Source organism: Haloarcula sp. CGMCC 1.2071 (assembly GCF_037078445.1).
GTDB lineage: Archaea > Halobacteriota > Halobacteria > Halobacteriales > Haloarculaceae > Haloarcula > Haloarcula amylolytica.
Window position 1 is genome coordinate 500,751 of sequence record NZ_JAYMGY010000001.1, and the last position, 55,219, is coordinate 555,969.

Sequence of the window (55,219 nt, forward strand, 5' to 3'; positions counted from 1 at the left end):
ACCGGGTACGGCTCCTCGGACGTGTTGTCGGCGACGAGCGAACGCAGCCACGCGTAGACCGAGACGATAGCCTCCTGTGCATGGCTCCCATTGGTCTTGTGCTGTGCGAGCAGTTTCAGTTGTTCGAGGCGGGAATCCGCCTCGAGGAACGACCGGACGATTCTGATGTCACGCCCGAACGTGTCGACGGAGGCACCGTACCACTTGAGACGGTCGTCGAGGTCGTCGAACCAGGCGTCGAGTCGATCGGAGAGCACGTCCTCGGGGAGTTCATGCTCCGAACGAAGGTGCTCGACGCGCTCACCGTGTCGTATCCCGTATCGAGCGAGGTACTGTGCCTGGAGTGACTTCCCCAGGTCACCACGGAAGTCCTCGGTTGCGACGTGGAGATAATCTAACGTCGGGTCGTAGAACATCGGCCGAAAGCTGTTGCGGATCTCGGTGCTCGGTTTCCCGTCCCAGTGCTGGCGGTTCGAGCAATTCGTGTAGTGATAGAGTTCTCCCCACCCGAACTTCGCCAGGCAGAGTATCGGGAGGATCTGGTGGATCAGAGTCGGCGGGAAGTCAAGTGGCTCACGCTCGAAGAAGTCCACCTCGGTCGCCTTCGCAGCATCGAAAAGGATGTACTGATCCCCGAAGCTCCCTGGCGGGTAGTGCTTCAGGAATGAGTGCGTTTTCGCCGGAAACGCGACGGCGGCGTCCCGGTCGGCAGTCTCCTCAACGAGCGACTGGAGCGACGATTCTGAGAGGGGCCAGGCGTCCGTGTGTAGATGAAACACGTACTCGACGCCGTCGGCGCTGATCGCTGCTCGCGCCGCGCGCCGAATCGTGTCGTATATCCGGTAATAGAGGTTCTGCTCGCCCCGTGGATCTTCCATCGACGGGTCATACTCTATTTGCGCACCCTGTTCGAAATGATCAATCTCGTCCTCGAACGGTTCGATTTTCGTCGGCGCATCGGGATGGTTCGAACAGACCGACACGTAGTACTCGTCTTCCCAGTTGTGTCTGATGATGTCGAGGAGAACGCCGAGATCGTCGAACTTGTCGTAGAGGGAGATAGAGATACCGATCATGGTGGATCCAATTCGAGTACAGTCGAAGTAAGTTACGGTGTGGCACCGAACGACAACAAGGCCGCGTTACAGATCGAGGTTGTGTCGCTTTGCGAACGCCGGTTCGAACGCCACCACATCCTCCGGTGTGCCCAGAACGTGAACCGAATCGTCGTCGATTTCGGTGGCAGTCACCCGGTCGCCGTTGTCGATGAGCCACGAGTACAACGGACAGATATAGGTCTCGCCGTATTCTTCCTTGACCGCCTCGCGCATCGCAGCGTACGCGTCCTTGAACGACCGCCATGTGGCGAAATGATAGAACCCGACCGTCGCTAGGTCGGAGATTCGCTCTTTCTCCGCGACTGCTGTGACGGTGCCGTCCTGATCTCGCTCGACGAAGCTCCACTTGTCTCCAGGCACTGAAAAGACCGGAATCCAGGCATCGCCCTCGATATCGGCCGGACGGAGCGTCCCTTCCTCGATGTAGGTGTCGATATTGTAGATCGCGATGGCATCCTCATCGTCGACGTACTGATCAGCCGCCAGGGCCGTCGTCGCCTGCCCGTCGGTGACTGACTCCAGTTCGACGATATCGAACTCGTCGATCCCGAGGTCGGCACACTGCTCTCTGATGAACGGTCCGTCGTCGTTAGCAGCACGCGTGGCGAAGACGAACTCCTCGTCGAAAAACGCCGACAGCGACGAGAGTGAGTAGTTGAATATCGTCCGGTCACGGACGTACAGTCGGTGTTTGAGTGTCTCGATACCCTCGTTCTTGAACCGGCTTCCGCGACCGGCCATCGTGATGATGATCTTCATATGGTCTCACCGAAAACGCGGTTGTACTTCTCGATACCCTGTGCCAACATGGTAAACTGTCGCTCCGGTTCGTCGGCATGGAGCGGAACCATACTCAGCCACAGCAGACTTTCGATCCCCCAGAGACGGTCGATCTCCTCCGGGTAGTGGGACTCGAGCATGGAGAGAAAGAGGTCCCGGCGCTGGTCGTGCGTCTGGTCGGTGTACTTCGTGTACTCGATACGACCCGCCTGTGGCTCCGCTGTGACATCGAACCTGTCGTTGATGATGAACTCGTAGTTGCCGTCAACACTGTGAAGGAGTTTCGCGAGGTCGTATCGAGAGTCGCCGTAGACATCGTAGGTACCGAACGAACCCCGTGGGTCGATGAGTTTCAGGAGCGACGTGCGAACGTCGTACAAGATGTTGGCGAAGCAGAGATCCCCATGGATAACAGTCGGTGTGACGGGATCCAAGAGGCCGAGCGCATTGAGGTCCGATCGAAGCGACGAGAGCATCACATCGAGACCCTCGTACTCGGTCCCGTTGATCGTGACGGTCGAACGATCGAAGAACGGTTCGAACTGTTCGTCGTCGGCCAACCGTTCGAGACGATTGACGGTCTTGTCGTAGTAGATCGCACTCTGGGCGTCAGCCATCGCCGAGTGATCGCCCGTGCTGTGCTCTGCAAACGCATCAAGCGTCTCGAACAGGGAGCGGAAGATGCCCTTCCAGATATGGATGCCGTGATCACCGTAGAGATAGATGTCACTAAGTGTCGGGTAGCCGATATATTCGAGATCGACCGTGGTAGGCTGTCCGAGCGAATAGTCGAACACCTGTGGCGTGAACGGCTTCAACTCCTTCGGGAGTCGGTCGTACCACCTGATCTCAGGTCCGAGAATATCCGGGTCGTCGCTTTCCTTGCGGATGATATTCCGTTGCTCGTCGATCCGCATCTCGTTGAACTCCCTCGTGTTCAAAAACTGTGTCTTCGCCCGGTAATACGTGTCCAAGTGACCGACGTCGATCCAGTTGTCCGGCTGACGAAGCGTGTACGATCCAGCGTCGAGATAGGATAACAGGGCCGCGTAGAACGGGTCGAGACCGCCGCTCGCTGCAGTGTCGCCGCCAAGGGCGCGAGTCAGTTCCTCGTGATATCCGATCGGGTCCTGCAACTGAAACTGGCCAACGAACGTGTTCGTTCGCTTCCGACCCTCCACGGTGAACTTCTCCGAAATCGACGAGATCCGTCCATCGGGACCCGTCTCGAACGTCGTCCATCGCAACGGATGGTCGGCCGTCTCGTAACAGATCGAATCCTCCCCGGCAGGAGCGCACGCCGGGTACACCAGCGTATCGGCGAACTGGACAAACAGGGACCCCCGGAGTCGGTCCTCGCCGAGTGTACCGAGCGCCTGCCCGACAGTCGCTCCCAGGGACCGCGTCGACCCGATATCGACGACCTCCCAGTCGTACTCGGAGCGCTCGGTCCACTCCACGATCTGTTGGCTCTGTTCGCCACACGCGATCACTTTGTGCGTCGGCGGACAGTCATCGGCCGCTTCGTACGAGTCGGCGATATGTTCGATGGCCGGCTTCCCGTGCAACGGGATCATCCCGGTCGGGATCGGCCCGAGTTCGAGTTTCAGTTCGTCTGGGACCAGCACGGCCGACGGAATCAGAAGCGTGGCGGGCCCCGTCCCGGTCATTGTTCCGTCTCGCGGCGTGTCGCCGTACTCAATAGCTCGCGGATCTCTGCCGGGCTCTTTTCGACGAACTCCGAGGGGCGGATCGCGTTGTCGTCGATGTAGAAGCCGTCGTGGCCACACCACGGTTTCCCATAGTGGATCTCGTCATACGGAATATCGTGTTCGTCGAGCCACTCGACGAGTGTCGGCGCTGTCTCGGCGTTGATCTTGCCCATCCGACCCTCATACGTTCGCATATTCCGAGCGGTGTTGAGGATTATATAGAAGCCGTCCTCGTCATATCGCCTGAGCGTCTCGACGACATCCGCGTCCGGGGTGAGCTCCGAGTACTCCTTTTCCGGGTGTTTCTGCGCGAGTACACCATCGACATCCACGACGATGCGGTCGTGTTCTTCGACATCCATCAGTTAGTCACTCTTGCTTTGGCCGAGTAATAGAACTATCGTCTCCAACATTATGGCTACAACTAAAAACGACAATCATACGTAAATATGTCAATATATAGGGATTCTAGATTATATATTTGGGCGCATATATCGGCCGTATAAGTAATTCGGCTAAAATATCGCTCAAAATCTGATGAAGATCGTCTAAGTTTGTCGATGGGAAATCACTTAGACGGCAAAATAGGAGTTGTTCAAACGAAAATTTTTACACGGCACCCTGGACACCCCTACAATGGTTCAGATTAAATCACCGACTGAAAAACTTCGTGCTGGGGAATTCAAAAACTCATAATAAAAGTCCGTTAGAATTTGGTAAAAGTGGGGAGATACATCGGTATGGACATTCAAAAGAATCGAATCGATGCATTACAACAACGATTCTCGGATACTAATCATCAATTTAGTTATTTGGATGTTTATAATGGAAGAGATAACCCAACTGGAAATCTAAATTCCGAAACGTTTGACCTCTATTCCCGGACGATTATCTTGATTTGGTGATTCTTCGTAGTGTTTTCATACATATATTACCCGCAGATATTGAAAGTCATCTGGCGGAAATTGACTGCGTACTCAAAGAAGGTGGAAAAGCTTGGACAACATTCTCGTGTTCAAATAATCCGTTCGTCAAATCCGTTCAGCAAGGTAGTTTTATAACATCCAGTCGATAAGAACAATCGACACCTCGACTGAAAGTCACACACGATACATATTTCTGCGGGGGGATGATGGAACTCCGTAATGACACTGCCAGACAGCGCAGTCAGCAAGGGGATCCGGCGGCCAGATCGGGCAGCCGCTTGGGTCAAACGGCAGGTCACTCGATACGTTGAGCGTGAGATCGTCACTCCGGTCTGCGGACGCTACCTCTACGATCACGACTGGGACCTAGCAGTCGTGCTCGACGCGTGTCGGTACGACCTCGGTGCCCGGGGTGCAAGTGAACATTCGATCGGGTTGGGAGAGCCCGAACGGGTCTACAGTGTCGGTTCGCAGTCACCACACTGGATCCAGCGCACGTTCGAAGCGGCGACGGATGCGGAGATCGAGCGAACCGCCTACATCACTGCGAACGCCCACACGGACAGGGCACCGAAGCATCGGCTCGCGTTGCTCGACGACGTGTGGCGATACGCCTGGGACGAGGAGTACCAGACCGTCCTCCCGCGACCGGTCACCGATCGAGCGATAGAGGCGATGCGAAACGATGTTGCGGACAGGTATATCGTCCACTACATGCAGCCACACCTCCCGTCGGTCGTCGAACGGTCCGAACACGTCGGTGGGTGGGTACCGTACGAAGGGAAGCCGGGCAAAGGAGATGCGGGCGGCGAGTGGGAAGCGGCACAGAATGGCTACGCAGAGGAGGTGACAGAGGCGTACGAAAACAATCTCGGACCTGTTTTAGACGATCTCGATCTACTGCTGGAGAACGTCGACGCACCGTCAGTGGTCGTCACGGCCGACCACGGGAACTACCTCGGAGAAGGCGGACGCTGGGGACACCCACCCTGGCATATGCGGTCCCCTGTCCGTCATGTGCCGTGGTGGGAAACGACGGCCAGCGACGAACAAACTCACTCTCCCGGCGAGTACGACAGGTCGGCCGACGACGGGACACGGAATGAACGTCTCGAAGCACTCGGTTACAAGTGAGGGACCGTCTGCTCGTCGACACCGGTTTCGGAAATCGTTAAATCGGCGGCCGGGTAATCAGTGGTCGATGGCTCCGCGTGTCGCCGCAACGCTCCCCTGTCGATCAGAGTCGACGCGATTGTACGGTAAACCGCTCCAGCAGGTCGGTGAGCGGCCGATTCTCGAGCATCTGGTCGCCCAACTCGAACGCGTGGACGCGATCGACGAGATCGTCCTCGCGATCGGCGACGCCCCGTCCAAGCGGAGTTACGTCGATTTCGCGACCACGCACGGGCTCGAATACGTCGTCGGTTCCACGGAACGGGTCCTCGATCGGCTCATCGAGGCGGCCGAGGCGGTCGCGGCCGACACCGTAGTCAGGACGACGACTGAGAACCCAGTCGTGTACTGGGAGAACCTGACCGAACTCGCCGAGAGTCATACACGAGCGGGCGCAGATTTCGCCGTTACGCGTGATCTCCCCCACGGTGCGCCGGTTGAGGTCGTCTCGATCGATGCACTGCGAACGGCGCGCGACGAGGGTGAAAGACGTCACAGAAGGGAAGCGAGTACGTCGTATATCACCGAAAATCCGGGTTCGTTCACGATTCAGACGGTCGATCCGCCGGCTGTCCTCCGGCGGCCGGAGATCCGTGTGACCGTCGACAATCCCTGTGACTTGCAGTTCTCCAGGGCAGTCTACGAGCGGCTCCCAGACGAGAGCGAGCCACTGTCGCTGTTCGATGTCGTCGACGTAATCGACCAGCATCCGGAACTCCTCGATATCAACGGTCACAAGCCCGACGGGACGGACGAGGCGGTTCGGTCGGGGGCCCCCATCAGGTACGGGACAGACCGATCGCGAGACTCACGCACATAGCGCCGCGACTTCGGACATCGTGACGACTTCCAGCCCGTCGCTTTCCAGCCGCTGGATCTCCTCGATCAGGTGTTCGATTCGGCGTGCGGGCATGTCGAGCCGAAAGGCTTCGGGATGACCGTGGACGTGGAATACGCCACCCTCGTCGACGGTTCGTTCCAGCCCATGCGTCAGGTACCGTTTGAAGCCCCTGTGAAACGGAGAACGAGTGAAAATCTCCTCTTTGGGCCGATTGTACGCTTCGAGCGAGAGCGAGGGCCGGATTTCGACCACACCATCCGCTGTGACCCGTGGCTGGGTCGGCGACGGATTGTCGAATCCGGTGACGATCCGCGCGGCGCGTTCAGCCTGTTCGAAACGGGAACTGGGGACGTGCCTGCGGACCACGTCGAAGCCGTGGTCGGCGAGAAGTTCCGTGTGCCCAACCCGGTTTTGTGGATAGACGAACGACCGCATTTCGACACCGAGCGTCGATGCGATCTCGTTCGACCGGCGAAACTCGAAGCTCGCCCGGTCGCGCGAGATGGTATCGAACTGTGGGTGCGAGAAACTGTGCGAGCCGATCTCGAAGTCGGCGTCCGCGTCGAGCAGTCGTGTGACGAGATCAGGCGCGTACCACAGCTCAGCGTCCGATCTGTCGGTCTCGGGATCGCGTTCGATGTCGAACTCGTGGCCGTCACAGGCTTCAAGCGCCAGATGCCCGACCGTGTTCCACGTGACGGGGACACCAGCCGTTTCGAACCGGTCGATCAGGTCGTGAATCCGTCCACGAACGTCGGACATCTCCCGTTCTTTGGCCTCGTATGCCGAATCCACCAGTCCTCGCCACCCGGTGATCAGCTCGAAATCGAAGTTGATCGAGACGTAACTTTCGTCGATCCGCGATCCCATCGCTCGCCCGTTCCGCGTAAAGTGTTCAGTATCTTTCGGTTGCCACTCGAGAATGGCACGGGTGTATCGTGGGCAAACAGGAAAGTGCGAGCGGTCTTTCAGCCAGACTCCTGCTGCAGTTTCCGTTCGGTCAGTTCGACGATGCGGTCGTGCATCTCGAAGAACTGAGTTCCGTTCTCGGCGGTCTGCTCCGTTCTGTCCGCATCCCCCTCCAGGAGGTCGACGACGGCGTCGATCATTGCCTGGAATTTACAGCGGTAGTAGACGGCCTCGGTGACTTCGGCCATCGTCTCGAACGACTCGACACTGAGTTCGCGTGTCGCGATGACATCGCCGGTGTCGACGCCCGCGTCGACGATGTGTGCGGCGGCCCCGGCACCGTCGCCGAACAGGACTGACCAGTGACCAGAGTGGTAGCCGCGGTACGCCGGTAACTGAGCTTCGTGTGCGTTGATCGTCGCGATCTCCGGGACCTCGAACACCGCCGGATCGAGGATGGTCCAGGGCGTGTCGATCGTCATCAGATCGGGTTCGATCTGTTCGAGCAGTTCGACCGTCTCCGTCGCGTTCGGGTCATCGACGAAGGAGAGTTTGAATCCGTTGATCTCCGCGTAGTCCCGGAGGATCTGGTCCTCGTCGCCGCCCTCTCCGACGACGATGATGTGGTCGAATTTCACGCCTCGTGTCTGTGCATGATACTGGAGATGGATCGAGGAAGACTTCCGTTCCGAGAGGTGGCAGAGCCGACTCACGACAGGCCGACCTCCGCTTCAAGGCGATCGAGTTCCGCTTGGGCACGTGCATCGAGTTCCAGCGACGAGAGTAGCGACGGTTCATGCTCGCGGAGCCAGTCGTTGAGTTTGAGGGCGGCGTTGAGAAATCTGTAATCGCCACTTGACCGTGTCTCGTCGAGGAACATCGACGAGAGATCGGCGATCTGTTCCGGTGTGAGTTCGGGATCGAGCGTTTCCCAGACGCGCTGGATCTCGACGTAACGGAGCCAATCCTCGACCGTCTCGTCGGCCAGTTCCATGGCGGTGGTACCGATGCAGAGAGTAAAAATCACGCGGTGTCGTCAGGGCGCATCGACATCGGGGCTTCACAACGGCGTAATGGGTCGTCAGGACGTGTCGATCGTCTCGAGAAGGGCCGTCGCAATGGTCTCCGGTGAGTCCGGCGTGTTGCGGTCGATCACACGGTACGCGTTCTCTCGACCGGTCTGGACGACCTGCTGGGCGACCGACTGTGTCGTTCCGATCTCCTCGACGAGGTCGAACAGCATCGTCGGACTCGTTACGACACGGAAGTCGTCGGCCATCGGTGCGTCGGCGATCCACTCGCAGTCGGCCTCGGGGAAGCGAGCGAGAATCACCGGCCGTCCAAGCAGTGCTGCCTCGTACGCGACCGTGGAGTTGATCGTCACGACCACATCACTGTCCATGATCGACTGATACAGGTCCGTGCTCGTCTCGCTGATCGTCACCAGATCACTGTCCGGGACGAGTCGGTGCCATTCGCCACGGCTCCGGGGATGGGGGCGAACCTCGAACCTGATACCGCGCTCGACAGCCTCGCGTGAGAGCCGCTCGATCTGTTCCTGTTGGACCTCCGCCATCGTCGGGAGACCATGTGACGCGTATCCGCTACAGATGTACAATACGTCGAACGGCTGTTCGCCTCCGACAGACAGATCTTCATCGGCGCGTTCGAACAGCCGTCGAAAGCGGGGGACACCGGTGACTGTCACTCGTTTGGGGTCGACGCCACTGACGACGAGCGTATCCTTCGTGTGTTCTCCAGCGACGTAGATTTCCCCGTCGTGGCCGCGGCCCGTCGTTTGATCCCGCCTGAGGAATCCGAGTCGCGGCAGCCGAGCGAGCAACTGTGATCGAGCCACGCCTTTCGTGACGTGTGCGACCCGGTTGGTCAAGCCCGGTTCGAGCGTCGGACGCTGGTGTAAGAACCCCTGAACGATCTGGACAGTCGGAACCGATGCCCGGTCCGCGGCTGCAGCCATCGCACGCATTGGGATGCCGTCGTAGCCGAAGACGATCAGATCGTACTCCGCCGCGAGCGGTTGCAGTGCGCTCGCGGTGTGGTACATCGCACGGACCTTGTCCAGTGCCGAGACGAACGCGTACGGTTCCTCAAGCGCGTACGGGTAAATGTCTGTGTCTATGGTTGAGACGTCGTGTTCCGAGAGCGCCTCGGTCGCGTCCTGTCGGTAGATCGGATCCTGAGAGAGGAAGTCGATGCTGACGGAGCGATTACGGTCTTCGATCGCTTCGGCGACCGGTACGAAATTCTCCACCTCCTGGGAGTTGTGGCAAGAAAAAAGGAGCCGTACCGTCTCGTCAGCAGTCGCGGCCGAGTCCATATGACGCACTCTGGCGGCGGGGGTTTTTTAATTCTTGTAAATTCGGTCCTCATCCGACAGCGCCGGCGGTCGAGCCCGGATCAGCCCCCGATCCTCGAATTCGAGGAGGTAGTCGCGAACCCACTCGAACTGCATCCCGAACGTCGACGCGATTTCGAAGGCAGTGTGGTCCCCGTCAAGGTACCGAAAGAGCCCGTCCCGGAACTGGAGCAACGACCCGTCGTCGACCACCGCGTCCTCGTCCGTGACCTGACCCGGACCGACGTAGAGGTCGTAGTCGGGATGTGAGAGGCTCGGGATGCCGTCGAACGTTCGTAGGGGCACGAAGTCCGTTTCGAGCACGTCGATAACTGACATGATATATTCACAGTACTCGGTGAGTCGATCTTCGGTGACGATGCTCGGATCGTCCAGATGTGTGTGATACTCCGGATACGGAAACCGGCTCACCGAGACCATTGGGATCTCGTACCCCGGAGCCTCGAAGATCAGTTCATCGTTCCCGATCTTCTCACGGTAGGCAGCGACTTCGCCGTCGTCGGCCAGTGTTTCGAGTCGCTCTGCAGCGATGCGGTCAAGCCGTGTATCGCCCGTGAACGACCGCTGCACCAGCAGCCGATTGTCGTTGCCGGGCATCTCGAGGAACAGCCCACAGGCGAGGTCAGAAACGTCCCGGGTTGAGAGGTAGGCGACAGAGCCGAGCAACTCCTGTACGATGAGAAAGGTATACGAGTAGCGAAGCGAGTCACGCTGTCGTAACCGGTGCATCAGTTCACAGCCCGCGGCGACGCCAGCCAGGTCGTCGTTTGCCATCCCAGTGTGATCGAGATGCGCAGCGAGGACGACCGTCTCGTCACGCTCCCCTTCGATGGTGTGCTCTGCAACACGCATCTCGCTGTCGGAGAACGTCGTGTCGATGTGTACGTCGTACTCGTCGGCGTCAAGCGAGTCGACGAGGCGCTGTGTCGCACAGAACCCCCATTCGCTGTCCCACGGCCGGTAATTCTGCCGGAAGTGCCACGGGATCGCGTCGTCGCGGTCGCCGTGCGTGTGGACGTGATCCAGCAGCGTCGATCGTGAGACGGTCCCGTGAAACGAGTCCGAATACGAGATGAGATGCAGCGGGTGATCGTCGTAATCAATGACCGTCTCACCGTCCGCCGTCACGGTGGCTTCGTCGACGGTCCACCGCTGTGGGACCTCCCAGGAGTTCAAGAACTGTCGACCGCTCTCGAAGGAGTGATACTGAAGCGGGAGTTCGTTGTCGTCGATGTAATCGAGGCACGCGTCGTACTCGTCGGTGACGAACCCACGATTCGTGAGATACAGCGCTTCGACGAGGTCTTTCATCTGTCTGACTGGGACGGGAGTGCCGCTCGACAAGCGTCGTAAAGCTGCTCATCGATGAAGTGGCTCCGAACGACGCTATCGGCGACCGAATCGCGCACGTCGTCGGAGCATGCCAGCAGTCGGTGACGGGTCGTCTCGACCGACATCTGGGTGACGACATCGGTATCGGTACGGTCCGCATAGTACGGCTTGATCCAGGCCGCCAAGTCTTCGAACGGTTCTGTCGGTGGGGAGAGGACCATCTCGTCGGGGTAGCCGAGGCCGTCCGCATGGACCGGCTCGTACCCCAGCAGCGACATCTCACCGAAACACAATCGCTCAACGTACTCCACGACAGTCTCGTCCAGCGTCTGTCGCCACTTATCCACCGAATCGGTGTTGAACTCGGCCTTCTGTTCCTCGCCGTCGTGAGACGTGTTCTGGAGCCATTGCTTACCCCGCCCATCGGTAAAGTTTGCAGGGTTGAGGACGGCTTCGTCGACGGGAACGTTCAGGAAATCACAGATCTCCTCGACGGTCCTTTCGGGGTGCTGGACGAGATCCTCGTACCGGACGAGGTGGGCGTCGTTGTGGTCCGCGAGTGCGGTGTATCTGTGAGTCAGCATCGCTATCTTCCGCCACTGACGGGCCAGAAAGAGCCACGGATACATCGTCTCCCAGGCGTACTTCGAGGCACAGACTGCACGGGGATCACGAACCATCAACAGGAACTTCGCGTCGGGGTACTGACGACGCAACGCCGGGACGAACTCCGTCGCCCATGTGTCTTTGGTGCCGATCCACCGTTCCTCGCCGGTCCCGTACTGTTCGGGCACTTCGGCGAGCAGGTCGGCGTGGATATCGGCGAATGTTTCCCCCGAAACGTGCGCCTCGGTGAGGCTGTCGGCGATAAACTGCGCGTGGCCTTGCGCGCGGTCAACGAGCTGGGAGAGCAGTTCCGTCCGGTCACGCTCGAACGGGCGATCCAGCGTCGCGTCCTGGACCGCATCGAACAACGCAACCTGTGCTTCCTCGGCAAAGTAGTCTCCGAGCGGGTCGTACGGATCAGTCTCGACTCCGATGTCCTCGGCAACGGCATCGCGGAGCGCGTTGTAAAACGGGCGATACGGATCGGCAGCACAGACGATATCCTCGTGGGTGTCGAGCAGGCGTGCCAGTAACGTTGTTCCGGAGCGGAACATCCCGAACGTAAACAGCTGCTTGGCCATCGGTGTGTGTTCGCTCAACGCCACACCGATATTTATATGCTGGTATCAACTGCTGGCGACCGTCAGACAACGCAGAAGTTATATATGAACATCACGCGGTATGCACAGTTGATGAAAGGAATCGCTATCTCGCTCTATGATAAGTTCGATGAGTTGGCTGTTTTTGTCGATATGATTCGAAGCGATTGGGAAGATGAGTACTTCATATCTGTCTGCTGTGCCCATCCAGATGGTGAAGAGGCGATTGCCGAGCGAGGAATTACTGTCGACTGCTACGTCCAAGGCGGTCGGGTCCACTTCACACCAGATATGCCATCGGAGAACGGTGCTGTCTCTCGAAAGGGAGTGAACCGAACTGCCCGGATCTTGGACTCGATGTTTCTTGCTTGTCAGGCAGCCCTGTCAGAACGAGACGATGTAGAGACCGTCATGCACTGCCATGCTGACGCGTGGCCGCTCTCGGAACAGAAATTAGAGGAACTGATCGAAGAGATGTACGCTCGCGACAGACGATTAGCGATTCGCGGACTGGGACTGGAGTGGCGAGAACCGAACAATCCACTCGGAGTCGTGATGGATCAGTTCTTTATATTCGATTCCGAATTCGCCGAAGAGAGATCGCTGTTCGATGCCGACCCGCTGACTCTCCTCCCTCACAAGTCGATCCACAATGCACTGAGTATCCTGTTGCTCGGGCGCGCAGGACTGGACAACATCTGGTACTACTCGTTGATGAAAGACGACCTGCAATGGGACGGGACACCGGTCGAACTACCGTATATCGGTGTTCGGCCGGGAATATACAATCCCGAATGGGAACTGTTGCACATCGCCACTGACGAATTTCCTGACGACTTGGGAAAGAGCGTACAGGCCCACTACCTCGAGACGCATGGCAACTGGACCGGTGAGACGGTCACATCATACATCGAAGAGTATCACAGAGAGGACACATTCGAGCGAGTGTTACAACACGAGGAACGTCTCAACGATATCCTGAAACGTCGTGGATTTGACATCAAAAAACAAGGTCGGAAGTTCAGTCAGATGCAGGCGCTAATCGAGGAGTCGTCGGATAGTCCACTCGCCGCTGCCAAGCGGTTTCTGAAGCAGCGCGTGGCCAAAGAGTTGTTGTTCCGGTTCCTGAGTGCGATCCCAGCAGAACGGTTCTCACATCTCGGAGATCCACGGACTCGGAAGTTCTATCATGACGCTGAGTGGCCCGGTTCACTTGTGGAAGCCTATCGTACGACACTGGATCGAGATGATTTCCCCGACGATATGACGTTCTGGTTCGAGGGCTGTTACGGAACCGGAGATCAGGGAGAATAAAACGGGGCGTGACTCTAAATAACCTCAGCACATAATTCAATGCACGTCTGCTTTCTTTTCCATCGGAAGTTTCCTCAGAACAACTCTACTGCGATGAACGAATACTCGAGGAAGCTGGCGGCAAACGGTATCGATGTGTCCGTCGTCTGTGCCCGCGAGGAAGCCGACCGGCCGCTACGGGAGACGGTCGACGGTGTTGACGTGTATCGGATCCCGTCGGACACGTCTTCGAGCGTCGGCCTCGAACCGACGCGGTTCGCGTACAAGGGACTGAAAGAAGTGCAGCGCCTCTGTGAGGATGGCACCGTCGACGTGCTCCACATGATCGCGTTCCCGAATCTCGGCCTGGTGCTCGACAGCGTCCCGTGGCTGGACGCACCGCCGACCACTGTCGCCGATATACGGGGAACGGCGATCAGTAACGCCGCTTTCGAGTACGTTTCGCGGTTGATCATCAACGTTCAGGATCGGCTCGTCGATCACACGATCGCGCTACATGAGGATGTGGCCGAGAAAGTCCTCTCGAACCCCGAAACGGCGACAATCGTACCACTCGGGGCCAGTTTCGATCGGTTCGAGCCGGGGACGAACCCGGAACTCCGGGCCTCGTGGGGTGTCGATGACGACGATGTCGTCTTCGGATACACCGGAAACGTACATCGGTCGCGGCGCTTGACACGACTGGTGGATGCATTCGAAGGACTGGAAGAACCGTACCGGTCGCGAGCAAAACTGGTCATCGTCGGGGACGGACCGGACTTCGGTGCCCTCGAAAGCTACGTCGAGGAGGCAGACACCGATGCCGTGACGCTCACCGGTGGCGTTCCGTTCGACGACATGCCGGCGTACCTGAAGGCGTTCGACATCGGACTGGCATACATCCCGGATCGACCACAGTACCGTGATCAACCTCCGCTCAAGACGGTGGAGTTTCTCGCAAGTGGGCTTCCCGTGATCGGCACGGACACGCCGGGGAACAAGACGTTCCTACAGGACGGAGAGAACGCCCGCCTCGTCCCGGATTCGGTCCCGGCGTATCGGAGTGCCGTCGAGTCCGTCCTCGACGAGCGAGCGGTCTTCGCACGGTTCGGGCGGAACGCCCGGGACTCCGTGAGGGAGTATTCTTATGAGACGATCGTCTCCGACGTACTCGTCCCGCTCTATCGACAGCTCATCGACGGGCCACACAGTAACCATTGAAAATCAATGCACACCTGATCGCACTGCCGTCGTGCGATCGGTGTGTACATCGTTTAAATTGGTGCGATAGTTTCGGATCGCCATCACTGGATCTTGTATAGGTCGGCGTACGTGCCGCCGGTCTCGACGAGTTGGTCGTGAGTCCCTTGCTCGACGATCTGTCCGTCCTCCATCGCGTAAATCCGGTCCGCGTTGACAACCGTCGACAGACGGTGCGCGATCACGAACATCATGTAATCACGGTCAAGGTTTTCGATCGCCTCGTGGACCTTCTCCTCGAGTGCCGTATCCAGGTCGCTGGTCGCCTCGTCGAGGACCAACACGTCGGAATCCTTGAGCAGCGCACGCGCAATCGCGACGCGTTGTCGCTGGCCGCCCGAGAGTTTGACACCCTCGTCACCGAGTTCCGTCTCGTAGCCCTTCGGGAGTTCGTCGACGAATTCGGTCACTTGCGCGATCTCGGCGACCTCGCGAATCTCCGAATCGGTCGCGTCGCGACGGGCGATACTGAGGTTCTCTCGGAGCGTGTCGTTGAAGATGTATGGGTCCTGCTGGACGAACGAAACGTGCGATCGCCACTCATCGATATCGAACTCGGCGATCGGCGTACCGTTCGCCGTGATCTCGCCTTCGACGGGTTCGTACATCCGTGCGAGCAGTGAAACGACCGTCGACTTCCCGGCCCCGGACGGGCCGACGAATCCGACGAACTCGCCGCGTTCGACAGTCAGTGATACGTCGTGCAGGACAGTCTCGTCGTCGGAGTCGTACCAGAACGTCACGTCGTCGAACGACAGCGTCGTGACGGTCTCGGGCGTCGGCGCACCGTCCGTCTCCTGTTCCTGGTTCCGGCGGAGTCGGTCGATGAACTCGTGCGTCCGAATCAGGTGTGGAAGCTCACCCTCGATGCCGTAGAAAAGGTTGTTCAACCCACTTACCCGCGGCCCGAGTCGGAACATCGCAAACAGGAAGATCCCGAGTTCACCGACAGTCATCTGCGTGAACGTGACTGCCGCGAAAAGTAGGACGAAGATCGATAGTGCAGTGGCAAGCTGATAGAAGTTCTTGATCGCGGCGTCGTTTCGAAACAGTTTGATCATCGACTGTTCGTACTGGTCGACCGCGTCGACGAAGTCGTCGAGTAGTTCGGACCGCATACCGAACAGCTTCACGTCACGAATACCCTGTGTGCCGGCCTGTGCGGCGGCCTGCACGCGCTCGTTTGCGTCCGCGACCCGATCACCGATCGAGTATCCGTCTTCGAGCACAGTACGAGAGACGAGCGTCATGACACCGAGGAATACACCAACACCCAGCGTGAGCATCGGTGCGACGTAGAGCGCAATCAGGCCGTACATTATCGACAACAGCGTCTGTTCGAGAAGTCTGACCGACCGATTGATGACGCGTCCGGCGTGTTCGGACTGCGTGACGATGGCGTTCAGGATGTCGTCTGAACCCTCTGTGTCGAAGTACGAGACTCGTGCTGACAGCGCGTTACGGAAGCCGAGGGTCTGAAGATGACGAACGTACTGGGCTCTGATCGCTGTCCGGAGCCAGTCGACGAAAAAGCTCATCGTGAATCGAACGACCATGACTGCGGAGACACCGACGACGAGATACTCCATCTGGAACGGGATGCCGAGCATCTCGTAGGCGAAAACAAACACACCGAGAATCCCGTCTGCCTGTTCCGGCGATGGTCCGTTCGCCTGTGCGAACTCGATGATCGGGAGGATGAAGGTCAGGCCGATGCCTTCGAGCATCGCAGCGAAGACACTGAGAACTACGATTGCGGCGAACCGCACCGGTTTGAACCGAACGATCCGACGAAGAGCGTCGGCTTTCGATCGCAGATCGATCTCGTCGTCAGACACACTCATAGATGCTCGATCACCGCTCTCGTCCGCAGACTAGACATACGTGGGTTTGATCAGTCGGACTCAATAAGGGATGCGTTTCGGCTCAGCACTGCGGGTCGACGACGAGTGGGACGTGGAGTATCTGGTCACTGTCGACGGAGACGGACAACCCGACCCGGCAGACAGCTCCCATGTCACACAGGCACACAACCAGTCTGACGCGGACATCGTAATCGGCAGCCGTTTCGATAGCAGACAGTCGGACAATATCCCGCTGATCAGGGAGTTCAGGATCAGAACGATCAACACGCTGTTGAACACGACGTTCTGACCGTTGAATCGCGGTGCAGGAATCACCGACACACAAAGTGGATTCCGGAGTTACAACTGAGACGCCATCAAAATGCTGACCGAAAAGAACGTCAGCGGCGACATGGGTGCGAGTGTCTACATCCTCTATTTCGCGGCCAAACACGGTCTCTCGTTCGACGAAGTTGAAATCAACGTCGACTACGATGTCGAGGATCCGAACACGATACCGGCCGTCATTCACGGCCAGATACTGATTCGGACGCTGTTTCGGGTCTCGAAAACGATCAACCGATTCTCGTGCTCGCAGTCCCGGGGCTGCTGCTGGCACTCATCGGTATGGGATTTGGCTACTGGACGATACTGAACTATCTACAGATGGCGACGTTCCCGCCCGGACTCTCGATTACAGCAGTGTTTATCGCGCTCGTCGAACTCTTGTCCGTGTTTACCGGCATCTTACTGCACGCCCTCAACAGACAGCGACGGTCGACGTGACAGCGATGCGTGAGGAATCCCCAGACAGCCCACCAACCGGTGCAAGGGCTGACCCGCTGAGAGACCGGAGGATCGAATCAAGAGCGGGGAAACGATGAGTGACTCGTCGTCGGCCTACGAACGTGTCATGCAAGGGGTGACGGTCGTACTGATCGGCAACGTGGTGGCATGCTCTTTTCGTTTCTCACGCGGTTGATTCCGGCAACGCTCCTCCAACCGGGAGACTACGGCCTTCTCGTACTGGCGAGTACCGTGATACTGGTCGGCGGGATGATCTTCCGTCTCGGGTTCGAGGTCGGGTTGGCACGAGAGCTCCCCCGATCAAGTTCGCCGTCAACGACGTTCCTGTCCGGATTTGTCCTCATATTCGGTACGTCGATCGCGTTGGGGCTGCTCGTTGAATGGCTGGTCGGACCGATCGCGCTGCTGTTCGACGAACCGGCGTTAGAACCATTCTTTGTCGTATGTGCGTTCGGAATTCCGTCGATGGCAGTCATCAAGATCATCGGGAGCCGGTTCCGCGGGACCGAGGACATGGTTGGCGCATGCTGATGGACACCCTCGTTCATCGGGTGAGTGTATTCGTGGTCGTAGTAGCCGCGACCACCTTGGGGTACGGCGTCTTCGGTGCCACGGTCGGTCGGGTTGGCGCGCTTTGTCTGACCGCACTGTTCGGGATCGAACTTATCGGACGTCGAACATCACTGTTCACCGCGACTGTCAAGCGGGCGCTGTCGCTACGAGAACTGCGGAAACTGCTCGCCTTCTCGCTCCCGCTCGTCGGAGCCAACGCCGTCTGGTTCCTCACTCGGCAGTTAGACAACCTCCTTGTTGGGTACTATATCGACAGTGCCGCACTCGGCACGTACGACACGACGTTTACACTTACACAGCTCGTGTTCGTCTTCTTCTAGTCCGTCCGGGCCCTCATGTTACCATTCGTCTCGGACATCGCAGCAGCCGCCCTATGGACGATCCGAGAGGTTTACAGACTCACGAGGAAGTTGGTCGTCCTGTTTACCCTTCCGCTCGTCGTACTGTTGTTGAGATTTCCGGGCGAGATTCTCAGTGTCTTGTTCGGACCTGCCTACAGCACTGGACAGTTAGCACCCAGTATCCTCACGGTCGGCCTCCTGACGCACGTCGTCGCCGGGCCCAACCGCGAGACCCTTATCGCACTCGGGCGTTCACGGCTCGTGTTCAGTGCCACCACGCTGGTACTCGTCGCCAACGTCGTCTGTAACCCTGTCCTAATCCCGCCAGTCGGAACAGCTGGGACTGCCCTCGCGAGTATGATCTCATACACGAGACTGAACATCGTCCTGACCAGAATACTGATGCGTCGGTATCAGATCACACCGGTCTCGCCAGCATTACTGTGGTCGTGCACCGTCGGTGTGCTGGGGCTGGGGCTCGCACTCACTGGAATTCGATACGTGATCCCGGCAGTAGAATTCGCTCTCGTTGGGAGCACGATAGCGGTGACACTCAGCTATCCGGTGTTATTCGTGCTAGGGTTCGAACCGGCCGACGCAAGGCTAGTACGGCAGTTCGAGAGCTCAATACCGGTCAACACGGAGCGATTGCTCACCCGGCTGTCGCGTCACGATTGACATTATAGGGGCACCTGAGAACTCCGAAAGCTTTTCTTTCCGGTACCGGCCACAGTCTGTACAGTTCGCAATGATCCCCCCGCACGGAAATACGCTTGTTGACCGATATCTCGACACTGAACGCAGTCAGCAACTCCGTTCCGAGTTCGATACTGCTCCACAGATCACGCTCGACCAGAACCTCTTCTACGACTTCGTCAATCTCGCATCTGGTGCCTACAGTCCTCTGAAGGGGTTCATGACACAACACGACTTTCTCAAGGTGGTCAACGACCTCTCGCTGGAAAGTGGTGAGCCCTGGCCGCTGCCGATCGTGCTGGACGTGTCGACGGAAACCGCGAACAACGTCAGTCCGGGCGAGCGTGCGGGACTTCGGGGCCCCGACGGCGAGCCAATCGGATTCATCGACATCGAAGAAGTGTACCGCTACAGTGTCGACGACACCTGTCAACAGGTGTTTGGAACGACCGACAGTGAGCACCCAGGTGTGCAAGCATTCCGTGAGAAAAAACCGTTCTTTATCGGCGGGGAGATCACGGCATTCGAAGATGTAACACCGTCTGCAAAGCATTTCCTGAAACCAGCAGAAGCGAGGGTTCTATTCAACCACAATGGGTGGGAGACTGTTGTCGGCTTTCAGACACGGAACGTCCCGCATCGTGCACACGAGTACCTCCAGAAGTCAGCGTTGGAGCTGACTGACGGTATTCTCATCCAACCCAAAATAGGCGAGAAAAAGGCAGGAGACTACACGAACGAGGCGATTCTCTCGGCTTACGAGACGCTAGTTGAGGATTACTATCCCGAAAATACTGCCGTCTTGACGATCTTCTCGTCACGGATGTGGTACGCTGGACCCAGGGAAGCAATCTTCGACAGTATCGTACGGAAGAACTACGGATGTACACACTTCATCGTAGGTCGAGACCATGCGGGGGTTGGTGACTATTATGGCGACTTTGAATCGCAGGCAATCTTCGATCAGTTCAGTGATCTTGGCATCGAACCACTACAGTATCCTTACGCCTTCTTCTGTTACCAGTGCGACGGCGTCGTTTCCGAAAAGGTCTGTCCCCACGATTCGACCGACCGCGTCGAGCCGAGTGGGACAGAGTTGCGCCGAACGCTGAGGGCGGGCGAACAGCCGGATCCCAAGCTCATGCGCCCTGAAGTTGCCGAAGATATATTATCGATGGACGATGTCTTTGTAACTGATTGACCGATGTTTACACTCTGGTTCATGGGCCGTCCGGCCTCCGGTAAATCGACGCTGGCAAGCGCGGTTGAAGACCGATTGCGGGAACGGGGGTTACCCATGGAGAATCTCGATGGCGACGATCTCCGGAAGAACCTCCACCCGGATCTGGGTTTTAGCCGCGAGGATCGCAGACTCAACAACAAACGGACAGCCTACATTTGTAAGCTGTTGAATCGGAGCGGAATCCCGGTCATTGTCGGGATGATCACACCGTTCCGAGAGTCACAGCAACAGGCGCGTGAGATCATCGAACCAGAGGGAGACTTCGTACTCGTCCACACGAAGTGCTCGCTCGAAGAGTGTGAGCGACGGGATCCGAAGAACCTCTATCAGCGGGCACGTAAAGGTAAGATCGAGAAGTTCACCGGTGTGAACCATCCATTCCAGGAACCTCACGATCCAGATATTGTCGTCAATACTGAGGATAGATCGCTGACGGAGTGCGTCGAACATGTCCTGTCACGGCTTGACGAACTCGCGGTGGTCGACGAGCAGCTGAGCGACCAGTACAATTTCCACATTTCGAAATCAGAAGAAAAGACTATCAAAGATAAATTGTCGAAGAAAGGGTTCCTTGATACATGAGAATCTCTACGATGTATAAGTTCGAGATCTAATCAGCGAAGCGAACGAAACCAGAGGAGTGTCGATGAAAATCCAGAACATCTCACTGAAACAGTAGTGGCTGGGTGTCCACTATTTCAAGTCCGGTTATCGAGCCACACGGACGATGGAGTCAGTCTCGTACCGCAGTCCAGCTCAATTCGTCCTACGCTTGACTCGTATTGACGGCGAACAAAACGACGAGGGTCTCGTCGTCACCGTGTGCGGTTCTCAACGAGCACCACGCTTGGATCGAGGTCAACCAACTCCACGGAGACGTCCCGAACAAACTCGGCGAGCGAGTGAACAGTGGTAATGACCCGTGATCCGTCGATAATCCCGCTGGTTTTCTCCCCGACCGGTTTAATAGGGTTTAGGGACCCGGATTCCTCGGACATCCGATTATATATTGGTTTGAGTGGCACTGTCTAGATAAGCTCCGCTGGCGTTCACCCATTTAGCGCCTGATGCGGCCGGTGTCGGTTGTAGTAGCGGCGAAATTGCCGACACCATTCTCTGACAGCCTGCCGACTGCCCACCCAGCTCGTATGGAAGCGGTCAGTCCGGACTTTGAAGGTCTGAAACCACCGTTCAATGTGGCTTCGGTCGGTATAGTCACGCCGACCGCTCAACCCTAATCGAGCGAGGGCAGTCGAGTATCCATAGCCATCGACGAGAAACGTTGTTTCCTCGAGATCGTGTTTCTCGGTAAGTCGATGCAGAAATGCAGCAGCCGGATCGGTGCCATGGCGGCTAAAAACCTCGATATCTAGCACCAGCATCGTGTCGAGGTCGATCGCCGCGTACACCCAGAACCACTCACCGTCGACTTGGACAGCGGTTTCGTCGACCGCGACCCGCGACGGCTGCGCCGTCGACGGGTCCGAACCGCTGTCGGCCAGCCGATACGTCCACTCCCAGATCGCCTGGTGCGAACGATCTACGCCCGGCAGGTCTAAGATCGCCGCTGTTTCGCGGAGCGACAGACCTGCTGAATGCAGGCGGACGGCGAACGCCTTGATGGGCGTCGCCGTCCGCTCGCGTTCCCAAACATCATTAGATTCAGCGTCTAAGCTTTCGCTGAGGAGTTCTTGCAGCGACATAGGCACTCCTCGCTTTCTTAAACTTACTAACTAGACAGCGCCGTTTGAGTGAGCGACGATACGGTTTATGATGTCGTTCAGAGCCCAACACTCACGACTGTCGCTTCGATAGTGATTGTTCCCAGATTGATCACAACTGTCGAGCCCTGCTGGAGAGTCTCGCCTTTGAACTGGACACCGCTTGTCGACTCGCGGATCCGGAGTTCAGTCGTGATGGTGATATCACGCAAGTACGGATGATCAGCGACGTTTACCGTGCCGTTATCGCCCGTCGTGATGATGACAGATGGCTCGGTGTTGACGCGGCTGACGCGAGCGATTGTTTCGCCACCACTGGTCTCGGTCATGCCGGGTTCGATCGCATCCGCCATGTCCGCACGCATGTCGGTCATCCGCAGGGTTACCGTCCGATTGGTGAGCGTTCCACGCGGTTCGAGTGCGCCAACACGTTCGATGGTGCCGGAGAGTTCGTAGCTTTCGGTCGAAATAGTGATGTTGTTCCCACGCTGGACGGCGGCGCTACCGAACTGCTTACGACCGGCGTTTTCCAGAGTGGCCAACGAGAGCCCCACGAGCGCGCGTTTGCGGTCGGGGTTCTGGGTCGCGTACGTGGTAACCGTTCGTACTTCGGCTGCCTCGTACCCGGCGACGGTAGTGACGTCGCCGGCAGCGATACGGCCAGCCGTTTCTGCATCGACGGTTGTTTCCAGGAGCACATCAGTAGTCGTTGGCTGGAGGCCGCTATCCACCTTTTCAATGCGACCGTCGAAGGTGTAGTCTTTGGCCGGGAGCGTGACCGTCTGCCCGCGCCGCATCTGTGTGCCGCCGAACCGACGGTCAGACTGCTGTCTGTGTGTGTCGAGTTCTGCTTCGACGAAGACGGTCTGTTCGGTTGAATTCTCGGTTGTGTATGCAGCTACGTCTTCGATAGTCGCGACAGTGCGTCCGCTGAGTCGGATCTCATCACCGGGAGTGACGTCTCGCGCTTCGGCGGTGGCCATGGTGTCTCTGAGAACCACCGTCGTGTCTTCCTGAGTGAAACTGTTGTCACCACCCACTGCACGGATCTGACCGTCTACTTCGTATCGACTCGTCGCGATGGTCAGCGGTCGCCCGAGGCGCGGGGGCGCATTCGCATATGTGAGACTGTCCCCGTCAGGCAGTCCCTGAAGCGTAGCGCGTAAGATGACACGTGTCTGGTTACCCTGCGGTGTCAGATGGACGTCTGTGATCGTGAGCTCCGAATTACCGTTTGGACTGTACGTGTCTCCCTCGGTGATTTCTGTGACGATGTATTCAGGTTGTGTCCCGAGATCGAGAGTGACGTTGGTTGTGTTCGGAGCAGGTGGCTCTGGCTCCGGTTGGAGGACAAGTGCGGCGCCTGCCACAACGACCGCAATGACGAGCAGGGCGGCCAGTGCATCGACGACGTTGACGAGGCCGAAGAGGTTTCCATCCTCGTCGAGGAGGGCCGACGAACGACTATCTGCCATACTGTAGGCATTTTTTCGGAGTGGTTTGGCTGTTTCGTTGTACTACTATGACTGTGCCCCTCTCAATTTGCACTTCTCTAAGTAAGTACAGTCCCTCAGTCAAGATTCCGCTCTGACTGATCCCCCATCTCCCGGACCGAGTGTGGTTAGTCGTCACAATCATTCAGGTCTCGCTCCAACTGAACTACGGGCTCCCCACGACGAGTGACATCTCAATCGGTTCTACGACCCGACGACTCTAAGCTCGTGCCACAGTCCGGACACTCACCGTCAGTAATCGTTACCTGCGCGTCACATGCAGGACAGTAGTCGCGGTAACACGCTGGGTCGCCCATAATCGTCTATACATTCCAATGGATTGAGAACGTTGCCCCGGCTGCGGCCAGTCAACGCAGCGAAGTTGCAAGTATAGCAACTGGTACCCAACTGCTTGATTGCACCGACCCCTCCGTTTCGTATGACTTGCAAGGTTGGAATAGACCAGCTGAGACCGACAAACCGACCGAACACCGTCCTTTGTCAATCTGCGGGTGTCCACCCCACGTCAACACCACCAGAACAAGATGAATGACCGCTGTCGTACCTGACTAGGTTGGTGGATGACCCAGCTGGTGTATGCCGTATCTGACCGGCCAATACGGCTGATTTCGTGGGACAGTACCCTACTCAAAGCCAGTCCGGAACCACCGTGAAGTAGGACTTATTTCATTCAGTTTGAGTTGTCCCGGCGAAACCTGTTATTGGAAGATACTGTTCTGTCTTGAAAAGTGATCAAACACCGGACCCACAGAGTGGCTATTAGTATAGCCCCTCGATTTTCAGACACTATCTGTATAGTGATAATGTCCTTGTGCCCGATTCGTCTGGTGTCCACATGCGCAACACCGGCGACCAGGGGTCGGCAACCGAGGCAGACCAGCCAGTCGATGGTGCTGGATACGGGCCGGCAAGCCCATCGGAGACGGATGGGTCACCACGGGAGAAAAGCCTCGGTGTCGATCTGTGTCTGAGTCATCCGGAGCTGGTTCTGACGGAGGCAGTCGAGAGCAGTCCGGACATAACAGTCCGTCCGGAACAGATGGTCGACGACGGGACGTCGAGTTTTCTGGTGATAGAGGCCGTTGGTGAGAGTCTTGACCAGTTCGAGACAGAACTGGAGGGAGACAGCACGGTATGCGAGCCCGTCGTGTTAGACTGGACGGAGACGAACCGCGTCTATCGGGTTAAGGTGGCCGACAGCGCCGTCCGACTCACACCCTCGCTCGTCCGCGCCGGTGGACGGGTGCTCGACATCGAAGGAACGGGTGGACAGTGGCAGGTACAGGCGCAGTTTCGGTCGCGAGCAGCACTGTCGCAGTTCCGATCTGAGTGCTCTGAACGGAATATCACGTTTCGACTTGATCGACTGTACTGGACCTCTGGGGAGGCAAACGCCGGCGTATGCGGACTGACCGCAGACCAGCAAGTCGCGCTCGAGACGGCACACAGAGAGGGGTACTTCGACGTGCCCCGTGGCATCTCACAGGCTGAGCTGGCGGACAAACTCGACATTTCGCCATCGGCGATGTCACAGCGGATTCGGCGGGGGATGGATCAGGTCGTTGGGTCGGAGCTCGGATTATCCGATGAGTAAGTAGTTGGGACGCAGCGGAAACCATCATTGAAGTATCAGGTGTGGCTCGAAGTGACAAGGAGACTATATGCCAAAAAGGATATTGTCCCGCTGTGACACTCGTACTGTATGAGACACCGGATCGTGAGCGGGATCTGCGCTTTACTCCTCCTCTTGACAGTCGCGTCTGTCTCCGTTGGTGTCGCTACCGCAGCGGACGCCGGGCAGTATGCTGAATACACAGCGGCGGGCAACGAAACAGCGCCGGCGATACAGTCGGTCGAGCCCACACAGGCTGCTGCGGACAGGCCGAACGGAACCGCGTTCGTCTGGGAACGGATAGACGGCGAGCGGGTCAGCGGGTATCGGATCGCAGTGACCGTCAGTTCGCCGCATGAAAACCTCTCAGTCTGTGCGCGTGCGAACGGGTCGGCCTGTACGTCGGTCGGCCCGAACGGGATCGCAGCCCTCACAACCCCCGGAACGGCGGGGCTCGATGATCTCTCTATCTCGCTCTCCAACACGAGCTCTAACACCACGCTAGATCGGCAGTCGGTGTCTCTACAGCCGATTCAGCGTGCCGGTGATACTGACGACGACGGGCTCAACAACAGCAACGAGGTCTCTCAGGGGACAAATCTCACTGATGCTGACACTGACGGCGACGGGCTGACGGACGGTGCGGAAGTCCACCAGCACGGGACGGACCCAGCGGCCGCAGACACTGACGAAGACGGTGTCGCCGACAGGACTGAGCTTCAACAGGGTACTGACCCGCGACAGAGCGACACGGACGGCGACGGGATGTCGGACGAGCGCGAACTGTCACTTGGGACGAATCCGACCGTCGCCGATACTGACGGCGATGGGCTGTCCGACCAGCGAGAGGCGTCCGGCAAGACCGACCCGACCGACGCAGACACGGACGACGACGGTGTTCTCGACGGTCGGGAGCTGGAGATTGGCACGAACCCAGTACAGGCTGACACTGACGCCGATGAGGTCGCCGACGGGCGAGAGCTGGCCATAGGCACGGACCCGACAGTCGCGGACACTGACGGAGATGGGGTAACAGACGGGACAGAAATCGAAACAGGCACCGCACCTACCGAGAGCGATACGGACGACGACGGCCTCGACGACGGAAAGGAACTGGCGGCTGGCACGTCCCCGACCACCGCTGATACGGACGGCGATGGTCTCAGCGACGGGCGCGAGGTTTCGGACCTCGGAACGGACCCGCTCGCGGCCGATTCGGACGGTGACTTCCTGACTGATCGGCAGGAAGTCGCCTGGGGAACGAACCCGAACAGCATGCTGACGCCAGTCTGGGTGACGAGTTCGCTTCTTGGGTTCCTCATTGGGATCGGGGTGGCAATCGCGGCGATCAGGCGTGGCTGGGTCACGGAGCTTTCCGTGGCGGCCAGACTGTACATCTATCGCCGCCTCGAACTGGACCGAGAGATTATCGAGGTCAACCGTGAAATCGAGGCGACGGACAGAGTGGCCGGAGCTGACCGTACAGATATCGACGCGGACACCGCGGCTGAGGCCTTCGAGCAAGCCGACTGGGAACTCACCCCTGACGCGCGGCTCGTGAAACTGATGCTGCAAGTCGAGAACGGCCGTATGCATCAGACCGACATCGTCGAGGCGACGGACTGGTCGAAAGCGAAGGTCAGCCGCCTCCTTTCGCGGATGGTCGACGACGACGAGGTCGTCAAGATCCGTCTCGGCCGGGAGAACCTCATCTGTCTGGAGCGGGCGAAACCCGCAGCCGCGAACTCGCCACACGCGGGCGATATCAAGCCACCGACGCCCGGCGGATAAACTGGCTCACGGCTCGGATAGCCGGGTCGATAGTGGCATCACTGTTCGCTACCGGCGTTTTGCGGGTGTGTCTCCACCAAGTGAAACTATTCGCCACTGTCACGACAGTCGTAACTGAAGCCACACCGATAGCCGACAGGCACATAGAAACGGTAACTTTCGCCCTCTGATCCTTCTATGGCCGACAAACAGCAGAATTAGCCCGAGAAACAACGCCTACCGCAACTGCACATATGTGTATTTGTAGACATTATTTGCCGTCGTAGTGATGAAACAATTTAGTATGCTGTGTGAAACAGCCGTGGAACAGAGTTCTTGACCCGAAACCCCCAGCAAATAGGTGCAGGCACTTCAGAACGCTGTTTTATTGCACGTTGGCCCCGGGTAAGTCGGCCATTATCGACCCGTTAAATCGGTGAAACAGTCGCAATCGGCGGAACAGTCGACCCGGTATATGTCGGTTGCTGGAAAAGGAACGAGCGAACATGTCCATAGCTGAAACGACTTCCGACCCCACGACAACTGAGGCCGAGGAGTCCGCGACAGAGGAGTCGTCGTCTTCGGAGTCCACATCGGGCGACGAACTCACCCGCGACGACCTCTTCCACGTCCTCCAGTGTCGTCGCCGCCGCCTGGTCCTCAAGTACCTCCACGAACACCCCGGCGACGAGCCGGCCGATATGAGCGACATCGCAGAACACATCGCGGCGCTGGAACACGACACGACGGTCGATTCGCTCCGCTCGAAACAGCGTCAGCGCGTCTACATCGCGCTGTACCAGTCCCACCTCCCGAAGATGGACGACGCGGGCGTCATCAACTACAATCAGGACCGCGGACTCGTCGAAGCGACCGCACTCGCGGACTCCTTCGACGGGTATCTCGACGAGGAACCATCGCTCCTGTCGACGCCGGACGCGGAGTCGACGCCGTCGACTGAGTCCGTCATCGATCACGACCGGACAGGTGCTCACACCTCGGCCGATGAGCGGTGGTCAGGTCGGTATCTCGGGACCGCGTGTGCCACACTGATTACCGTCGGCGGACTCGCACTTAGCGGGGTCACAGTGCCGGGCATCGCCGTCGCGCTCGTCGTGAGCGTGGTGTTTGTAGCACTGGCGATGAGCCATCGGCTCTCACTGTCGGCACCACAGTCACTTGCTGACCGTCTGCGGGCCGCTCTCGATACGGAGAAATAAGCTACGTACTGGAGAGATGCGTGACACAGTGGCACATCCGGAGGGCGATAACGCTTGCTGCCGACAGTCGGATCTAGTGCAGTCCATCTTCTCGTACTCGCGTCCACAGCCACGTCTACAAATAGTCACTAAGCTGCCAGCGTGACGGTGAGTGGCAGTCACACCGACTAGCGACGGGAGAGTAGTCACCTGCTACTAAGCGAACGGTCCGCCAAGTGTCCGCTACGCGTTGGCCAGAACCCTAGACAAGAGTCTGTGTAGCTATCGCGTCACAGTTGCTGCGGTCGGTTCGACGAACGGATCGGCGCGAGCGACCGACAGAAGTACGCGTCTACCGGGTAGATAGCAGGCGTAAAGAAGCATATAATCAAACGGTGGGGCGACAGATGAAGTGTGTATGACCGACTACGCCAGTATGCGAAAGGCGATCGAAGAGACGAAAGAGTCGTTCGATTCAGTCGAACGGTTCCAACGTCGGTCAGCCCTCTGTCCCTGGTTAGACGTGCCGCTCCGAGATGAGCCGTAAGCGGCTCGAAGGTTACATCTTCACCGATGAATCAGCCCTCGTTCATCGCCGGGTTCGATAGCCCGGCCGCCCCGATGGGGTTGGCCCGCCGCCCGGATGAAAATACACTTCACCCATCGGTGGAAAGCTGATGCACATGTATCAGGCGGAGGCGCAGCCGTGTATATCGTAATCGTCGGCGCGGGCGAGGTCGGTTCGAACATCGCCGAGAGCCTCGCCGAAAGCCACGAAGTCGCCGTCGTAGATATCGACCCTGACCGCGTGGAGGCCCTGATGTACGAGGCCGACGTCCTCGGCGTCGAAGGGGATGGCGCGGAACTCGACACGCTCGCGGAGGCCGGTATCGAGAAAGCCGACGTTCTCATCGCCAGTACCGACGACGACGAGACGAACATCGTCACCTGTGGGACGGCAGTAACGGCGGCTGATCCGTTCACCATTTCCCGCGTCAAGAGCGCGAAGTTCCTCCGGACCTGGGAGAAGTCAGAGGGGGCCTTCGGTGTGGACCACATGGTTGCGACGAACCTGCTCACTGCGGAAAACATCGCCCGTGTCATCGGGCTCCCCGGCGCGCGCGATGTCGAAACGTTCGTTGACGGACAGGTCCAGATGGGGGAGTTCGAGGTTCGCGAATCCAGTCCTATCACGGACCTGACCGTCGCGGAGGCTGACCGCTACGAATCTCTGACCTTCGCTGCCGTACTGCGCGACGACGAAGTCATTATCCCGCGCGGGGAGACGGTGATCAAAGCCGGTGACGATCTCGTCGTCATCGGCAGCCGCGAGAGCGTGCGTCTGTTCGCGACTGAAATCGCGCCGGAGTCAAAGACAACCCAGAACGTCCTCATCGTCGGCGGGAGCGACGTCGGCTATCACACTGCGCGACTGCTTCAAGATCGAGGGATCAAGCCCCGGCTTATCGAAAAGAACCACGATAGGGCACGCGAACTCGCGGAGGACCTGCAGGGGACCACCGTGCTTGAGAGTGATGCAACGGATAGCGAGTTCCTCGAGCGCGAACACGTCTCAGACGCCGACGCCGTGGTTGCGACGCTCGACAGCGACGAAAAGAACCTTCTGGTGACGCTGCTGGCCAAGCGACTCGGTGCGGAGCGAACCGTCGCCGTCGTCAACTCCGGCGAGTACGTCGACCTGTTCGAGGCCGTCGGCGTCGACGTGGCCGTCAATCCCCGCGAGACGACCGCCGAGGAGATCACGCGGTTCACCCGGGAGTACGACGCGACGAAGGTCGCCATCATCGAATCCGACCGCGCCGAGGTGCTGGAAATCGAGATCTCCGCCGACAGCGTCCTCGCCGGGCGGCCGATCCAGGAATCGGTGCAGGAACTGCCGACCGGCGTGGTCATCGGGGCCATCAGCCGCGGCGGCGAACTGGTCATCCCCCGTGGTGACACCGTCATCGAACCCGGCGATCACGTCGTGGTGTTCGTCGACGCCCACTGCTTGGAAGCGGTCAACGACAAACTGTAGCCGCGCCGAAGAGGGCGCTCCCAAGGGACTAAGCCTGTCTCCCGCCTCAGCCAGTGTATGGCTCCCGTTGCGGACCGTCTCGTGCTCTCGTTTGCCCCCAGCACCGCCGATGGGAACCCGTGGTCCGGCGTCGACACCGAGTGGATAGCCGACGAACTCCGCGGGGACACCTACCAACAGTACCTCCGACGCGCCCACGGCGGCCCAGTGGCTGTTGGCGATGAGTGGGACGAGTTCGTGAGCTGTGGTTGTGCAACGCCACAGGACGTGGTGTTGCGCGTCGAGCGCGTCGAGGGCGGAACGGCACTCAGCGACGCGACGACGCTGGACGTTCATCCCCGTAACGACACCGAGGCAGTGTCACAGTAGGCGGTTTTCGCTGTCGAGCATGCCTGTCCCTGCATAGTACGCCCGCTGCTACCGTCGCGCCGGTCGGTATCGGGAGATATTGGGAGAAGGGAAAGGCTGATGCATACAACCAGCACATTCCGGACTATGCCACGCGATTCCTATCAGGAGGGACTGAACTCGCTCCGCGAGGACGTCCTCTATATGTCAGAGATCGTTCTCGAGCGGCTCCGGCTCGGTCTGGATGCGCTCGAACAGAAAGACGAGGAGATGGCTCGGGAGGTCATCGAAGGCGACCACGAGATCAATCAGCTGTATCTCGACCTCGAACAGGACTGTATCGACCTGCTGGCGCTGCAACAGCCGGTCGCGTCCGACCTCCGCTTCATCGCCGCGTCGTTCAAGATCATCACTGACCTCGAACGCATCGGCGACCTCGCCACGAACCTCGGCGAGTACTCGCTCACTGCTGAACGCGACGTGTACCCCGAGGTCGACATTCAGGACGTCGCCGATGTGACGATCGAGATGGTCGAAAACGCCATGGAGGCCTACGGCGACGAGAACGCCGACCAGTGCTACGCTATCGCCGACATCGACGACGAGGTCGACGAGCGCTGTGAGGCCGCCTCCGAGACGGTCGTGCGCGACCTCATCGAGCGTGAGATCGACGCCGACTCCAGCGAGGAAGAAATCGAGCAGCTGATGGCCGACGTGTCCCGCCTCCTGCTGACGATTCGGGACATCGAGCGGGTCGGGGACCACGCTGTCAACATCGCCGCGCGGACGCTGTACATGGTCGAGAACGACGACGACCTCATCTACTGAGAGTACCTTTTTACGTCACCCCCTCTCCTCGCGCGCTCAAAGAGCGCGCTGCGGGGAGTGGGTTCGCAAAAATCTACGCTAAAAACGACCTCCGAGTCGCGCTCTGCGAGCGCGCTCGGAGTGAAACCGCGCTCGCTCCGCTCGCGCGGTATGCGTTCGAGTACCGACACCAGCCACAAAACCGCGACAGCCACACGCCTCCCCAGCCGACTGCGTTGCTCGGCTCGCTCCGCTCGCCTGTGCGACTCGTCCCTCGCGCTTGCGACGCGGCCGTCGCCGCGACGGCGGCGCGCCTGACAGCAACGCTTCTCGACGAAAAGCCTACTTCGGCGTCTCGGGTGTGTCGTCGCCCACGAGTCCTGCATCGGTGATACGGAACTGGGCCGTGTCGCCGGCCGGTTTGGCGCGGTGTTTCTCCAGGGTGGCGCGGCGGTTGCCGCCGCGGAACCGATCCAGGCGGACGATTGCGCCCGACCAGTGATTGAGGGTATGGCCGCCCAGCGCCGTCGAGCGGTCGCTGTCCGGGTCAGTGAACACCTGGTTCGTGTACAGGACGGCGATGTCGTGTTTGCGGGCCAGCGAGAGCAGATGGGTTATTTGGCGGGCCACGTCCCGCAGCGTCTCGCCGCCGTCCTCGTCGTCCCGGCGGAGCCGATAGAACCCGGTTGCGCTGTCCAGCACGATGAGTTCGACCTCGGCGGCGAACTCGGCGGCGTCCTGGACAGCCTCGGCCTGCTCGTCGTAGTCCAGCGCCTCGGTGATGATGAGTCGGCCAGCGAGGTCGTCCACCGTCTGGGCCGTCCCGCGTGCGCGACCTTTGGCGACCTGCTCCATGCGGTCGGCCGAGAGGCCCTCAGTGTCGATGTACAGCGCCGCGTCGCCTGCGGCGGCGACTTCCATCACCGCCGAGAGGGCGAAGTTAGTCTTCCCGGCCGCTGGCGGGCCGTACACCTGCGTGACCGCGCCGCGCTCCAGCCCACCACCCAGGAGGTCGTCGATTGCATCACACCCGGTCGGGACGTACTCGCTCACGAGCAAGGGTTGGGCAGGTTCGGATAAAAACGCTGGTACCTGATTGGGCTGCTGTCAGTCGTCCGAAAGCCGCTCGGCCAGCGTCCACTCGACGAGCGACACGTCGTCGATGTCAGCCGTCGCAAACCGCAGGTCTGATCCCCATCTGCGGGTGATAACGAGCGATTCGGAGTCGAGGTCGTAGGATTCCAGTTCGTTCCAAGCGTAGAACCACCTCGCCACCGGAAGCCTGATTTCCAGACCGCGCTCAGTCGCGACGGCGGTTCGGGTCCCGCCCGTCGGGAGGAGAACGAACCCGGACGGGAACAGCACCTGACCGGTGTACTGGAGCAGGGCGAGATCGAACACCGCACCGACTGCGACGCCGACGGCCGCGACGCCGACAACGGCCCCGCCGACGTACAACCGCCGCCGCCGCGCGGACTCGGGCCAGCTCGCCCGCCAGCGAGTCACCTCCTCCGTGCCGGCGGTGACCGCGGCGGTGTACCGCGTCTGTGCCATGACTGCGATAGCGCCTCCGAGTAGAAAGGCCAGCAGGCCGAGGAAGAACGCCAGCACGCCGACGACGCCAGTCGTCTCAAGTGACGCGAAGCCGATGACGGCGTACGCGAACGCAATCGCCGACGGAAGCCAGCGTGCGCGAGTCGCGCCGAGTGTAACGGCCACTGGTGGTCGACTGGAGAGTACCCAGCCCGTCACGGTAGTCACGAGGCCAACGGTTCCGATCAGCGCCAGATATTGCGTCCCGGCTTCGGTGACGCCGACACGCTCGATGAGCGGTATGACTGGCGGTACCAGCATCGAGCCCAGATAGGCGCCGCTGACTCCGCCGAACAGCGGGTCGGACTCCGTCTCCCCCCGGTCGGTACTGGCCGCCGAACGCATCACTAACAGTCCAGCCACCTGTCATAAAAAATCTATCAAACGTAGTAGATGCACAGACGGCCTCTATCTAACTGCATCCTTATCCTTCTCATAACTATCTGAAACACAGATATGGACCACCGGACTCCCACATCTGTAAGTGATCGGCGTCCGAAATCCGGCCGTGATTGTCGTCGCCACCGAGGATTTCGAAGTGTACCACGGCGTCGTGAACGAGCTCCGCGACCGCGGCGTCGCGTTCACGACTATCGAACCGGGCGACGAGTGGCCAGAAGGGGCGGACGTCGCGGTCATCGCGGCGGGGGAGTCGGTCGAAATCCCCCACGGTGTGGATGTCGTACAGGCGGACCCGGACGCGCCGCGGCGGGCCGTCGAAGCCGTTATTTCGACACTCCGCGGTGGCGACGGTCGCACCGTCATCGGTATCGACCCCGGCGAGCGACCGGGCGTCGCGATTCTCCACGGCGACATGGTCGTCGCAGCGTTTCAGGTGCCCGCGGCTGAGGCCGGCGAAATCGTCCGCGAGGAGGTCGAAGACGCTGTCAATCCAGTCGTTCGCATCGGCGACGGCGCGCGGCTCGTCGGCGCGCGCATCATCGATGACATCCAGTCCGTGCCGGTGGAGCTGGTCGACGAAACGGGGACGACGCCGTACCTGGGCTCCGGGGCGCGCGGGATGGGTGACGTGCTGGCCGCGGTCAACATCGCCCGCCTCGACGGCGAGGAAATCGAGAGCCGAACCATCGAGCCCACGGCCGGGGAACTCCAGAAGATCAAGGACCGCTCGCGGGAGGAAAGCGACACGAACCGGGCCATCAGCGAGGACCTCGCCCGGCAGGTCGCGACCGGCGCGCTCACCGTCGAGGAGGCGCTGGCCGAACACGACAGCGATAGCCCGGCCGGCGGGAGCGAGGCGAAAAGCGGTGAGGAAGCGGCCCATTCAGAAGACGAAACAGCCAACGAGAGCGGTTAACGCGAAACCATCCGCTCGGCCCGTTGCATCACTTCACGAACGGGAAGGCCGGTCGCGTCCGCGACGGCCGCGGCGTCGTCGTACTCCGTACTCACGTCGAACACCGTGCCGTCGGTGTCGCTTGCGATCTTGACCGTGACCTCGAACTCCTCGCCGTCGACGGAGAGCACAACCGTCTCGTACTCCCGGTCGGCGACCCAGCGGTGGCCGGCCCCGGACTCGCGTACGCCGAGCGTCCCGGTCGCTTCAGCGAGGCGACGCGCGACTCGCTCAGCGTCTTCCGGTCTGCAGATGACTTTGACGATGTGGCCGGGCCGGGACTTCTTCATCGTCGTCGGCACTATCGACACGTCGCGTGCGCCGACCTCTGCAAGCGAGCGCTGGAGGTCGCCGAGCACCTCGGGCGGGACGTCGTCGACGTTCGTTTCGAGGACCGTGATTTCGTCGCGACGGAGCCGCCCCGCGCCGTCGCCGACCATCGCCCGCAGGACGTTGGGGCGGTCGTCGAGGTCCCACCCGCCAGCGCCGTAGCCCGACGCGTCGATGTCGAGCGACGGCAGCGACTCGGTGCCGTCCGCGACGTGGGCGAGAATCGCCGCGCCGGTCGGCGTCAGGAGTTCCCTGTCGATAGGGCCGCCTTGCAGCGACCAGTCGGCCCGCTCGGCGATCTCGACTACCGCGGGAGTCGGGACCGGGTAGGTGCCGTGGCTCATCTCCACGCTCCCGCCGCCCGTCGCCAGCGTCGTCGTCACGACCCGCTCGGCGTCGAGGTCATCGAGCAGGAGGCAAGCCCCGACGATGTCGGCGATGGCGTCGTCGGCCCCGACCTCGTGGAAGTGCGTGTCGTCGAGGTCCGTCCCGTGGACCGACGCCTCGGCCTCGCCGAGTATCTCGAATATCGCCAGTGCGTCCGCTCTGACGGCCGTCGGCAGGTCCATCTCCTCAACGAGTTCGACGACCTCGGCGTACGCTCGGTTCGGGCCGTGGCCCTCGGCGTGGGTGTGGACGTGGTCATTGTGGTCGTCGTGGGCGTGGGAATGGGAGTGGTCGTCCCCAGCGTGGCCGTGTCCCTCGTCGTGGTCGTGAGAGTGAGAATGCGAGTGGTCGTCGTGGGCGTGGGACCCATCGCCGTCGCTATCAGCGTCGGTCAGCAGTACCTCGACGCGCGTTGCAGCGATCCCGCATCGGTCTACCTCGGAGACGGCATACTCGATAGAGAGGGCGTCCTCGACCGGCGACAGGGCTTTGCGGTCGGCCCCGGCAGCCAGCAGCGCGCCAAGCAGCATATCACCGGCCGCGCCCATCCGGCCATCGAAAGCGAGTGTTCGCATACCCGGAGGGTCAGGCCGCGCCAGTAAAAGCCCTCCTGCTATGCCCTCAGGCCCGGCGGACGATGTGGACGTCGTAGGACTCGCCGTCCGTGACTTCGCCGATAGGGACGACGATGTCCTCGGTGTCGTCGCTGCCGAGGAACACGACGCTGGCGTCGACGTCGCGGGCAGTCTGTCTGATCGTCGTCGACAGTTCGCTGGTGGAGTGGGCGCTCACGTCGTCGTACCGGAGTTCGGAGTCGTCGGTCGCCTCCTCGATTTTGCGCCGGAGGTCGTCCGCGGCAGTTTCGGCGGCGAAGTCCTCGGTCGGGTCGACGCGACGGCGTCGCTCGGCGTAGTCGGCCCCGGTCGGGATGAACGCGACGGCGACGACGTCCTCGCCGAGGGCCGCGGCGTAGGAAACAGCACGGTCGAGCGCGGCGTCTGCGAGCGGTGACCCGTCGAAGGGAACGAGAAATACCATACCGGCGCTATCGCGTCCAGCCTTATGAAACGCGGCGATGGCGGCAGCCTGTGTTACCGCCACTCAAGCCGGAGGGTATTAGCCCCTGCTGTGCGGTGTGTTATTAGGTGTCATATAAACCCGTCGCCGGGCGTCTTGCCCGCCGGTAGCATAAAGCATATCTCCGGGGCTACCCGAGTTCGTTGTAAGCAGGCTCTACTATGAACGAAGTCCAATTGGAAGTGGCGAAAGCGTACCCGAACGACTCGGGGCGCGGTATCGCCAGACTCGATCCCGACACGTTGTTGCACCTCAAGCTCTCTCCCGGCGACATCATCGAGATAGAGGGGAGCGACACGACCGCGGCGAAGGTGTGGCGGGCCGACCGGCAGGACTGGAACACCGATACCGTCCGCATCGACGGCTTCACGCGCCAGAACGCCGACGTGGGCATCGGCGAGCGCGTCACCATCCGGAAGGCCGAGGCCGAGAAGGCCGACAAGCTCGTCCTCGCGCCGCCCGAGGAGGCCTCGGTCCAGTTCGGCTCCGACGCCGCCGGCATGGTCAAACGGCAGATTTTGAAACGGCCGGTCGTCGAGCGCGACATCGTCCCGGTGATGTCCTCGACGAACCACCCGTTCATGCGCTCGCCGGGCCAGGCCATCCCGCTCATCGCGGTCGAGACTGAGCCCGAGGGCGTCTGTCTCATCACCGAAGATACCGAAGTGGAACTCCGCGAGGAGCCGATCTCCGGCTTCGAGAAGACTGGCGGCGGCATCACCTACGAGGACATCGGCGGCCTCCAGAACGAGATCCAGCGGGTGCGAGAGATGGTCGAGCTGCCGATGAAACACCCCCAGATCTTCAAGAAGCTCGGCATCGAGCCGCCACAGGGGGTGTTGCTCCACGGGCCGCCCGGCACCGGGAAGACGCTGCTTGCGAAGGCTGTCGCCAACGAAACCTCTGCCAGTTTCTTCTCTATCGCCGGTCCCGAGATCATCTCGAAGTACTACGGCGAGTCCGAACAGCAGTTACGCGAGATATTCGAGGACGCGAGCGAGGAATCGCCCTCGATCATCTTCATCGACGAGCTGGACTCCATCGCGCCCAAGCGCGAGGACGTGACCGGCGAGGTCGAGCGCCGGGTCGTCGCCCAGCTGCTGACGATGATGGACGGCCTCGAATCGCGGGGCCAGGTCATCGTCATCGCCGCGACGAACCGCGTCGACAGCGTGGACCCGGCGCTGCGCCGCCCGGGCCGCTTCGACCGCGAGATCGAGATCGGCGTGCCGGACGAAGTGGGTCGCGAGGAGATCCTCCAGATCCACACCCGCGGCATGCCGCTGTCCGACGACGTGAACCTCGCCAAGCTGGCGACGGACACGCACGGCTTCGTCGGGGCCGACATCGAGAGCCTGACCAAGGAGGCCGCGATGAAGGCGCTCCGGCGCTACCTCCCCGAGATCGACTTAGACGAGGAGGACATCCCGCCGAGTCTCATCGACCGGATGATAATCAAACGGGACGACTTCAAGGGCGCACTCAACGAGGTGAGTCCGTCGGCGATGCGGGAGGTGCTGGTCGAACTCCCGAAGATGTCCTGGGACAACGTCGGCGGCCTCAGCGGCCCCAAAGAGCAGGTCCAGGAGGCCGTCGAGTGGCCGATGAACTCCCCGGAGAAGTTCGAGCGCATGGGCGTGACGCCGCCGTCGGGAGTGTTGCTGTACGGCCCGCCCGGCACCGGGAAGACGCTCATGGCGAAAGCCGTCGCCAACGAGACCGACGCGAACTTCATCTCGGTCCGTGGCCCGCAACTGCTGAGCAAGTGGGTCGGCGAGAGCGAGAAGGCCATCCGGCAGACGTTCCGGAAGGCCCGGCAGGTCGCCCCGACCATCATCTTCTTCGACGAACTCGACTCGCTCGCACCGGGTCGGGGCGGCGAGATGGGGTCGAACGTCTCCGAGCGCGTCGTCAATCAGCTGCTGACCGAACTCGACGGGCTCGAAGAGATGGAGGACGTGATGGTCATCGGCGCGACCAACCGGCCGGACATGATCGACCCGGCGCTGATCCGCTCGGGCCGGTTCGACCGGCTGGTGATGATAGGCGAGCCCGACGTCGAGGGCCGCGAGCAGATCCTGAAGATCCACACGGACGACACGCCGCTGTCGCCCGACGTGAGCCTGCGCGAACTGGCCGAAGTCAGCGACGGGTTCGTCGGCTCGGACCTCGAATCCATCGCCCGCGAAGCCGCCATTGAGGCTCTCCGCGAGGACGACGACGCGGAGGAAGTCGAGATGCGCCACTTCCGACAGGCGATGGACAGCGTGCGCCCGACCATCACCGACGACATCCGTGAGTACTACGAGCAGATGGAAGAGGAGTTCAGAGGTGGTTCCAGTCCGCAGCGCCAGGCCGGGACCGGCGGCCGGATCGGCTTCCAGTAACACCCCGTCGCTCTCAGTTCCTGTTTCTCGCTGCGGTTCGAACGCGCTTTTCGGTTTCGACAGTCCCGATCAGCGATGCCCCTGCCGCCGGCCGCACAACACCCGTGGATAATTATTAGATAAACTATACAACCGGTGTTTGTTTCTCCTTTCGAAGCCCCCTTTCGGGTCCCAAGTGTATAGGGGATGATGTCGAACACTAACCGCGTTTACAGGCTAGCAAAGCGGCCCGAAGGGACCCCCGACCACGATACGTTCGAGCTTTCCGAGGAAGAGATCCCGGAACCGGGGCCTGGCGAGGTGCTCATCAAGACGTTGTACCTCTCTGTGGACCCGTATATGCGCGACCGGATGCGTGACAGCGAATCGTACGAGGAGCCGTGGGACGTGGGCGACGCGCTCAAGGGTGCCGTCGTCGGTGAGGTCGTCGAATCCAACGGTGCGCGGTTTGACGAGGGCGACGTCGTCACCGGCGAGCTAGAGTGGGCGGAGTACGCCACGGCACCCGGACCGGTACTGACAGAGGTCAATCCGGAACTCGCACCGATCTCGACGGCACTCGGCGTTCTGGGGATGCCGGGTCTGACAGCGTACTTCGGCACCCGAGACGTGGCACAGCCCTCGGCCGGCGACACGTTCGTCGTCACCGGGGCTGCCGGGGCCGTCGGCTCCGTGGCGGGTCAGCTCGCCAAGCTGCAGGGCGCACGCGTCGTCGGCTTCGCCGGCTCCGACGAGAAGGTCTCGTTCCTCGAAGACGAGCTGGGCTTCGACGAGGGGATCAACTACAAGACGACCGACGATTATCGGGCCGCGCTGGACGAGGCCGCGCCGGACGGCGTCGACGCCTACTTCGACAACGTCGGCGGACCGATTACCGACGCGGTGTTCACGCGACTCAACACCGACGCGCGCGTCGCCGTCTGCGGACAGATCTCGCTGTACAACAGCGAGGAAGTCCCGATGGGGCCGCGCAAGCTGACCCAGGTCATCCAGTCCCGGGCGACCGTCGAAGGGCTTCTCGTCTCCGACTTCGAGCCGCGGTTCGAGGAAGCGACGAAGCAGCTCGGTCAGTGGGTCGCCTCGGGCGACATCTCCTACCGAGAAACCGTCACCGAAGGCATCGAGAACGCGCCCGACGCGTTCCTCGGGCTGTTCGAGGGCGAGAACATCGGCAAGCAGCTCGTGCAGGTCGCCGAGCGATAGAAAAAGCGAGTATCCGGTTATAGTTCGCCGAGCTTACGGAGGAGTTGGCCGCGGTACTCCTCGTCGGCCTGGACGCCTTTCAGTTCGAGGACGTTGCGCTCTAGCTTGTCGAGCGCGACGTTGAACGCGGTTTCAGCGCCGTAGCCTTCGCCGGAGCCGGCCGCCTGGCCCTTGTTGGTCCGCAGGCGGATCTGACACTGGATGAGCGGCGTGCCACGGAGTTTCTCCTTGTGCTCGTGGAACCGGACGTGGGCGTGCTGGACCTGCATCGCCCCGTACTTGTCCGCGACCGCCTCGATGTCGGACCGGATGTCCGCACGGGAGATGGTGTCCAGCAGTTTGATGTTCGTAATCTGAACGTCCATGTGTTCCTCCTCGGTGTAGGTCAGCGCGCGGAGCACGTCGGTTTTCGTGAGGATGCCGGCGACGTGGGTGTCATCGTCTTCCGGCGTGACGACGAGCCCGGCGAAGTCGTTTTCGAGCATCCGCGCGACGGCGTCCTCGACGGAGTCGCCGAGCTTCGCCGTCTCTACCGGACTGCTCATCACGTCGTAGACGGGCATGTCGAGCACGCGCTCGATCTCGCCGGAGCGGTCGCCCCGCGTCGTCTTGTTCATGTCCCGGACGACGACGTCGACGATGTCGTGGCGCGTGACCATTCCGGTCAGGCCGTCGTCGTCACCGAGCACCGGCAGCCGGGAGATGCCGTGTTTCCGGAGGAGATTCACGACTTGCCCGACGTTGGTGTCTTCGGACACCGTGATGACATCTCGCGTGTAGATGTCCTCGACGCTCAGCGCGTCGAGGTTGTCGAGAACCGCGTCGAGGATATCGTCTTCGGTGACGATACCCCAGAGCTCGTCCGCCTCGAACACCGGCGCGAGCTTGACTCCACCCTCGACCAAGACGCGCGCGACCTCGCGCACGTCGTCGGTGCGCTCGACTTTCGGTGCCGAGCGCGTCATCGCCCCCGCTTTCGCGTTGTCCTCGACGTGGGACTGGACCAGCTGTTTCTGCGTGATAACGCCAGCGTAGTCACCGTCTTCCGTGACGATAATGCCCTTAGGGTTCTCGCGTTCGAAGATAGACCGGACTTTCCCCAGGCGCTTGTTGGCGTCAACCTCGACAAACTCTCTGGTGGCGATATCAGCAATATCCATCGTTCTTCACAGTTCGTAGATTCGACGTGTGGGGTTATCAAGGTTGGTTTAGTCCCCGGAAACCGAGAGACGAACTAAGCTTTAGGCCCTTGGGTCTAAGGTCAGTGTATGCTGCCCGACATCGGCGTCTTCGGTCCCTACACCTATCTGGCCACAGAGGTGGTCTGGGGGAGTATTGCCCTCGTGCTGCTCTGGCGTGCGAACGCCCTCCGGATGGCGGCCAAGACCATCGTCGTGCTCTATCCGATTGCCTACGTCTGGGACTGGTACACCCTCACCGTCGGTGTCTTCGCGATCAAACTCCGGACCGGTGTCGACCTGCTCGGGATTCCCATCGAAGAGCACATCTTCATGATCGTGGTTCCCGCACTCATTCTCGGCATCCACGAGAACCTCCACGGTCTTTCGTCCGGGTCAAACGCCGAATAGTCAGTAATCGAATACTGGTTTCAGTTGTTAACTACTCCTGCGTTAGCGTTACAACTGGAAGTAGACCTCCTCACAGGAAATGGTGATTTCGTGCGTATCAGGGTCTGAAGACACAATCTGTCCTATGCAGACATCTCTCACAGTACCTATATGTGTCAGCCGGGAGTGCTGTCTGATAGCTATGAGTGATACTATCCCGACACCTCACATCGAGCTGTACGTTCGGTCGATGCTGCCCGACGGCGCACACGAACGACAGGAGGCGGTCATCGACCGTCTCCAGACGCTCGACGAGAACGACCACATCGACGGGTTCAACGTCATCGTTTGGGGCAAGCAGATCGCACCCCAGTCGGCCGCCGCACGGACGGAGGAAGGCACGTACATCCTGAACCGCGTCGCCGAGTTCAAGCAGTGGGCGCTGACCAACAACGTCTCGCTGGACTCCTTCTATCAGGACACGACCGTTGACTCAGAAGTGGCGGAATCGGCGTACGACACCATGGCGCTACCAGTCATGGGGCTGGCTGAGTACGACGGCAACGAACTCGTCCACGTCGCACCCTGTACGAAAGGCGATGTCGTCCACACGATTATGGACCGGCTCGAACGCCTCGAAGCGGGCCAGCCACCCGCCCTCGATCAGGAGCGCGGCGGCGTGAGCGTCGTCTAACGAGGGATCGGTTACGAGGACCGGACCGTTTCGATATACGACGTGAACTCGTCTGTCGCCGACAGCACTTCGAGCACTTCGTCCGGGTCTCCGGCCAGTTCGTACCCAGGCCGTCCTTTCCCCGTCGGTGACTCCGTCTGTTCGGTTCGTAACAGCCCCTTGTCGGCGAGTTGGCCCAGCGCCGAGATGACCTTCTGGCGCTCGACGCCGCCGAACGGCTGTCGGTCGATATCTGCGAGATGCGCCTTCGCCGTCTGGGTCACATGATAGGAGTGGGCCGGCGTTTCGCCAACCGTTTCGAGTTCTGCAACCGCCAGTAGCACGAATTGTTCGAACGCATCCGCCGACTGGACCTGATCTCTCATATAGATGACTCTAAACCGGTTGGGGCAAGAAACTATGGGACGACTCTGTCAGTCCGGTGGTCTCATCCCGACTCTGTTGAAACACACATCCGTCGGAATCACTTACTCGACGATAGTAGAGACAGACGACGAACGCGACTCGCTACGCTCGTCGGTTACGTCGTCAGAAATGGGTTCGGGCGGATTGTGAACCAGAGAAAGACTCACTTCGTTCGTCTTTCAGGGTTCAAATCCGCACTCACGCGTAGATTCGTCGTTCGCGGTTTGCTTGCGACAGAAGTAGTGGGTTCGGGCGGATTTGAACCGCCGGCCTCCTCCATGTCAAGGAGGTGTCATAACCGACCTAGACCACGAACCCTCACTGCGAGGTACACCACATTGTTTCCGGTGGGTGTAATTGAAGGTTTCGGATTCCGTATCGCCACGTTGTCTGTTGATTGCCCACACAGATACGGCAGCGAGTCGGGGTCCCGATAGGCTTAAGTCAATGTACGGATTTGTACATTACAACACGAAAAAGTCCATTGGTGAATACAATGAAAGAGTACATCGAACGCGTCACTGACGGTGACGACCTGACACAGGACGAGGCCCGAGCCGTTGCGACGACTGTCTTCGAGGATGCGACAGAGGCACAGATCGGTGCGCTCCTGACGGCACTGCGGGCGAAGGGGGAGACGGAGGCCGAGATCGCCGGCTTCGCCGAGGGGATGCGTGACGCCGCACGGACCATTCGACCGGACCGGGAGGGGCTTGTCGACACCTGTGGGACCGGTGGCGACGACTACAACACGATTAACGTCTCGACGACGAGCGCCATCGTCGCGGCCGGTGCTGGCGTCCCCATCGCCAAACACGGTAACTACTCTGTTTCTTCATCTTCGGGGAGCGCCGACGTGCTCGAAGAGGTCGGCGTCGACATCGAGGCCGAACCGCCGGCCGTCGAGGAGACTATCGAACGAGACGGCATCGGCTTCATGCTCGCGCCCGTGTTCCACCCGGCGATGAAAGCCGTCATCGGCCCGCGTCAGGAACTCGGAATGCGGACCGTCTTCAACATCCTCGGCCCGCTGACGAACCCCGCCGACGCGGACGCGCAGGTGCTGGGCGTCTACGACCCGGACCTCGTGCCCGTGATGGCGGAGGCGCTGGCCCGACTGGACGTCGAGCGGGCGCTGGTCGTCCACGGCGACGGCCTCGACGAGATCGCTATCCACGGCGAGACGGCTGTCGCGGAGGTCACCGGCGACCGGATCGAGGAGTACACCATCACTCCGGAGGATATGGGTCTGGAAACACGCGACATCGAGGCTATCTCCGGGGGATCGCCCGAGGAGAACGCCGCCGACCTCCGTGGCATCGTCACTGGCGACGTGACCGGTGCAAAGCGGGACATCATCCTCGCAAACGCCGGCGCGGCCATCTACGTCGCCGGCGTCGCCGACACGCACGAGGAGGGGGTCGAGCACGCTCGGCAGGCCATCGAGTCGGGCGCGGCGGCCGACAAACTCGACGACCTGATCGGTGCATGACGCGCGTGAAGATCTGTGGCGTGACGGACAGTACGGACCGCGATGCCGTCGTTGCGGCCGGCGCTGACGCGGTCGGCGTCATCCACGGCGTCCCGGTCGACACACCGCGGGAAGTCGACGAGGAGACGGCTGAGACGCTCGCCGGGGGCGTCCCGCCGTTCGTGACGAGCGTGCTGGTGACGATGCCAACAACGGTCCAAGAGGCCGTCAGGCGCATCGACAGGATCGAACCCGACGCGGTGCAGGTCCACGACGGACTCTCACCGGCGGAACTCGGGGCCCTCGATAGCAGAATCACCCAGAACATCGTGGCTGTGGTCGAGGCAGACGCGCCAGCCATCGAGGACTACGCTGCCCACGCCGACGCCCTGCTCGTCGATTCGGTCGACGCCGACGGCGGCGGTGGCACGGGCGAGACACACGACTGGGAGCGCACGCGCGACCTCGTCGACTCGCTTGACGTCCCCGTCGTGCTGGCCGGCGGATTGACTCCCGAGAACGTGGCCGAGGCTGTCGAAGCGGTCGACCCGTTCGCCGTCGACGTGGCGAGCGGCGTCGAGTCCTCGGGCGGCACGAAAGACCACGACGCCGTCGAGCGGTTCGTCCGGAACGCCACGCGAGCGTCGGAGGGTACGGTATGACCCTCGACATCTCCCGCGAGGAGTTCGTCGAACACGCCAAGGCCGACCGCCCGGTCGTCGTCAGGGCGGCCGCGGAACTGGACGTGGACGTGGAACCGTTGACCGCGTACGCGGCGCTGACCGGCCGCACGAGCGACGTGGCCGCAAACGACTACACGTTCCTGCTCGAAAGCGCCGAGAAGGTTGCCTCCAGCGACCCCGACGGCGCGTTCGCGCCGGAGACCGACGACCGCCACGCCCGCTTCTCTTTCGTCGGCTACGACCCGCGCGCCGTCGTCACTGTGACCGGCGACGACAGCGAGGTCGAGGCGTTCGACGACCGCTACGCCGACCTCGTGACGACCGACGGCGGCGACGTGGTCGACGACCTCCGGGCGGCGATGCCCGACGTGGCGTTGCGGAACTTCCCGGATATGGACCGGCAGCACCTCGAAGGCGGCCTCGTCGGCTTCCTCTCGTACGACGCAGTCTACGACCTCTGGCTCGACGAAGTCGGGCTGGACCGGCCCGACTCGCGGTTCCCGGACGCCCAGTTCGTCCTCACGACGTCGACGGTCCGCTTCGACCACGTCGAGGACACTGTCTCGCTCGTGTTCACACCCGTTGTCAGGCAGGGCGAGGACGCCGGTGACCGCTACGACGAACTGGTCGCCGAGGCCGAGCGCGTCGAGGGCGTCCTCTCGAACTTGTCGCCGCTTTCGACTGGCGGCTTCCGCCGTGCGGACGAAGTCGCCGGCCCCAGAGACGAGTACGAGGACGCCGTCGAGCGCGCCAAGGAGTACGTCCTCTCGGGCGACATCTACCAGGGCGTCATCTCGCGGACCCGCGAGCTGTACGGCGAGGTCGACCCGCTCGGGTTCTACGAGGCGCTCCGGGCGGTGAACCCGTCGCCGTACATGTATCTGCTCGGCTACGACGACCTGACTATCGTCGGCGCGAGCCCGGAGACGCTCGTTTCCGTCGCCGGCGACCACGTCGTCTCGAACCCCATCGCGGGGACGTGCCCGCGCGGGAACTCCCCCGTCGAGGACCGCCGCCTCGCCGGCGAGATGCTCGCCGACGGCAAGGAGCGGGCCGAGCACACGATGCTCGTCGACCTCGCGCGCAACGACGTGCGCCGCGTCTCCGAGGCCGGCAGCGTCCGCGTCCCGGAGTTCATGAACGTGCTCAAGTACAGCCACGTCCAGCATATCGAGTCGACGGTGACGGGGCGACTGGCCGAAGACAAGGACGCCTTCGACGCCGCCCGCGCGACGTTCCCAGCGGGAACGCTCTCGGGCGCGCCGAAGATTCGCGCGATGGAGATTATCGACGAACTGGAGCGCTCGCCGCGTGGCCCCTACGGCGGCGGCGTCGGCTACTTCGACTGGGACGGCGACACCGACTTCGCCATCGTGATCCGTTCAGCGACGGTCGAGGACGAGGGCGACCGGGACCGCATCACGGTCCAGGCCGGGGCCGGCATCGTCGCGGATTCGGACCCGGAAAGCGAGTACGTCGAAACCGAGCAGAAGATGGACGGCGTGCTGACGGCGCTGAAAGAAATCGAAGGGGAACCGGTCGACACGACTGGGAGTGCTGACGACGCCGAGGCTGCGAGCGGAGCCGACGGCCCCGAGGAGGTGTCCCGATGAGCGCATCTCAACCCGCAGGCCAAGCCGCCGTCAGGGACGACCTCCGCGTGCTGTTCGTGGACAACTTCGACTCATTTACGTACAACCTCGTCGAGTACGTCTCCGAACACGCCGAGACTGAAGTCGTCCGGAACACGGCATCGCTCGAAGACGTCGAGGCGTTCGACCCCGACGCAATCATCCTCTCGCCGGGTCCGGGCCACCCGAAGAACGAACGGGACGTCGGCGTCACGCTGGAGGTCCTCCGGGCGGTCAGCCCCGACGTGCCGACGCTGGGCGTCTGTCTCGGCCTCGAATCGGCGGTGTACGCCTACGGCGGTACCATCGGCCGCGCGCCGGAGCCGATTCACGGGAAAGCGTTCCCCATCGACCACGACGAGCAGGGCGTCTTCGAGGGACTGGAACAGGGGTTCCAGGGCGGGCGCTATCACTCGCTCATTGCAGAGGACGTTCCCGAGGAGTTCGTCGTCAGCGCGACGACGGAGACCGAGGACGGCACGGAACTGGTGATGGGCGTCCGCCACCGCGAGCACCCCATCGAAGCTGTTCAGTTCCATCCGGAGTCAGTCCTGACCGCGGTCGGCCACGACGTGATCCGGAACTTCCTCGCCGGACTCTAGATCACCTGGAAGCCGAGCATTCCGAGTATCCAGAGGACTGCGACGGCGATGATAGCGATGATGATGAGCCGCCACGCCACCTTCATCACGAGCCGACCGACCAGTAGCACCACGGCGATAGCCAGCAAGCCGACGAGTATCGCCGGCGGTGAGGGAAGCGATCCGAGCTGGAGGAGTGGCAACATAGTATAGAGAGGAATGCCCACGGGGAAATACTTCGTGGCCACTGCGCCAAAGATTCAAACAGCCAGCTATGCTAGCTACCCGCATGAGCGTAGCCGGACTGTGTGAAATCTGTGAGCGCCCCGACGTGGACCACACCTGCGATAGATGCGGGCGACTCGTCTGTGACCGCCACTGGGACGAGGACATCGGGATGTGCGTCGAGTGCGGTGCGGAGGTCGGCCAGCCGAGCGACCGGACATCGCCGGAGGATATGCCTGACGGCGTGGACACGTACCGGTTTTGATTAGCGGAACTGATTCAGTCGCTGTTTGAGCTGTTTTGCGGACTGTCCGGCGGCCTTGAAGAACGCGTCGCCGGAGTCGTCCCGCCGCGTGTCGGCATCCTCGCCGGCGAAGATGATGCCCCGCGAGGAGTTGACGAGGCCGACGCCGTCGGCGAGACCGTGCTCGACGGCGGCCTCGGCGTCGCCACCCTGTGCGCCGACGCCGGGGACGAGAAACGGGATGTCCGGGACCAGTTCGCGGATGTCTTCGAGTTCGTCGGGGTTGGTCGCACCGACGACGAGGCCGACGTTCCCGTTCCCGTTCCAGAGGTCCGCGAGGTGGACCACGCGCTCATAGAGCTTCTCGCCGGAGGCCAGTTCGAGGTCCTGGAGGTCCTCGCCGCCGGGGTTGGACGTACGCCCCAGCACGAACACGCCCTTGTCCGCGCGCTGGAGAAACGGCTCAAGCGAGTCGCGACCGAGGAACGGGTTGACCGTGATGGCGTCGGCCGCAGGCCCCTCCTCGTCGTCGAGAATCCGGGCGTACTGCCGCGCCGTGTTGCCGATATCGCCCCGCTTGGCGTCCAGCAGCACGGGCACGTCCTTCCCGTGTGCGTAGGCGATGGTCTCTTCGAGGGCGCGCCAGCCGTCGGCGTCCTCGTAGAAGGCGGCGTTTGGCTTGTAGCAGGCGGCGTGTTCGTGGGTCGCGTCGATAATTCGCCGGTTGAACTGCCAGCGCGGGAGGTCGGCGTCCAGCACGCTGTCTGGGAGGCGGTCGGGGTCCGGGTCGAGGCCGACCGACACCACGCTGTCGGCGGTCGCGATGCGGTCCGCGAGACGGTCGAAGAAGTGCATAGATACCGCGGCGGCTGGCAGCGATACAAGCGTTTCCTTCTCGCGTCGTGTCCCGCTTCGGCGGAATCAGATCTGATATTTTCTCCCCTGTCTATTTCACACCGCAGGTAGAAGCGCGCTCATGGACCGTTTCATGGATGTCGGCCATGTGGCCGAGACCCTCCCAGACCTGAGCGAAGCCCTGGACGACCCGCGGCTGCGGCAGTTCGGACTCGTCGGCGGTGTCCTGCTCGTGGCCGTCGGCGCGCTGTTGTCGCTCGCGCCCGCGTCCGGTCAGTGGCTGTTCTGGTCGTACGCTGTCGCGGCAACGCTGGTGTTTATCGGCGTTCCGCTGTTGTGTCTCGGCCTCGCCGCTCCCGACCCGGAGCCCGGGTCGCTGTTCCATCTCGGCATCGAACTAACGACGACACAGCGCCGGGCCGTCGCGCTGGGCTCGCTCTGTATCACGGCGACACCGATTGTCATCGCCGTCGGAACGCCGCTCGGCCTCCCGACGCTGGTGCTTGCTATCGCTGCCGCGACAGCGGTACTCGGCTCCGTGCTCGTCCTCACTGGCTTCGTCGCATGGACATCTGCGGCTATTGCCGAGCCGAGCCGCCACTGATTGCAGATATTTCGGCCGCAGTCCAATCGTCTCCTTCGGTCGAAAAACCCGTCTTACTCCGAGAGGGACTGCTCCAGCACGTCGACCGCGGCTTTCACCGCTGCGCCGCTGTGAACGACAACTGTCGTCCCGTCGACGGTGAGATCATCGCGCTCCGGCACGGTTGCGGGCTCTCGCTCCAGGACCAACCGAGCCGTCGCCGACGTTACCTCGACGACTGCCACTTCGGCGTCGTCGGCCGTCACGCGGTAGGCGAAGGCCCCGTCCGGCGTCGGGTCCACGTCCCTGTCGGCATCGACGACAGAAACGCCTGAGAGCGGCCCGCGTTGGAGGCCGGTCAGCTCCGAGGCGAGTAACTGTCCGATCCGTCGGCCGTCAGCGATCCTGTCTTTGACCATTAGAGCTCCTCCCGAACGTCCGCAGCGATGGCTTCGACGTCGACACCCTCACTCCGCGCGTACACCACGGCCGCGGCCTCGAGCGTGACACCGATGTCGGACTGGAGCGCGTTGATGCCGGCGACAGCGGTCTGTTTCTCGATGCCGGCCTCGACGACCGCGTCGAGCACCCGCTCGAACGTCGACCGCGACTGCAGGATTTCCTCACCCGGCGTGAACCCGTCCGGAATCGCGGTGTGTGTCGCGTCGAAAGCGACGACGAGGTCGTCCTCGTCCCGTTCGACCAGCCCCTCGCTCGCGGCCACGTCCACCAGCGTCTTGGCCTGGTCGGGCGAGAACCAGTTCCGGTCCAGCGAGAGCGCGACGACGAACTCGCTTTCCGCCATCCGGTCGGTTCCACGCTGGCGGAACGGCGCGGCGACGGCCGTCTTCAGACTCATCGTCAGAGCAACCGGTCGGCGCGGGGGTAACGATTACGATGGCGAGTCGGCATCGAACGGTTCAAGTAGCCGCTGGGTCTTCCTTCCCGTATGAAAGACCAGGGACGCTCCCCTCGCAAGCGGACAGGCGGCCGCCGACGACCGAACCACAAGAAGAAGAAACACGAGCTCGGCAAGGACACCGTCGAGACGCAGGTCGGCGAGCAGCGACTGAAGACCGTCGACTCCCGCGGTAACACCCAGAAGGTCCGTGCGGTCAAGACCGACGTTGCGAGTATCGCCGACGGCGCGGAAACCATCGAAGCGACCATCGAGAACGTCGTCGAGAATCCGTCGAACCCGAACTACGCCCGGCGAAACATCATCACGAAAGGCGCAATCCTCGACACCTCCGAGGGACAGGCCCGCGTGACCTCCCGCCCCGGGCAGCACGGTCAGGTCAACGCCGTGCTGGTCGAGTAATCCGGCACGCAATCAGCTTTTTCGGCTGTTCACGGACTCGGAGCGACAGCGTCAGCTATGGCCGGGGAGCGGCCTTCTGGAGCGCGCTTTCGGCGATGTTGCCGCCGTAGTCGGCGGTTCGGGACAGCGAGTCGACCACGCGGCCAAGTAGCTGTGCGCTCTGTGGGTCTAGCTCCCTGACTTTCCCGTCGACCTCGCGGGCGGTTTCGTCGACTTCGGGAATACGAGCACGGGCCTCGTTTGCCAACTCGACGGCCTCGTCGTTGTCGTCAGCCAACAGCGCATCCATCGCGGTTTCGGGGACGGCGATGGCCTCGGTTTCCAACTGGTCGAGAAGGTCGGCAGTTTCGCCGGTGATTTCACCGATCTCCTGAGAGAGGCTGGCGATCTTGGTCGCGTGGTCGGCAATGCGCTCTAGCTGACGGGCGCTGGACTGGTAGTCGAACACTGTCTCACGCGGGAAGCCGATTTCGTTGGCAGCCGTCGGATTGCGAAGGACGGTTCGGAACACGCGCGAGACCATGTACCAGAGGCGGTCCACGTCGTCGTCGCGTTGTATAACGTCTTCTGCGAGGTCGTTGTCGTCCTCGATGAGCGCCTCGACAGCGTCGGAGAGCATCGTCAACGAGACCAGCCGCATACGCGTAATAGCGTTGAGGACGGACAGCTCCGACGAATCGAGCAGGTCCTGCAGAACGACTCGGTCAGCCGTCTCTTCGATCATCTCCAGGCCGACCAGTCCCTGTGTCGCATCGCGGATGATCCGTCGCTGCTCGGCCGTTATCCGAGCGGCCTCCAGTCGGATGATGTCGAAGCCGCTGACGTACATCGTCATCACTGCCCGCGTGAGTTCGTGCCTGTTTTCGAGGCCAGTCACGTCCAGCGTTCCCTCGACGTGATCGTCGCCGTGCTGTGGCGAGACCAGTAGCAGGTCGTCTTCGGCGTAAAACTCGACGATACTGCCGCTCTCGACACCATTCTCAGTCGCCCACTCCTTCGGTAGTGAGACAGTGTACGTGGACCCGCCCGTCAGCTGTACTTTGCGCGTCTCCATAGTACTACGAATACGCGCTGTAGATTTATAAAATATGCTGTGACTATATATTACGGGTTGGGTTTCTGACTTATGCTGTTATGAAATAACGACACACGGTGAGGGCGGTGAATTATGGGGTACTGTGGCAATTTCTGACCCAGTGACTTGTTCACTGGCTTGGCCGCTATCGGGTTCAAACACCCGATATCCCGTTTTAGCCCCGTGAAATAGTAACGGCCTCGGAAAATATATAGAGGTATATAGTATTTATACCCGGATATAGGGCTAATAGTAGGGTACTTATCCGCTCTGTAACTTCCATCAGGTGATGACAGATTCACCGAGCGGTGGTTTCTCACGCCGCCGATTTTTAACAAGTTCTGGTGCGATTGGGACGCTGGCACTGGCCGGTTGTACGCAGAACACGAGCAGTGGCAACGGCGATGGCTCCGGTAACAACAGTTCTGATGGGAGCAGTTCTGACGGCCTCTCGGGACAGGTCATTATCAAGGGCAGCAGTACTGTGTTTCCCATCTCCGACGCGATGGCCGAGGAGTTCATGGAAGAACATGAAAACGTCAACGTGACCGTCGACTCCACAGGAAGCGGGGGCGGCTTCGAGAACTGGTTCTGTCCCGGCGACTCTGATATCAACGGGGCTTCCCGCCCCATCAGCGACGCCGAGATAGAGCAGTGTTCTGGCAACGACGTCGAGCCTGTCGAGTTCGAAATCGCGGGCGACGCACTGACCGTCGCGGTCAACAACGACGCCGACTGGGTCGACTGCATAACCTTCGACGAACTGCGCCAGATCTGGAGCGACGAAGCGGGCGTCACGAACTGGTCGGACGTGCGCGACGAGTGGCCCGATATGGAGATCGAACGCTACGGCCCGGCGTCGACCTCCGGGACGTTCGACTACTTCAACGAGAACGTCGTCGGCGAAGACACTGAACACACGACCGAGTACCAGCCGACCGAGGAGGACGAGACTATCGTCCAGGGAATCCGCGACAACGAAGGCGGCATTGGGTACTTCGGCTTCGCCTACTACAACTCGAACTCCGAGGCGGTGAAAGCCGTCGAAGTCAGGGCTGAGGAGGGTGACGAATGTACACCGCCGAGCCTGGCAAACGCCAAGGACGGTTCCTACCCGCTTGCCCGGCCGCTGTTCCTCTATGTGGCCGAGTCGGCCCTCCAGACGGAGGAAGTCTCCGAGTTCGTCGAGTTCTACCTCGAACAGGCCGAAACCGATGTCGTCCAGGAAATCGGGTACGTGCCGTCGAGCGCCGAGCAGCGCGACGAGAACCTCGAAAAGCTGGACGAGATCGTCGGCTAACACGGTCGAGAGTCGGCTTACTCACATGAGTACATTATGAGAGACAACACAATGAGTACCGAGACGCCCGGGCCGAATATTACGTCCAGACCGAGCGGGCGTGCAGCACGCGAGCGTATGTACCGATACGTCTTGCTCCTGTGTGCTGCCACGTCGATTCTCGTCACCGTCAGCATCGTCGTGTTGCTCGCACGCGACGCGATTACGTTCTTTACGCTGGTGAACCCGGTCGACTTCTTCACCGGAACGGAGTTCCTCATCAGTCGGAACGTCTACGGGTTGCTCCCGCTGTTAAGCGGCACGCTGTTGGTCACAGTGATCTCCGCCGTCATCGCACTCCCGACGGGTGTCGCGGCCGCGGTCTATCTCAGTGAGTACGCCAGCGACCAGATGCGCTCAGTGCTGAAACCGGGCCTTGAAATTCTGGCTGGTATCCCGACCGTCGTCTACGGTATCTTCGCGCTCGTGTACGTGACGCCGTTCCTCCAGACCATCGGACTCCCGGTCAACACGTTCAACATCCTCAGCGCCTCCATCATGGTCGGGATCATGATCATCCCCATGGTCTCCAGTCTGAGCGAGGACGCGATGAGCGCTGTCCCAGACTCGTTGCGACAGGCCGGTTACGGGATGGGCGCGACGAAGTTCGAGGTGACAACCGGCGTCGTCGTCCCCGCGGCGGCCTCGGGCATCTTCTCCTCGTTCATCCTCGCCCTGTCGCGGGCTATCGGCGAGACGATGATCGTCGTTGTCGCGGCCGGCAGCCGGCCCCGGATGCTGAACCTCTCGGACCCGCTCGCGAACCTCTTTCAGGGGTATCAGCCGATGACGGCAGCGATGGTCCAGATCAACAGCGCCGACAGCGTCAGTCAACTGGGCTTTACCAGTCTCTTCGCTATCGGCCTGACGCTGTTCGTCATCACGTTCCTGTTGAACCTGCTGAGCAACCGAATCGCGGCGCGCTACCGGGAGGAGTACGAATGAACACTGGAGGACTGAACTGATGGCAACACGAGAACCTGAAACGGGCTGGCACGGGGAGGACAGCGATGTCAACCATCTTCGGGGGCGTGCCTTCGAGGCGACCTGTCTCGCAGCGACTGCGTTCGGACTCGTTTCCGTCCTGCTCCTCCTGCTGTTCGTCGCCAACGACGCGTTCCGGCCCTTCTCGGCCGACGCGGGATGGCTGGCGACCTACGCCGCCACCGTGCTGGTGCCGCTGGCCGCACTGGCCGTCTACTACTATCGACTCGACGAACCGGCCGGCGAGGTCGCCTACGTCACCAGCGGGCTCCCGGTCGTCGGACTCCTGCTGACAGGCGGGTTTGCGGTCCTGTTCATCGAACTGCTCTCCGTGCTCGAGTGGTTCGCGCTCCTCATCTCGCTGGTCGTGGCCGGCGGCCTGATCGCCGCACACGGCCGACTGCGGCCGAAGGCCGCGCTCGAACGCCTCGCCGTGGTGCTCCTCGCCCCGATAGTCACGGTGTTCGGGCTGCCACCCACCAGCTTCAATCGGTTTGTCACCGACACCGCCGCGGCGCTCGGCCTCGACTTCGGGCTGTACTATCGCGTAATAAGCCTCCGAGAAGCCATCATGATGCTCCCGTTCGTGCCCACGGACTGGGTCATGTTACTCCTGACGCTCGTGCTCCCGGTCGCCGGTGCCGCAGGCTGGTTCGTCGAACAGCGACGTGAGTCGCGGCGAGACGGCCTGGCCGTCGTCGGGCTGACGACGGCAGTTGCGGTGGTGGGCGTCGTCGCCGGGCCGCTACTCGGGATCGGGACTGACGTGTGGCTGCTCGTAGTCACGTTCGCCGTACTCCCGCTGGGTGTCTACGTCGAAGGCGTGCTCCGTCGTGGCGAGGGCGTCCGCGGCCTCGCCTTCCCGGTCGCCGCCGTGCTTGGCGTGGTCGTCGGCAGCGTCGTCACCGGCGCGCTCGGGTTCGCCGGCCCGGACCCCTGGCTCGACTGGGGGTTCCTGACGAGTGCGACCTCGCGGACCGCCGCCGATGCCGGTATCTACCCCGCGATGGTGGGCTCGGTGATGATGATTATCGTGATCGTGCTCACCACGTTCCCGGTCGGCGTCGGGGCGGCGATCTACCTCGAAGAGTACGCTCCCTCACAAGGACTGATGGGCAAGTTCGTCACGCTCATCGAGATCAATATCGGGAACCTCGCCGGTGTGCCGTCGGTCGTGTACGGCCTGCTCGGACTGGCGCTTTTCATCCGGGTTCTCCAGTGGCCTCAGGGCTCCGTTATCGTCGCCGGCCTCGCCGTCGGCCTGCTGATACTCCCGATCGTGATCATCTCCGCCCAGGAGGCGATTCGCTCCGTTCCCGACTCGTTCCGACAGGCCTCCTACGGGATGGGGGCGACCCGCTGGCAGACGATTCGGCAGGTCGTCCTCCCCGAAGCACTTCCGGGCATTCTGACCGGGACGATACTGGCGCTGGGTCGGGCTATCGGCGAGACGGCCCCGCTGCTGATGATCGGGGCGGCGGCGTCGGTCCGACTCGCGCCAAACAGCTTCTTCGACGTAGCGAGTATGATGCCCCGCCAGATCTTCTCGTGGTCGTCGGAGCTGGACCCGTCGTTCCGCCACGGCGTGCTGGCGGCCGGCGTGATTACACTGCTTGCAGTGTTGCTGGTGATGAACGCGACAGCGATTGTCATCCGGAACCGGTATCAGCGAACAGGATAATTCATGACAGAGAACGAGATGACGAGCAACGAGAGTACCGAGCCCACACCGAGCACTGAAACGGCCGCGTCGTCGCCGGACCCGTCCGGCGACCCTCTCGTCGACC

At 61.1% G+C, this 55,219-nt stretch carries 60 protein-coding genes, 1 tRNA gene and 1 pseudogene (2 of these 62 only partly in view); 36 read left to right on the forward strand and 26 right to left on the reverse strand.

Going from position 1 to position 55,219, the window contains the following annotated elements; all coding sequences use genetic code 11:
• The 4 genes from VI234_RS02620 to VI234_RS02635 all read right to left on the reverse strand — a co-directional run.
• Positions 1-1,076, reverse strand: the 5' portion of a protein-coding gene (locus tag VI234_RS02620; protein ID WP_336329158.1) for a hypothetical protein. It extends 118 nt beyond the left edge of the window; the window shows 1,076 of its 1,194 coding nt (coding positions 1-1,076); the start codon lies at positions 1,074-1,076; its stop codon lies off the left edge, out of view.
• Positions 1,077-1,142: 66 nt separating this feature from the next.
• Positions 1,143-1,877, reverse strand: coding sequence for a hypothetical protein (locus tag VI234_RS02625; protein WP_336329159.1), 735 nt, complete (start codon positions 1,875-1,877; stop codon positions 1,143-1,145).
• Positions 1,874-3,568 (reverse strand): hypothetical protein, encoded by a 1,695-nt coding sequence (locus VI234_RS02630; protein WP_336329160.1) that lies wholly within the window; start codon positions 3,566-3,568, stop codon positions 1,874-1,876. Before VI234_RS02630 ends, VI234_RS02625 begins: the two co-directional genes overlap by 4 nt.
• A complete protein-coding gene (locus VI234_RS02635; RefSeq protein WP_336329161.1) occupies positions 3,565-3,972 on the reverse strand; it encodes a hypothetical protein in 408 nt (135 codons plus the stop codon). The genes VI234_RS02630 and VI234_RS02635 overlap by 4 nt, the downstream gene beginning before the upstream one ends.
• Positions 3,973-4,499: 527 nt before the next feature.
• Between VI234_RS02635 and VI234_RS21260 the strand changes: the two are divergent.
• The 3 genes and pseudogenes from VI234_RS21260 to VI234_RS02645 form a co-directional block, all read left to right on the forward strand.
• A pseudogene (locus VI234_RS21260) lies at positions 4,500-4,685 on the forward strand (hypothetical protein); the annotation flags it as partial.
• 70 nt (positions 4,686-4,755) lie between these two features.
• Positions 4,756-5,670 (forward strand): hypothetical protein, encoded by a 915-nt coding sequence (locus VI234_RS02640; RefSeq protein WP_336329162.1) that lies wholly within the window; start codon positions 4,756-4,758, stop codon positions 5,668-5,670.
• A gap of 67 nt (positions 5,671-5,737) precedes the next feature.
• The gene (locus tag VI234_RS02645; protein ID WP_336329163.1) at positions 5,738-6,529 is read left to right on the forward strand and encodes a cytidylyltransferase domain-containing protein; all 792 of its coding nucleotides are present in this window, start codon (positions 5,738-5,740) and stop codon (positions 6,527-6,529) included.
• Here the strand turns inward: VI234_RS02645 and VI234_RS02650 are convergent.
• The 6 genes from VI234_RS02650 to VI234_RS02675 form a co-directional block, all read right to left on the reverse strand.
• Positions 6,518-7,420, reverse strand: coding sequence for a polysaccharide deacetylase family protein (locus VI234_RS02650; RefSeq protein ID WP_336329164.1), 903 nt, complete (start codon positions 7,418-7,420; stop codon positions 6,518-6,520). The genes VI234_RS02645 and VI234_RS02650 overlap by 12 nt on opposite strands.
• A 98-nt stretch (positions 7,421-7,518) precedes the next feature.
• Positions 7,519-8,172, reverse strand: coding sequence for a formyltransferase family protein (locus tag VI234_RS02655; RefSeq protein WP_336329165.1), 654 nt, complete (start codon positions 8,170-8,172; stop codon positions 7,519-7,521).
• Positions 8,169-8,453 carry a hypothetical protein gene (locus tag VI234_RS02660; protein WP_336329166.1) on the reverse strand — a complete coding sequence of 95 codons (285 nt, stop codon included), beginning with the start codon at positions 8,451-8,453 and terminating at the stop codon, positions 8,169-8,171. Before VI234_RS02660 ends, VI234_RS02655 begins: the two co-directional genes overlap by 4 nt.
• Positions 8,454-8,540: 87 nt before the next feature.
• Positions 8,541-9,797, reverse strand: coding sequence for a hypothetical protein (locus VI234_RS02665; RefSeq protein ID WP_336329167.1), 1,257 nt, complete (start codon positions 9,795-9,797; stop codon positions 8,541-8,543).
• A 27-nt stretch (positions 9,798-9,824) separates the two neighbouring features.
• On the reverse strand, positions 9,825-11,147 hold the full coding sequence (locus tag VI234_RS02670; RefSeq protein ID WP_336329168.1) for a DUF4910 domain-containing protein: 1,323 nt from the start codon (positions 11,145-11,147) through the stop codon (positions 9,825-9,827).
• The gene (locus VI234_RS02675) at positions 11,144-12,373 is read right to left on the reverse strand and encodes a sulfotransferase family protein (RefSeq protein ID WP_336329169.1); all 1,230 of its coding nucleotides are present in this window, start codon (positions 12,371-12,373) and stop codon (positions 11,144-11,146) included. Before VI234_RS02675 ends, VI234_RS02670 begins: the two co-directional genes overlap by 4 nt.
• Between VI234_RS02675 and VI234_RS02680 the strand changes: the two genes are divergently transcribed.
• Both VI234_RS02680 and VI234_RS02685 read left to right on the forward strand, forming a co-directional pair.
• On the forward strand, positions 12,362-13,687 hold the full coding sequence (locus VI234_RS02680; protein WP_336329170.1) for a hypothetical protein: 1,326 nt from the start codon (positions 12,362-12,364) through the stop codon (positions 13,685-13,687). The two genes, VI234_RS02675 and VI234_RS02680, sit on opposite strands and share 12 nt — an antisense overlap.
• Positions 13,688-13,780: 93 nt before the next feature.
• On the forward strand, positions 13,781-14,887 hold the full coding sequence (locus VI234_RS02685) for a glycosyltransferase (protein WP_442905014.1): 1,107 nt from the start codon (positions 13,781-13,783) through the stop codon (positions 14,885-14,887).
• Positions 14,888-14,970: 83 nt separating this feature from the next.
• Here the strand turns inward: VI234_RS02685 and VI234_RS02690 are convergent, their stop codons facing one another.
• Positions 14,971-16,770 (reverse strand): ABC transporter ATP-binding protein, encoded by a 1,800-nt coding sequence (locus VI234_RS02690; RefSeq protein ID WP_336329172.1) that lies wholly within the window; start codon positions 16,768-16,770, stop codon positions 14,971-14,973.
• A gap of 70 nt (positions 16,771-16,840) precedes the next feature.
• Here VI234_RS02690 and VI234_RS02695 point away from each other — a divergent pair, with 70 nt between their 5' ends.
• The 8 genes from VI234_RS02695 (at position 16,841) to cysC (ending at position 21,012) form a co-directional block, all read left to right on the forward strand.
• Positions 16,841-17,080, forward strand: a complete 240-nt coding sequence (locus VI234_RS02695) for a hypothetical protein (protein WP_336329173.1) — start codon at positions 16,841-16,843, stop codon at positions 17,078-17,080.
• A 72-nt stretch (positions 17,081-17,152) separates the two neighbouring features.
• Positions 17,153-17,425, forward strand: coding sequence for a hypothetical protein (locus VI234_RS02700; protein ID WP_336329174.1), 273 nt, complete (start codon positions 17,153-17,155; stop codon positions 17,423-17,425).
• Positions 17,398-17,556, forward strand: a complete 159-nt coding sequence (locus VI234_RS02705) for a hypothetical protein (RefSeq protein WP_336329175.1) — start codon at positions 17,398-17,400, stop codon at positions 17,554-17,556. The genes VI234_RS02700 and VI234_RS02705 overlap by 28 nt, the downstream gene beginning before the upstream one ends.
• A gap of 168 nt (positions 17,557-17,724) precedes the next feature.
• Positions 17,725-18,108, forward strand: a complete 384-nt coding sequence (locus VI234_RS02710) for a lipopolysaccharide biosynthesis protein (RefSeq protein ID WP_336329176.1) — start codon at positions 17,725-17,727, stop codon at positions 18,106-18,108.
• Complete coding sequence (locus VI234_RS02715) at positions 18,102-18,470, forward strand: oligosaccharide flippase family protein (RefSeq protein WP_336329177.1); 369 nt, start codon at positions 18,102-18,104, stop codon at positions 18,468-18,470. The genes VI234_RS02710 and VI234_RS02715 overlap by 7 nt, the downstream gene beginning before the upstream one ends.
• A 15-nt stretch (positions 18,471-18,485) precedes the next feature.
• Positions 18,486-19,169 (forward strand): lipid II flippase MurJ, encoded by a 684-nt coding sequence (locus VI234_RS02720; RefSeq protein ID WP_336329178.1) that lies wholly within the window; start codon positions 18,486-18,488, stop codon positions 19,167-19,169.
• A 70-nt stretch (positions 19,170-19,239) separates the two neighbouring features.
• Positions 19,240-20,388 carry a sulfate adenylyltransferase gene (sat, locus tag VI234_RS02725; RefSeq protein ID WP_336329179.1) on the forward strand — a complete coding sequence of 383 codons (1,149 nt, stop codon included), beginning with the start codon at positions 19,240-19,242 and terminating at the stop codon, positions 20,386-20,388.
• A gap of 3 nt (positions 20,389-20,391) precedes the next feature.
• Positions 20,392-21,012, forward strand: a complete 621-nt coding sequence (cysC, locus tag VI234_RS02730) for an adenylyl-sulfate kinase (RefSeq protein WP_336329180.1) — start codon at positions 20,392-20,394, stop codon at positions 21,010-21,012.
• 233 nt (positions 21,013-21,245) lie between these two features.
• Here the strand turns inward: cysC and VI234_RS02735 are convergent, their stop codons facing one another.
• From VI234_RS02735 to VI234_RS02745, 3 genes are all read right to left on the reverse strand, one after another.
• Positions 21,246-21,428, reverse strand: coding sequence for a hypothetical protein (locus VI234_RS02735; RefSeq protein WP_336329181.1), 183 nt, complete (start codon positions 21,426-21,428; stop codon positions 21,246-21,248).
• 51 nt (positions 21,429-21,479) lie between these two features.
• Positions 21,480-22,133, reverse strand: coding sequence for an IS6 family transposase (locus tag VI234_RS02740; RefSeq protein WP_336329182.1), 654 nt, complete (start codon positions 22,131-22,133; stop codon positions 21,480-21,482).
• A gap of 77 nt (positions 22,134-22,210) precedes the next feature.
• Positions 22,211-23,626, reverse strand: coding sequence for a DUF4330 family protein (locus VI234_RS02745; protein ID WP_336329183.1), 1,416 nt, complete (start codon positions 23,624-23,626; stop codon positions 22,211-22,213).
• Between the two features lie 874 nt (positions 23,627-24,500).
• Here VI234_RS02745 and VI234_RS02750 point away from each other — a divergent pair.
• From VI234_RS02750 to phoU, 7 genes are all read left to right on the forward strand, one after another.
• A complete protein-coding gene (locus VI234_RS02750; RefSeq protein ID WP_336329184.1) occupies positions 24,501-25,259 on the forward strand; it encodes a helix-turn-helix domain-containing protein in 759 nt (252 codons plus the stop codon).
• Positions 25,260-25,367: 108 nt separating this feature from the next.
• Entirely contained in the window at positions 25,368-27,068 is a 1,701-nt protein-coding gene (locus VI234_RS02755; RefSeq protein ID WP_336329185.1) for a helix-turn-helix transcriptional regulator, read from the forward strand.
• Positions 27,069-27,553: 485 nt separating this feature from the next.
• The gene (locus tag VI234_RS02760) at positions 27,554-28,267 is read left to right on the forward strand and encodes a DUF7344 domain-containing protein (protein WP_049942999.1); all 714 of its coding nucleotides are present in this window, start codon (positions 27,554-27,556) and stop codon (positions 28,265-28,267) included.
• Between the two features lie 397 nt (positions 28,268-28,664).
• Positions 28,665-28,793, forward strand: coding sequence for a hypothetical protein (locus VI234_RS02765; protein WP_004957274.1), 129 nt, complete (start codon positions 28,665-28,667; stop codon positions 28,791-28,793).
• A 159-nt stretch (positions 28,794-28,952) separates the two neighbouring features.
• Positions 28,953-30,284, forward strand: a complete 1,332-nt coding sequence (trkA, locus tag VI234_RS02770) for a Trk system potassium transporter TrkA (RefSeq protein WP_008311534.1) — start codon at positions 28,953-28,955, stop codon at positions 30,282-30,284.
• Between the two features lie 57 nt (positions 30,285-30,341).
• Entirely contained in the window at positions 30,342-30,653 is a 312-nt protein-coding gene (locus VI234_RS02775) for a hypothetical protein (protein ID WP_008311535.1), read from the forward strand.
• Positions 30,654-30,779: 126 nt separating this feature from the next.
• The gene (gene phoU / locus VI234_RS02780) at positions 30,780-31,460 is read left to right on the forward strand and encodes a phosphate signaling complex protein PhoU (RefSeq protein ID WP_014040846.1); all 681 of its coding nucleotides are present in this window, start codon (positions 30,780-30,782) and stop codon (positions 31,458-31,460) included.
• 321 nt (positions 31,461-31,781) lie between these two features.
• Here phoU and radB read toward each other — a convergent pair whose 3' ends face one another.
• Together radB and VI234_RS02790 are read right to left on the reverse strand one after the other, a co-directional pair.
• Positions 31,782-32,492: a DNA repair and recombination protein RadB gene (gene radB / locus VI234_RS02785; RefSeq protein ID WP_008311538.1), complete on the reverse strand. Its 711-nt coding sequence runs from the start codon at positions 32,490-32,492 to the stop codon at positions 31,782-31,784.
• Between the two features lie 54 nt (positions 32,493-32,546).
• Positions 32,547-33,377: a hypothetical protein gene (locus tag VI234_RS02790; protein WP_008311539.1), complete on the reverse strand. Its 831-nt coding sequence runs from the start codon at positions 33,375-33,377 to the stop codon at positions 32,547-32,549.
• Positions 33,378-33,540: 163 nt separating this feature from the next.
• On the opposite strand from VI234_RS02790, the gene VI234_RS02795 reads away from it, so the two are divergent.
• The gene (locus VI234_RS02795; protein ID WP_336329296.1) at positions 33,541-34,350 is read left to right on the forward strand and encodes a hypothetical protein; all 810 of its coding nucleotides are present in this window, start codon (positions 33,541-33,543) and stop codon (positions 34,348-34,350) included.
• Here the strand turns inward: VI234_RS02795 and larC are convergent.
• Positions 34,347-35,681, reverse strand: a complete 1,335-nt coding sequence (gene larC, locus VI234_RS02800; protein ID WP_336329186.1) for a nickel pincer cofactor biosynthesis protein LarC — start codon at positions 35,679-35,681, stop codon at positions 34,347-34,349. The genes VI234_RS02795 and larC overlap by 4 nt on opposite strands.
• A gap of 46 nt (positions 35,682-35,727) precedes the next feature.
• Entirely contained in the window at positions 35,728-36,144 is a 417-nt protein-coding gene (locus VI234_RS02805; RefSeq protein WP_336329187.1) for a universal stress protein, read from the reverse strand.
• Positions 36,145-36,344: 200 nt separating this feature from the next.
• Here VI234_RS02805 and VI234_RS02810 point away from each other — a divergent pair, with 200 nt between their 5' ends.
• Together VI234_RS02810 and VI234_RS02815 are read left to right on the forward strand one after the other, a co-directional pair.
• Positions 36,345-38,570 carry a CDC48 family AAA ATPase gene (locus tag VI234_RS02810; protein WP_008311543.1) on the forward strand — a complete coding sequence of 742 codons (2,226 nt, stop codon included), beginning with the start codon at positions 36,345-36,347 and terminating at the stop codon, positions 38,568-38,570.
• A gap of 189 nt (positions 38,571-38,759) precedes the next feature.
• The gene (locus VI234_RS02815) at positions 38,760-39,773 is read left to right on the forward strand and encodes an NADP-dependent oxidoreductase (RefSeq protein ID WP_049943038.1); all 1,014 of its coding nucleotides are present in this window, start codon (positions 38,760-38,762) and stop codon (positions 39,771-39,773) included.
• Between the two features lie 17 nt (positions 39,774-39,790).
• Here the strand turns inward: VI234_RS02815 and VI234_RS02820 are convergent, their stop codons facing one another.
• Positions 39,791-40,933 carry a CBS domain-containing protein gene (locus VI234_RS02820; protein ID WP_050007162.1) on the reverse strand — a complete coding sequence of 381 codons (1,143 nt, stop codon included), beginning with the start codon at positions 40,931-40,933 and terminating at the stop codon, positions 39,791-39,793.
• A 108-nt stretch (positions 40,934-41,041) separates the two neighbouring features.
• Here VI234_RS02820 and VI234_RS02825 point away from each other — a divergent pair, with 108 nt between their 5' ends.
• Both VI234_RS02825 and VI234_RS02830 read left to right on the forward strand, forming a co-directional pair.
• On the forward strand, positions 41,042-41,362 hold the full coding sequence (locus VI234_RS02825) for a lycopene cyclase domain-containing protein (protein WP_014040839.1): 321 nt from the start codon (positions 41,042-41,044) through the stop codon (positions 41,360-41,362).
• Between the two features lie 181 nt (positions 41,363-41,543).
• Positions 41,544-42,035 (forward strand): HTH domain-containing protein, encoded by a 492-nt coding sequence (locus tag VI234_RS02830; protein WP_008311549.1) that lies wholly within the window; start codon positions 41,544-41,546, stop codon positions 42,033-42,035.
• A gap of 11 nt (positions 42,036-42,046) precedes the next feature.
• Here the strand turns inward: VI234_RS02830 and VI234_RS02835 are convergent, their stop codons facing one another.
• Positions 42,047-42,400: a hypothetical protein gene (locus tag VI234_RS02835; RefSeq protein ID WP_008311551.1), complete on the reverse strand. Its 354-nt coding sequence runs from the start codon at positions 42,398-42,400 to the stop codon at positions 42,047-42,049.
• Positions 42,401-42,683: 283 nt separating this feature from the next.
• A tRNA-Val gene (locus tag VI234_RS02840) sits at positions 42,684-42,758 on the reverse strand.
• 178 nt (positions 42,759-42,936) lie between these two features.
• Here VI234_RS02840 and trpD point away from each other — a divergent pair.
• Genes trpD through trpG form a run of 4 tightly spaced genes read left to right on the forward strand, consistent with a single transcriptional unit; the run spans position 42,937 to position 46,827 of the window.
• Positions 42,937-43,932 (forward strand): anthranilate phosphoribosyltransferase, encoded by a 996-nt coding sequence (gene trpD, locus VI234_RS02845; protein WP_008311553.1) that lies wholly within the window; start codon positions 42,937-42,939, stop codon positions 43,930-43,932.
• Complete coding sequence (locus tag VI234_RS02850) at positions 43,929-44,573, forward strand: phosphoribosylanthranilate isomerase (protein ID WP_008311555.1); 645 nt, start codon at positions 43,929-43,931, stop codon at positions 44,571-44,573. Before trpD ends, VI234_RS02850 begins: the two co-directional genes overlap by 4 nt.
• On the forward strand, positions 44,570-46,207 hold the full coding sequence (trpE, locus tag VI234_RS02855) for an anthranilate synthase component I (protein ID WP_336329188.1): 1,638 nt from the start codon (positions 44,570-44,572) through the stop codon (positions 46,205-46,207). Before VI234_RS02850 ends, trpE begins: the two co-directional genes overlap by 4 nt.
• Complete coding sequence (gene trpG, locus VI234_RS02860; RefSeq protein ID WP_008311559.1) at positions 46,204-46,827, forward strand: anthranilate synthase component II; 624 nt, start codon at positions 46,204-46,206, stop codon at positions 46,825-46,827. Before trpE ends, trpG begins: the two co-directional genes overlap by 4 nt.
• On the opposite strand, the gene VI234_RS02865 is transcribed toward trpG, so the two are convergent.
• The gene (locus VI234_RS02865) at positions 46,824-47,012 is read right to left on the reverse strand and encodes a hypothetical protein (RefSeq protein ID WP_008311561.1); all 189 of its coding nucleotides are present in this window, start codon (positions 47,010-47,012) and stop codon (positions 46,824-46,826) included. The two genes, trpG and VI234_RS02865, sit on opposite strands and share 4 nt — an antisense overlap.
• A gap of 83 nt (positions 47,013-47,095) precedes the next feature.
• On the opposite strand from VI234_RS02865, the gene VI234_RS02870 reads away from it, so the two are divergent.
• Positions 47,096-47,296 (forward strand): hypothetical protein, encoded by a 201-nt coding sequence (locus VI234_RS02870; protein ID WP_008311563.1) that lies wholly within the window; start codon positions 47,096-47,098, stop codon positions 47,294-47,296.
• Here the strand turns inward: VI234_RS02870 and pyrF are convergent, their stop codons facing one another.
• Positions 47,297-48,130 carry an orotidine-5'-phosphate decarboxylase gene (pyrF, locus tag VI234_RS02875; protein ID WP_336329189.1) on the reverse strand — a complete coding sequence of 278 codons (834 nt, stop codon included), beginning with the start codon at positions 48,128-48,130 and terminating at the stop codon, positions 47,297-47,299.
• A 121-nt stretch (positions 48,131-48,251) separates the two neighbouring features.
• On the opposite strand from pyrF, the gene VI234_RS02880 reads away from it, so the two are divergent.
• Complete coding sequence (locus VI234_RS02880; protein ID WP_049943000.1) at positions 48,252-48,734, forward strand: hypothetical protein; 483 nt, start codon at positions 48,252-48,254, stop codon at positions 48,732-48,734.
• Positions 48,735-48,787: 53 nt separating this feature from the next.
• Here VI234_RS02880 and VI234_RS02885 read toward each other — a convergent pair whose 3' ends face one another.
• Together VI234_RS02885 and VI234_RS02890 are read right to left on the reverse strand one after the other, a co-directional pair.
• Positions 48,788-49,132, reverse strand: coding sequence for a hypothetical protein (locus VI234_RS02885; RefSeq protein WP_008311568.1), 345 nt, complete (start codon positions 49,130-49,132; stop codon positions 48,788-48,790).
• A complete protein-coding gene (locus tag VI234_RS02890) occupies positions 49,132-49,572 on the reverse strand; it encodes a DUF2240 family protein (protein ID WP_008311569.1) in 441 nt (146 codons plus the stop codon). Before VI234_RS02890 ends, VI234_RS02885 begins: the two co-directional genes overlap by 1 nt.
• 90 nt (positions 49,573-49,662) lie before the next feature.
• Here VI234_RS02890 and VI234_RS02895 point away from each other — a divergent pair, with 90 nt between their 5' ends.
• On the forward strand, positions 49,663-50,034 hold the full coding sequence (locus tag VI234_RS02895; RefSeq protein ID WP_008311571.1) for a 30S ribosomal protein S8e: 372 nt from the start codon (positions 49,663-49,665) through the stop codon (positions 50,032-50,034).
• A gap of 55 nt (positions 50,035-50,089) precedes the next feature.
• Here the strand turns inward: VI234_RS02895 and VI234_RS02900 are convergent, their stop codons facing one another.
• The gene (locus VI234_RS02900; RefSeq protein ID WP_008311572.1) at positions 50,090-51,088 is read right to left on the reverse strand and encodes a phosphate uptake regulator PhoU; all 999 of its coding nucleotides are present in this window, start codon (positions 51,086-51,088) and stop codon (positions 50,090-50,092) included.
• Between the two features lie 310 nt (positions 51,089-51,398).
• Between VI234_RS02900 and VI234_RS02905 the strand changes: the two genes are divergently transcribed.
• The 4 genes in view from VI234_RS02905 to pstB are tightly spaced (at most 51 nt apart) and all read left to right on the forward strand, a layout consistent with a single transcriptional unit that may run on beyond the window.
• Positions 51,399-52,409, forward strand: a complete 1,011-nt coding sequence (locus tag VI234_RS02905; RefSeq protein WP_336329190.1) for a PstS family phosphate ABC transporter substrate-binding protein — start codon at positions 51,399-51,401, stop codon at positions 52,407-52,409.
• A gap of 51 nt (positions 52,410-52,460) precedes the next feature.
• The gene (pstC, locus tag VI234_RS02910; protein ID WP_049943002.1) at positions 52,461-53,393 is read left to right on the forward strand and encodes a phosphate ABC transporter permease subunit PstC; all 933 of its coding nucleotides are present in this window, start codon (positions 52,461-52,463) and stop codon (positions 53,391-53,393) included.
• Positions 53,394-53,412: 19 nt separating this feature from the next.
• On the forward strand, positions 53,413-55,113 hold the full coding sequence (pstA, locus tag VI234_RS02915) for a phosphate ABC transporter permease PstA (protein WP_008311575.1): 1,701 nt from the start codon (positions 53,413-53,415) through the stop codon (positions 55,111-55,113).
• A 3-nt stretch (positions 55,114-55,116) separates the two neighbouring features.
• Positions 55,117-55,219: the beginning of a phosphate ABC transporter ATP-binding protein PstB gene (pstB, locus tag VI234_RS02920; RefSeq protein ID WP_336329191.1), read on the forward strand. 797 nt of this gene lie beyond the right edge of the window; only the first 103 of its 900 coding nucleotides appear in the window; the start codon lies at positions 55,117-55,119; the stop codon falls past the right edge of the window.

Excerpts from the sequence above, each read along its gene's own strand:
- VI234_RS02710 (WP_336329176.1), top strand. The coding sequence starts at position 17,725 with ATGCTCTTTTCGTTTCTCACGCGGTTGATTCCGGCAACGCTCCTCCAA.
- VI234_RS02820 (WP_050007162.1), bottom strand. The coding sequence starts at position 40,933 with ATGGATATTGCTGATATCGCCACCAGAGAGTTTGTCGAGGTTGACGCC.
- VI234_RS02750 (WP_336329184.1), top strand. The coding sequence starts at position 24,501 with ATGCGCAACACCGGCGACCAGGGGTCGGCAACCGAGGCAGACCAGCCA.
- VI234_RS02760 (WP_049942999.1), top strand. The coding sequence starts at position 27,554 with ATGTCCATAGCTGAAACGACTTCCGACCCCACGACAACTGAGGCCGAG.
- VI234_RS02905 (WP_336329190.1), top strand. The coding sequence starts at position 51,399 with ATGACAGATTCACCGAGCGGTGGTTTCTCACGCCGCCGATTTTTAACA.
- cysC (WP_336329180.1), top strand. The coding sequence starts at position 20,392 with ATGTTTACACTCTGGTTCATGGGCCGTCCGGCCTCCGGTAAATCGACG.
- VI234_RS02810 (WP_008311543.1), top strand. The coding sequence starts at position 36,345 with ATGAACGAAGTCCAATTGGAAGTGGCGAAAGCGTACCCGAACGACTCG.
- VI234_RS02665 (WP_336329167.1), bottom strand. The coding sequence starts at position 9,797 with ATGGACTCGGCCGCGACTGCTGACGAGACGGTACGGCTCCTTTTTTCT.
- VI234_RS02635 (WP_336329161.1), bottom strand. The coding sequence starts at position 3,972 with ATGGATGTCGAAGAACACGACCGCATCGTCGTGGATGTCGATGGTGTA.
- VI234_RS02765 (WP_004957274.1), top strand. The coding sequence starts at position 28,665 with ATGACCGACTACGCCAGTATGCGAAAGGCGATCGAAGAGACGAAAGAG.
- sat (WP_336329179.1), top strand. The coding sequence starts at position 19,240 with ATGATCCCCCCGCACGGAAATACGCTTGTTGACCGATATCTCGACACT.
- VI234_RS02865 (WP_008311561.1), bottom strand. The coding sequence starts at position 47,012 with ATGTTGCCACTCCTCCAGCTCGGATCGCTTCCCTCACCGCCGGCGATA.
- VI234_RS02625 (WP_336329159.1), bottom strand. The coding sequence starts at position 1,877 with ATGAAGATCATCATCACGATGGCCGGTCGCGGAAGCCGGTTCAAGAAC.
- VI234_RS02825 (WP_014040839.1), top strand. The coding sequence starts at position 41,042 with ATGCTGCCCGACATCGGCGTCTTCGGTCCCTACACCTATCTGGCCACA.
- VI234_RS02880 (WP_049943000.1), top strand. The coding sequence starts at position 48,252 with ATGGACCGTTTCATGGATGTCGGCCATGTGGCCGAGACCCTCCCAGAC.
- VI234_RS02630 (WP_336329160.1), bottom strand. The coding sequence starts at position 3,568 with ATGACCGGGACGGGGCCCGCCACGCTTCTGATTCCGTCGGCCGTGCTG.
- VI234_RS02685 (WP_442905014.1), top strand. The coding sequence starts at position 13,781 with ATGAACGAATACTCGAGGAAGCTGGCGGCAAACGGTATCGATGTGTCC.
- trpD (WP_008311553.1), top strand. The coding sequence starts at position 42,937 with ATGAAAGAGTACATCGAACGCGTCACTGACGGTGACGACCTGACACAG.
- VI234_RS02790 (WP_008311539.1), bottom strand. The coding sequence starts at position 33,377 with ATGCGTTCGGCGGCCAGTACCGACCGGGGGGAGACGGAGTCCGACCCG.
- VI234_RS02835 (WP_008311551.1), bottom strand. The coding sequence starts at position 42,400 with ATGAGAGATCAGGTCCAGTCGGCGGATGCGTTCGAACAATTCGTGCTA.
- VI234_RS02705 (WP_336329175.1), top strand. The coding sequence starts at position 17,398 with ATGGGATTTGGCTACTGGACGATACTGAACTATCTACAGATGGCGACG.
- pstC (WP_049943002.1), top strand. The coding sequence starts at position 52,461 with ATGAGTACCGAGACGCCCGGGCCGAATATTACGTCCAGACCGAGCGGG.
- VI234_RS02895 (WP_008311571.1), top strand. The coding sequence starts at position 49,663 with ATGAAAGACCAGGGACGCTCCCCTCGCAAGCGGACAGGCGGCCGCCGA.
- VI234_RS02700 (WP_336329174.1), top strand. The coding sequence starts at position 17,153 with ATGCTGACCGAAAAGAACGTCAGCGGCGACATGGGTGCGAGTGTCTAC.
- VI234_RS02670 (WP_336329168.1), bottom strand. The coding sequence starts at position 11,147 with ATGAAAGACCTCGTCGAAGCGCTGTATCTCACGAATCGTGGGTTCGTC.
- VI234_RS02735 (WP_336329181.1), bottom strand. The coding sequence starts at position 21,428 with ATGTCCGAGGAATCCGGGTCCCTAAACCCTATTAAACCGGTCGGGGAG.
- VI234_RS02715 (WP_336329177.1), top strand. The coding sequence starts at position 18,102 with ATGCTGATGGACACCCTCGTTCATCGGGTGAGTGTATTCGTGGTCGTA.
- trpG (WP_008311559.1), top strand. The coding sequence starts at position 46,204 with ATGAGCGCATCTCAACCCGCAGGCCAAGCCGCCGTCAGGGACGACCTC.
- VI234_RS02695 (WP_336329173.1), top strand. The coding sequence starts at position 16,841 with ATGCGTTTCGGCTCAGCACTGCGGGTCGACGACGAGTGGGACGTGGAG.
- VI234_RS02640 (WP_336329162.1), top strand. The coding sequence starts at position 4,756 with ATGACACTGCCAGACAGCGCAGTCAGCAAGGGGATCCGGCGGCCAGAT.
- VI234_RS02775 (WP_008311535.1), top strand. The coding sequence starts at position 30,342 with ATGGCTCCCGTTGCGGACCGTCTCGTGCTCTCGTTTGCCCCCAGCACC.
- larC (WP_336329186.1), bottom strand. The coding sequence starts at position 35,681 with ATGCGAACACTCGCTTTCGATGGCCGGATGGGCGCGGCCGGTGATATG.
- pstA (WP_008311575.1), top strand. The coding sequence starts at position 53,413 with ATGGCAACACGAGAACCTGAAACGGGCTGGCACGGGGAGGACAGCGAT.
- VI234_RS02650 (WP_336329164.1), bottom strand. The coding sequence starts at position 7,420 with ATGGGATCGCGGATCGACGAAAGTTACGTCTCGATCAACTTCGATTTC.
- VI234_RS02690 (WP_336329172.1), bottom strand. The coding sequence starts at position 16,770 with ATGAGTGTGTCTGACGACGAGATCGATCTGCGATCGAAAGCCGACGCT.
- trpE (WP_336329188.1), top strand. The coding sequence starts at position 44,570 with ATGACCCTCGACATCTCCCGCGAGGAGTTCGTCGAACACGCCAAGGCC.
- phoU (WP_014040846.1), top strand. The coding sequence starts at position 30,780 with ATGCCACGCGATTCCTATCAGGAGGGACTGAACTCGCTCCGCGAGGAC.
- VI234_RS02815 (WP_049943038.1), top strand. The coding sequence starts at position 38,760 with ATGTCGAACACTAACCGCGTTTACAGGCTAGCAAAGCGGCCCGAAGGG.
- VI234_RS02660 (WP_336329166.1), bottom strand. The coding sequence starts at position 8,453 with ATGGAACTGGCCGACGAGACGGTCGAGGATTGGCTCCGTTACGTCGAG.
- VI234_RS02870 (WP_008311563.1), top strand. The coding sequence starts at position 47,096 with ATGAGCGTAGCCGGACTGTGTGAAATCTGTGAGCGCCCCGACGTGGAC.
- pyrF (WP_336329189.1), bottom strand. The coding sequence starts at position 48,130 with ATGCACTTCTTCGACCGTCTCGCGGACCGCATCGCGACCGCCGACAGC.
- VI234_RS02830 (WP_008311549.1), top strand. The coding sequence starts at position 41,544 with ATGAGTGATACTATCCCGACACCTCACATCGAGCTGTACGTTCGGTCG.
- VI234_RS02645 (WP_336329163.1), top strand. The coding sequence starts at position 5,738 with ATGGCTCCGCGTGTCGCCGCAACGCTCCCCTGTCGATCAGAGTCGACG.
- VI234_RS02900 (WP_008311572.1), bottom strand. The coding sequence starts at position 51,088 with ATGGAGACGCGCAAAGTACAGCTGACGGGCGGGTCCACGTACACTGTC.
- VI234_RS02850 (WP_008311555.1), top strand. The coding sequence starts at position 43,929 with ATGACGCGCGTGAAGATCTGTGGCGTGACGGACAGTACGGACCGCGAT.
- VI234_RS02805 (WP_336329187.1), bottom strand. The coding sequence starts at position 36,144 with ATGGTATTTCTCGTTCCCTTCGACGGGTCACCGCTCGCAGACGCCGCG.
- VI234_RS02890 (WP_008311569.1), bottom strand. The coding sequence starts at position 49,572 with ATGAGTCTGAAGACGGCCGTCGCCGCGCCGTTCCGCCAGCGTGGAACC.
- VI234_RS02885 (WP_008311568.1), bottom strand. The coding sequence starts at position 49,132 with ATGGTCAAAGACAGGATCGCTGACGGCCGACGGATCGGACAGTTACTC.
- VI234_RS02755 (WP_336329185.1), top strand. The coding sequence starts at position 25,368 with ATGAGACACCGGATCGTGAGCGGGATCTGCGCTTTACTCCTCCTCTTG.
- VI234_RS02720 (WP_336329178.1), top strand. The coding sequence starts at position 18,486 with ATGTTACCATTCGTCTCGGACATCGCAGCAGCCGCCCTATGGACGATC.
- VI234_RS02745 (WP_336329183.1), bottom strand. The coding sequence starts at position 23,626 with ATGGCAGATAGTCGTTCGTCGGCCCTCCTCGACGAGGATGGAAACCTC.
- VI234_RS02740 (WP_336329182.1), bottom strand. The coding sequence starts at position 22,133 with ATGTCGCTGCAAGAACTCCTCAGCGAAAGCTTAGACGCTGAATCTAAT.